The 49,024-nt window shown below is 39.0% G+C and carries 39 protein-coding genes and 1 tRNA gene; 18 read left to right on the top strand and 22 right to left on the bottom strand.

The genetic code is table 11. The features are described 5' to 3' along the window. Nucleotides 1-210: 210 nt before the first annotated feature. The gene (locus Q0039_RS07790) at nt 211-651 is read right to left on the bottom strand and encodes a nucleoside deaminase (protein ID WP_297511393.1); all 441 of its coding nucleotides are present in this window, start codon (nt 649-651) and stop codon (nt 211-213) included. Between the two features lie 38 nt (nt 652-689). Between Q0039_RS07790 and Q0039_RS07795 the strand changes: the two genes are divergently transcribed. Beyond that, entirely contained in the window at nt 690-2,486 is a 1,797-nt protein-coding gene (locus Q0039_RS07795; protein WP_297511395.1) for a 1-deoxy-D-xylulose-5-phosphate synthase, read from the top strand. A 72-nt stretch (nt 2,487-2,558) separates the two neighbouring features. Here Q0039_RS07795 and Q0039_RS07800 read toward each other — a convergent pair whose 3' ends face one another. The 8 genes from Q0039_RS07800 to Q0039_RS07835 form a co-directional block, all read right to left on the bottom strand. After that, nucleotides 2,559-5,162, bottom strand: a complete 2,604-nt coding sequence (locus tag Q0039_RS07800; protein WP_297511397.1) for a T9SS-dependent M36 family metallopeptidase — start codon at nt 5,160-5,162, stop codon at nt 2,559-2,561. Between the two features lie 75 nt (nt 5,163-5,237). Continuing rightward, nucleotides 5,238-6,572 carry a deoxyguanosinetriphosphate triphosphohydrolase gene (locus Q0039_RS07805; protein WP_297511470.1) on the bottom strand — a complete coding sequence of 445 codons (1,335 nt, stop codon included), beginning with the start codon at nt 6,570-6,572 and terminating at the stop codon, nt 5,238-5,240. 144 nt (nt 6,573-6,716) lie between these two features. Next, the gene (locus tag Q0039_RS07810; RefSeq protein WP_297511400.1) at nt 6,717-9,146 is read right to left on the bottom strand and encodes a ribonucleoside-diphosphate reductase subunit alpha; all 2,430 of its coding nucleotides are present in this window, start codon (nt 9,144-9,146) and stop codon (nt 6,717-6,719) included. Nucleotides 9,147-9,286: 140 nt separating this feature from the next. Continuing rightward, a complete protein-coding gene (locus Q0039_RS07815; protein WP_297511402.1) occupies nt 9,287-10,264 on the bottom strand; it encodes a ribonucleotide-diphosphate reductase subunit beta in 978 nt (325 codons plus the stop codon). A 383-nt stretch (nt 10,265-10,647) separates the two neighbouring features. Further along, nucleotides 10,648-14,049, bottom strand: a complete 3,402-nt coding sequence (locus Q0039_RS07820; protein ID WP_297511404.1) for a hypothetical protein — start codon at nt 14,047-14,049, stop codon at nt 10,648-10,650. Nucleotides 14,050-14,117: 68 nt separating this feature from the next. Then, the gene (locus Q0039_RS07825; protein WP_297511406.1) at nt 14,118-15,371 is read right to left on the bottom strand and encodes an aspartate kinase; all 1,254 of its coding nucleotides are present in this window, start codon (nt 15,369-15,371) and stop codon (nt 14,118-14,120) included. A gap of 85 nt (nt 15,372-15,456) precedes the next feature. After that, nucleotides 15,457-15,933, bottom strand: coding sequence for a GNAT family N-acetyltransferase (locus Q0039_RS07830; protein WP_297511408.1), 477 nt, complete (start codon nt 15,931-15,933; stop codon nt 15,457-15,459). Continuing rightward, a complete protein-coding gene (locus Q0039_RS07835; protein ID WP_297511410.1) occupies nt 15,933-16,784 on the bottom strand; it encodes a M48 family metalloprotease in 852 nt (283 codons plus the stop codon). Before Q0039_RS07835 ends, Q0039_RS07830 begins: the two co-directional genes overlap by 1 nt. A gap of 132 nt (nt 16,785-16,916) precedes the next feature. Here Q0039_RS07835 and fbp point away from each other — a divergent pair, with 132 nt between their 5' ends. The 4 genes from fbp to Q0039_RS07855 all read left to right on the top strand — a co-directional run bounded on the left by fbp (nt 16,917) and on the right by Q0039_RS07855 (nt 20,778). Further along, on the top strand, nt 16,917-17,924 hold the full coding sequence (gene fbp / locus Q0039_RS07840; protein ID WP_297511413.1) for a class 1 fructose-bisphosphatase: 1,008 nt from the start codon (nt 16,917-16,919) through the stop codon (nt 17,922-17,924). A 167-nt stretch (nt 17,925-18,091) separates the two neighbouring features. Continuing rightward, nucleotides 18,092-18,685 carry a HupE/UreJ family protein gene (locus Q0039_RS07845; protein WP_297511415.1) on the top strand — a complete coding sequence of 198 codons (594 nt, stop codon included), beginning with the start codon at nt 18,092-18,094 and terminating at the stop codon, nt 18,683-18,685. Between the two features lie 44 nt (nt 18,686-18,729). Then, the gene (locus tag Q0039_RS07850) at nt 18,730-19,158 is read left to right on the top strand and encodes a dCMP deaminase family protein (protein ID WP_297511417.1); all 429 of its coding nucleotides are present in this window, start codon (nt 18,730-18,732) and stop codon (nt 19,156-19,158) included. Between the two features lie 51 nt (nt 19,159-19,209). Next, on the top strand, nt 19,210-20,778 hold the full coding sequence (locus Q0039_RS07855; protein ID WP_297511418.1) for a S41 family peptidase: 1,569 nt from the start codon (nt 19,210-19,212) through the stop codon (nt 20,776-20,778). Here Q0039_RS07855 and Q0039_RS07860 read toward each other — a convergent pair. Then, the gene (locus tag Q0039_RS07860) at nt 20,768-21,397 is read right to left on the bottom strand and encodes an FAD-dependent oxidoreductase (RefSeq protein ID WP_297511420.1); all 630 of its coding nucleotides are present in this window, start codon (nt 21,395-21,397) and stop codon (nt 20,768-20,770) included. The genes Q0039_RS07855 and Q0039_RS07860 overlap by 11 nt on opposite strands. A gap of 1 nt (nt 21,398) precedes the next feature. Beyond that, nucleotides 21,399-21,599: a hypothetical protein gene (locus Q0039_RS07865; RefSeq protein WP_297511422.1), complete on the bottom strand. Its 201-nt coding sequence runs from the start codon at nt 21,597-21,599 to the stop codon at nt 21,399-21,401. A gap of 172 nt (nt 21,600-21,771) precedes the next feature. Between Q0039_RS07865 and Q0039_RS07870 the strand changes: the two genes are divergently transcribed. After that, nucleotides 21,772-22,350 (top strand): DUF3109 family protein, encoded by a 579-nt coding sequence (locus Q0039_RS07870; RefSeq protein ID WP_297511424.1) that lies wholly within the window; start codon nt 21,772-21,774, stop codon nt 22,348-22,350. Between the two features lie 41 nt (nt 22,351-22,391). Here the strand turns inward: Q0039_RS07870 and Q0039_RS07875 are convergent. Further along, nucleotides 22,392-22,465: transfer RNA gene (locus Q0039_RS07875), tRNA-Ala, on the bottom strand. Between the two features lie 162 nt (nt 22,466-22,627). On the opposite strand from Q0039_RS07875, the gene Q0039_RS07880 reads away from it, so the two are divergent. Beyond that, nucleotides 22,628-24,346 carry an Omp28-related outer membrane protein gene (locus tag Q0039_RS07880; RefSeq protein WP_297511426.1) on the top strand — a complete coding sequence of 573 codons (1,719 nt, stop codon included), beginning with the start codon at nt 22,628-22,630 and terminating at the stop codon, nt 24,344-24,346. Between the two features lie 12 nt (nt 24,347-24,358). Further along, nucleotides 24,359-25,096, top strand: a complete 738-nt coding sequence (locus Q0039_RS07885; RefSeq protein ID WP_297511428.1) for a T9SS type A sorting domain-containing protein — start codon at nt 24,359-24,361, stop codon at nt 25,094-25,096. 43 nt (nt 25,097-25,139) lie between these two features. Here the strand turns inward: Q0039_RS07885 and Q0039_RS07890 are convergent, their stop codons facing one another. From Q0039_RS07890 to Q0039_RS07900, 3 genes are read right to left on the bottom strand one after another with little or no spacing between them, the layout of a single operon-like run. Then, nucleotides 25,140-26,225, bottom strand: coding sequence for a hypothetical protein (locus tag Q0039_RS07890; protein ID WP_297511430.1), 1,086 nt, complete (start codon nt 26,223-26,225; stop codon nt 25,140-25,142). 1 nt (nt 26,226) lies between these two features. After that, nucleotides 26,227-27,927 carry a DUF6029 family protein gene (locus tag Q0039_RS07895; protein ID WP_297511432.1) on the bottom strand — a complete coding sequence of 567 codons (1,701 nt, stop codon included), beginning with the start codon at nt 27,925-27,927 and terminating at the stop codon, nt 26,227-26,229. Nucleotides 27,928-27,929: 2 nt separating this feature from the next. Then, nucleotides 27,930-28,406, bottom strand: coding sequence for a TlpA disulfide reductase family protein (locus Q0039_RS07900; protein WP_297511434.1), 477 nt, complete (start codon nt 28,404-28,406; stop codon nt 27,930-27,932). A 99-nt stretch (nt 28,407-28,505) separates the two neighbouring features. On the opposite strand from Q0039_RS07900, the gene Q0039_RS07905 reads away from it, so the two are divergent. The 3 genes from Q0039_RS07905 (at nt 28,506) to Q0039_RS07915 (ending at nt 30,736) form a co-directional block, all read left to right on the top strand. After that, complete coding sequence (locus Q0039_RS07905) at nt 28,506-29,378, top strand: Omp28-related outer membrane protein (protein ID WP_297511436.1); 873 nt, start codon at nt 28,506-28,508, stop codon at nt 29,376-29,378. 156 nt (nt 29,379-29,534) lie between these two features. Beyond that, nucleotides 29,535-29,987 (top strand): 6-carboxytetrahydropterin synthase, encoded by a 453-nt coding sequence (locus Q0039_RS07910; RefSeq protein WP_297511438.1) that lies wholly within the window; start codon nt 29,535-29,537, stop codon nt 29,985-29,987. 2 nt (nt 29,988-29,989) lie between these two features. Further along, the gene (locus Q0039_RS07915) at nt 29,990-30,736 is read left to right on the top strand and encodes a UDP-2,3-diacylglucosamine diphosphatase (RefSeq protein WP_297511440.1); all 747 of its coding nucleotides are present in this window, start codon (nt 29,990-29,992) and stop codon (nt 30,734-30,736) included. Here Q0039_RS07915 and Q0039_RS07920 read toward each other — a convergent pair. From Q0039_RS07920 to Q0039_RS07940, 5 genes are read right to left on the bottom strand one after another with little or no spacing between them, the layout of a single operon-like run. Then, entirely contained in the window at nt 30,731-31,666 is a 936-nt protein-coding gene (locus Q0039_RS07920) for a hypothetical protein (protein ID WP_297511441.1), read from the bottom strand. The genes Q0039_RS07915 and Q0039_RS07920 overlap by 6 nt on opposite strands. A 47-nt stretch (nt 31,667-31,713) precedes the next feature. Further along, nucleotides 31,714-32,970 (bottom strand): MFS transporter, encoded by a 1,257-nt coding sequence (locus tag Q0039_RS07925; RefSeq protein ID WP_297511443.1) that lies wholly within the window; start codon nt 32,968-32,970, stop codon nt 31,714-31,716. A 4-nt stretch (nt 32,971-32,974) separates the two neighbouring features. Then, nucleotides 32,975-34,663 carry a single-stranded-DNA-specific exonuclease RecJ gene (recJ, locus tag Q0039_RS07930; RefSeq protein ID WP_297511445.1) on the bottom strand — a complete coding sequence of 563 codons (1,689 nt, stop codon included), beginning with the start codon at nt 34,661-34,663 and terminating at the stop codon, nt 32,975-32,977. Nucleotides 34,664-34,712: 49 nt separating this feature from the next. Continuing rightward, nucleotides 34,713-35,390 carry a 16S rRNA (cytidine(1402)-2'-O)-methyltransferase gene (gene rsmI / locus Q0039_RS07935; protein WP_297511447.1) on the bottom strand — a complete coding sequence of 226 codons (678 nt, stop codon included), beginning with the start codon at nt 35,388-35,390 and terminating at the stop codon, nt 34,713-34,715. Then, complete coding sequence (locus Q0039_RS07940) at nt 35,391-36,476, bottom strand: hypothetical protein (protein WP_297511449.1); 1,086 nt, start codon at nt 36,474-36,476, stop codon at nt 35,391-35,393. 204 nt (nt 36,477-36,680) lie between these two features. Here Q0039_RS07940 and Q0039_RS07945 point away from each other — a divergent pair, with 204 nt between their 5' ends. From Q0039_RS07945 to Q0039_RS07970, 6 genes are all read left to right on the top strand, one after another. Further along, nucleotides 36,681-37,307 carry a thymidine kinase gene (locus Q0039_RS07945; RefSeq protein ID WP_297511451.1) on the top strand — a complete coding sequence of 209 codons (627 nt, stop codon included), beginning with the start codon at nt 36,681-36,683 and terminating at the stop codon, nt 37,305-37,307. Nucleotides 37,308-37,313: 6 nt separating this feature from the next. Beyond that, nucleotides 37,314-39,758, top strand: a complete 2,445-nt coding sequence (locus Q0039_RS07950) for a bifunctional UDP-N-acetylmuramoyl-tripeptide:D-alanyl-D-alanine ligase/alanine racemase (RefSeq protein ID WP_297511453.1) — start codon at nt 37,314-37,316, stop codon at nt 39,756-39,758. An 81-nt stretch (nt 39,759-39,839) separates the two neighbouring features. After that, nucleotides 39,840-40,217: a large conductance mechanosensitive channel protein MscL gene (gene mscL, locus Q0039_RS07955; protein WP_297511456.1), complete on the top strand. Its 378-nt coding sequence runs from the start codon at nt 39,840-39,842 to the stop codon at nt 40,215-40,217. Between the two features lie 169 nt (nt 40,218-40,386). Then, nucleotides 40,387-41,376 (top strand): aspartate-semialdehyde dehydrogenase, encoded by a 990-nt coding sequence (locus tag Q0039_RS07960; RefSeq protein WP_297511458.1) that lies wholly within the window; start codon nt 40,387-40,389, stop codon nt 41,374-41,376. A gap of 88 nt (nt 41,377-41,464) precedes the next feature. Then, on the top strand, nt 41,465-41,818 hold the full coding sequence (locus tag Q0039_RS07965) for a hypothetical protein (protein WP_297511460.1): 354 nt from the start codon (nt 41,465-41,467) through the stop codon (nt 41,816-41,818). Between the two features lie 148 nt (nt 41,819-41,966). Then, nucleotides 41,967-44,171 (top strand): TonB-dependent receptor, encoded by a 2,205-nt coding sequence (locus Q0039_RS07970; protein ID WP_297511462.1) that lies wholly within the window; start codon nt 41,967-41,969, stop codon nt 44,169-44,171. Between the two features lie 52 nt (nt 44,172-44,223). Here Q0039_RS07970 and mtgA read toward each other — a convergent pair whose 3' ends face one another. Together mtgA and Q0039_RS07980 are read right to left on the bottom strand one after the other, a co-directional pair. Beyond that, nucleotides 44,224-44,907 (bottom strand): monofunctional biosynthetic peptidoglycan transglycosylase, encoded by a 684-nt coding sequence (gene mtgA, locus Q0039_RS07975; RefSeq protein ID WP_297511464.1) that lies wholly within the window; start codon nt 44,905-44,907, stop codon nt 44,224-44,226. After that, the gene (locus Q0039_RS07980) at nt 44,908-46,023 is read right to left on the bottom strand and encodes an FAD-dependent oxidoreductase (protein WP_297511466.1); all 1,116 of its coding nucleotides are present in this window, start codon (nt 46,021-46,023) and stop codon (nt 44,908-44,910) included. A gap of 198 nt (nt 46,024-46,221) precedes the next feature. Between Q0039_RS07980 and Q0039_RS07985 the strand changes: the two genes are divergently transcribed. Continuing rightward, a partial coding sequence (locus tag Q0039_RS07985; protein WP_297511469.1) for a reprolysin-like metallopeptidase occupies nt 46,222-49,024 on the top strand: 2,803 nt, incomplete at its 3' end.

Consider the following 49,024-nt stretch of genomic DNA (forward strand, 5'->3'; position numbering starts at 1 on the left):
CCATCTTTACGTTTGAAGTGGTTCTTCGAACATAAAAAATGGGTGAAAATCATACCTCGTGATGCTTACACGTACCTCGAATACCGTTTCTTTAACGAAGAAGGAAACGAGATTAAAGACTAAATTGACCGCCTTTCATTATGAAGGGCGGTTTTTTTTTGAATTTTAGTTAGGAATAATTACTGAAAAATCTGCCTTTTACGCTTATTTTTAGCGTCTTTTTTTGAAAAATAGCTTCAGTAATTCGGCACATTCTTCTGCCATAATACCCGACACGACCTCTGTTTTAGGGTGTAATTGTGTGCCCATTGTTTGAAATCCGCGCTGTTCATCACGTGCGCCAAAAACTATCTTGGAAATCTGACTCCAATACAACGCACCAGCACACATTTGACAAGGCTCTAATGTCACATACAACGTGCAACCTTTCAGGTATTTTCCACCGATATAATTAGCAGCCGCTGTAATGGCTTGCATTTCTGCATGTGCGGTAACATCATGAAGCATTTCGGTTAGATTATGACTTCGGGCAATGACCCGATTCTCTACTACAATAATCGCGCCTACCGGAATTTCACCTTTTTCAAAAGCATTTTCAGCCTCCACTAAGGCTTTTTTCATAAAGTATTCGTCGGTGAAAATAGGTTCCATAAAAACAAAAATAGGAATTCAATTTGTACCTTTGACTCATGGGTCAACATTTACTCGAACAAATTCAGTCTCCGGCCGACTTTCGGCACTACAACATCGCGCAACTGCAGCAACTTGCTAAAGAATTGCGCGAAAAAATAATTAGCGTAGTCGCGGTTAAAGAAGGACATTTGGGCGCAAGTTTGGGTGTAGTCGAACTGACGATTGCCTTGCATTATGTGTATAACACCCCCGATGATTTGTTGGTTTGGGACGTGGGACATCAAGCGTATGGGCATAAAATTTTGACGGGCCGCCGTGATCAATTTGAAACCAATCGTCAAATGGGTGGTATTTCTGGTTTCCCCAAACGTTCCGAAAGTATTTACGATGCCTTTGGTGTAGGCCATTCGTCTACCTCTATTTCTGCGGTGTTAGGGATGGCGCTTGCTTCACAATTAAAAAACGAATCACGATCGCATATTGCGGTAATTGGCGATGCATCAATTGCCAGCGGGATGGCTTTTGAAGGCTTGAATCATGCAGGAGTTACCGATGCCGATCTTTTGGTTATTTTAAATGATAATGCCATCGGAATTGATCCTAGTGTAGGGGCCTTGAAAACCTATTTAACGGCTGTCAAGGAAGGGAAAAATCCGAAGCAAAACAACATGATCCAGTCGTTGAACTTTCAGTATTCGGGTCCGATTGACGGTCATGATTTACCGGCTTTGATTTCGGAATTAAAGCGTTTGCAAAAGGTGAAAGGTCCCAAGTTTTTGCATGTGATTACCACCAAAGGAAAAGGCTTATTGCAAGCGGAACAAGATCAAGTAAAGTACCACGCCCCCGGAAAATTTGATGCCGCTACGGGCGAACTCATTACCCAAGAAGAATCCCATTTACCACCGAAATTTCAAGATGTTTTCGGACATACCTTGGTTGCCTTAGCGAAAAACAACCCCAAAATTATCGGAATCACACCCGCTATGCCGTCGGGGAGTTCAATGAAATATATGATGGAAGCTTTTCCCGATCGTGCCTTTGACGTGGGGATTGCTGAGCAACACGCGGTGACGTTGGCTGCAGGCATGGCTACTCAAGGGATGGTGGTGTTTTGCAATATCTATTCTACGTTTTTACAACGCGCATACGACCAAGTGATTCACGATGTGGCGTTGCAGAATTTACCTGTGATTTTTTGTTTAGATCGTGCAGGTTTGGTTGGCGAAGACGGCGCGACACATCATGGGGTGTTTGATTTGGCCTATTTGCGTTGCGTGCCCAATATGCTAATTTATGCGCCCAAAGACGAAATTGACTTACAGAATATTTTATATACCGCTTCTTTAGGATTGGATCATCCGATTGCCATTCGCTATCCCAGAGGTCGCGGAAAAAATGCCCAATGGAACAGTCACATTCCGTTTGAAAAAATAGCCCTGGGCAAAGCAATACAGCTTAAAGAAGGTGAAAGGTATGCCATACTCTCAACGGGCACATTGGCTACTAATGTTGCGGCTGCATTACATGAAATGGAGCAGCAGGATCAATTTGCCAATTATCATTTTGGGTTTGTTAAACCGTTGGATGAAGTATTAGTACATACCATTTGTAAGCAGTACAAGGGTATAATTACTGTAGAAGATGCTAGTATAAATGGCGGTTTTGGAAGTGCTATTGCCGAATTTGTAACCTCCAATCAATATTCCCTTCCTGTTTATCGATTGGGAGTTCCGGATGTATTTGTTGAACAAGGAACAATTGTACAGTTACAGGATTATTGCGGAGTTTCACCAGTCGCTATTCAGCGCTTCCTAGAAAAGGTAACTATTTTAAACGGCCATACTACCTAGCTTGATAACTTCCCCTTTTTTTAGGTTTGATTTATAAAATAAAAACGGACGCTTTTGACGCCCGTTTGTGTTTTAGTTTTTGATAATCTTTTCGGTGATTTGAATGCGCTCTCCAGTTGCTTGCAGGATGTACATTCCCGATTGTAGATTCCCCATTGGAATTCGATTTAAAGTCCCATTGCTCCATTGGTCTTGATATACAACTCGACCGTGGATATCGATTAAACGAACCTCGAGCGCACTACTGTTGTTGGGGAGTTCCACAAACACCTCGTTGGTCGCAGGGTTAGGGTAAATACGGTAGCTGACGCTACTACCAAAAATAGGGGTTTCCAACGCCGTACAATTGGGTCCAGGAAGTGGCTGCGTAAAGTCCTCTATTTGATCCACAGAGCTATCTGTATCACCCGATGAGGCATTTACACCGAGTCCGCGTCGCGCAAATACTTCCCAAATCAAGCAATAATTTGCCCCTCCTGTTGTTGCTTGATCGGCAGCCAATAACGCATCGCGACCATCTATAAAACCAGGGGAACACGGTTGTAACTTTAAAGCATCAACTACCAATTGCATTACTTTATTGTTTCCACCCGTTCCGGTATAGGTATTCGGATCAAATCCATATTTGTCAATATAGGCCCAGGTTAAATCCCATAACATGGTAGCCCAAACCGAACCCACACCATGCGGACGAGCCAGGATATTGGTGTTGGCAAAAGTAAATGGGTTGACGGTCATGTCTGTTGAATAGGGATAGGTGCGTATCCCGTCTCCGTTAACAGGGTCATTGATTACAAATGTCCCAATTCCACGCCGTTCTGCACCTGTATCATTTGGTTTGATTTGAAGCATTAATCCGAACCAATCCGACCAGCCTTCACCCATTTGTTCATCATTAAATAAACAAGTAGAAACGGAAGGCCCTCCCGTTAGACGATTTGAAATGCCATGTCCATATTCGTGGGCGATAACCAAATTATCAAAATCACCATCAACATTTACAAAGTCACTAGGTGTTTCGCTTAGCGTTACAGCTAAAGTTGTGTTTTGAAGCGTATTAAATAATAAATCACCTACATCTTTTTTTACAGAAATAACCGGAATACCTATTTCAGGATCGCCCAAACCTCCGACAACAAAGTTGCCTGGGGTAGAATTGAAAACAATAACGGCAATAGCTCCCGCATTTTGACAATTCAGAATTTTATCAGTTACAGGACAAATTCCGCGTTTTACCAATGCGATTTTACCGTTTATTTCGGCTGCATTTAATAATATGTTACAGCCGGTTACGGGATCAGCACTACCGTCATTAACGGCTACTAAATCGGCAGTCATTGAATCGGGTGCTTGCGGAAGCGGCACACGGCCCTCAACTAATAAATTGTCAAAGGCAAGATAACTTCCTGCAATGGGAGAAGGAGCATTTACTGTGAGTAATTGTGAACCTCCTTTCCGGTTCCATAAATACATTTGCATCCGTCCATTAAATCCGTCTGGAGGTGTTCCAAAATTGGCATTATTTAACCCCCCACCATCTTGCGATTGTGCCAAAACGTGATCGTTGCCTTCTCCTAAATTGCTATAATTTAACTCTTGAAAATTTCCATTTTCTTCATCAAATCCATAGTGGTAGAACACATCGTGGAGTATATTGTTCATGTAGAACAAATTGGTCGTAGCCGCTTCTTGATATTCAATTGCAGGAGTATTGATTCCGAGATAAGGGAAGTCAAAAATTAAAGCAGAACCGCCATCGGGACTCATTCCAGTAAAAGGATCATCATCATCATCCATATCTTCAAACGCATGGACATTATTCCCCCGAGTGATTGTGTATTCTGCTCCGGGTATTCCGTCAACATCATGCCAGCCATAGGGCGATGCCTCTGGATGAGCCGGTTGGGTGATTAGTTGAAATGGTCCGTGGTTTGGACTCTCCGTTGTAAAGGGTACAACGCGATAGGTGCCAGAAAGTGTTGGTGTTTGAAGGGTTTTAGAATGAAAGACTTGACTCGTAAAATCAATAGTTGAGCTGCTATTTGAGTGGTGAGCAGGTTCAAAATTACAAGCAACCATAAAGTCTTTTTGATCTAAAATTTCTCCAGTTAGTGCATCGATACGAATACTCCACATGTGGTCGTCTTTTGGGACATCTATGTAGTAATCCCAAGCTAATTTTAGAGTATTTGATGGCGTCAAAAAATACACTAATTGTGCTTTTATTGGATCGGCTTTAGGCGTATTTGAAAATAGATAGGTTTGGTTACCCAAGTTTTTTAAAAGCATAGATACCTCTTTGTTGTCGGGGTTAAGTTTTGATTGGGCTAATTGTAAACCATTACCTGCCGTAATTTTGGGAGTTGCACTATTGGCTATTGAACTACAACGTGCTACAAATCGACTTTTTATTGAAATTACAGCATTATTTTTTATCCAAACGCTAGAAATTGCATTGAAAACCGGCAAATTTTGATGGTATTGTTGGATATATACAGTAGTAATACCGGTTGTTTTTGAAGTTGTTTTTCCGGTAATTTCCCATTGTGAAATATCGGCTGCATCAAGTTTTAAAACTTTGATTTGCTCTTTCAAATACGTTTGAATTTGCTCTTTGTTTACTTGAGCAAATAACCAACTAGGAATTAGCAATACAATATATAGCCACTTTTTCATACCAATTGTTTTAACTGCAAACGTAACCCTTTTAAAGGATACTTCACCAAATATTAAATAAAATTAACAGCTGTTTTAGACCCCTAACATTTCATTGTATAGTAATGCATTTCCATCGGTAAGTAGGGAAACAAAATGACAAATATGCATTAACCGGTCATACAAATGCTCTTTTCCTAAGCGGTGTTTTTCGGGCAGAACATTCAATAATAATTTATCGTAGTTGGATGTTTTTCCTTCGTGCTGGTTGTTGTATGCGGTAATAAATTGGTCCAACAAGTTATTAATGATTTGATAACCTTTCAACTCTTTTTCTATAACCTCGCGACTCTGATAGATTTTATTAACGCTCAATTTAATAATATCATCCATTTGCGCTTTGTACTTACTTTTCTCTGTTAGTGCCTGGTGAAACTCACCTTTTAGGATGGATTCTTCATGGGTTAAAAATACCGATACGGCGTCGTTGATAAGATTTCCGATGGCTAAAGCACGTAAATAACTTATACGATCTTCTTTAGTCGTAAGGGTTTGGTATTTACTAGTGTCAATGGTGTCTTTGACTAATTTTATAAGGTATTCTAAAGCAAAATCTTCAGCAACTAGACCTAAGTTAATACCGTCTTCAAAGTCGATAATGGTATAGCAAATGTCGTCTGCCGCTTCGACAAGAAATGCCAACGGATGCCGTAAATAGCGTAAATCATCCCCATGACCTATTTTCAAAAGTCCCAATTCTTCAGCCACTTCATGAAAAAAAGCTTCATCAGTTTGAAAATAACCGTATTTTTTATCAGAAATTCTTGGCGTTGGTTTTTTAGGCAAACTCGCTTTTGGATACTTCATAAAAGCGCCCAAAGTAGCATACGATAAACGTAAACTTCCTTCTACGCCTGGTCGCGAATTTGTAAGTACCGAAAATCCATTGGCATTCCCCTCAAAATCAACCAAATCTTGCCATTGTTTCGGAGTTAGTTGATTTTTAAATTGTTGTCCTTTACCATTGGAAAAATATTCACCAATCGCTTTTTCCCCTGAATGGCCAAATGGGGGATTTCCAATATCGTGGGCCAATGCTGCTGCTGCCACAATAGCGCCAAAATCATTGGGTTGGAAGCCGTGAACTTCTTTAAGATAGGGATATTTTTCGATTATTTTCTTACCAACCAATCGACCAATGGAACGTCCTACCACAGAAACTTCCAAACTGTGCGTCAGCCGTGTATGCACAAAATCGGTTTTCGATAATGGGATGACTTGAGTTTTATCTTGCAAACTGCGAAACGGTGCCGAAAAAATAATGCGATCATAATCAACTTCAAAGCCCAAACGCGTGTCGTCTTGTTCAATCCGTAAGCGTTTACTCGTATCGCCTTGGCGTTTTAAAGACAAAAGTTTCTCCCAGGTCATCATAGGGTGGTGAATTTAGCAATTTGTACAAATGTAATTATTTTACCGTCTTTTGAAAGGCATGTAACATGGACTATTTAAAATAGAACAGCCGCCATTGCTGACAGCTGTTTTATTATTCTAAATTTTGAATTCTAAATTGAATTACGATCCGCACATTTCACAGTCGTCTGGACCGGAATTGCGCGCGCGCTCTACCATTAATCGGAATTCTTCAGGACTCATTTCTCCCGATTCTGGAGCAACAACTTCTACTGACTGTGGCTCAGGTTGTTGAATTGCCGATGTTGTTGGTTCTTCTTTTTTATCATTGCTTACCGTAAACTTGATCGCATCTACTGCCGATTTAGTTCTCAGGTAATACATACCAGTTTTTAAGCCACTTTTCCATGCATAGAAGTGCATCGAGGTTAATTTTGCAAAACTAGCATCTTGCATAAATAAATTCAACGATTGCGATTGATCAATGAAATACCCGCGATGACGAGACATATCAATGATGTCCTTCATCGACATTTCCCAAACCGTTTTATACAATTCTTTTAAATCCTGTGGAATAATATCGATGTTTTGGATTGAACCGTTTTGACGCATGATTTCTTGCTTCAAGGTTTCATTCCATAAGCCGTGTTTCACTAAGTCTTCCAACAAGTGTTTATTGACCACAATAAATTCTCCCGACAACACACGACGGGTGTAAATGTTTGACGTATAGGGCTCAAACGCTTCGTTGTTTCCTAAAATTTGAGAAGTTGAAGCGGTCGGCATTGGCGCTAGCAATAAGGAGTTGCGCACCCCATGCTCCATGACTTCTTTACGTAAGGAAGTCCAATCCCAACGACCGGATAAATCGCTATCTTGAAGACCCCATAGGTTGTATTGGAATTCCCCTTGTGAAATTGGCGACCCTTTAAACGTTGAATACGGGCCTTCTTCTTTTGCCATTTCCATCGATGCAGTTACCGCTGCGAAATAAATGGTTTCAAAGATCTCTTGGTTCAATTGTTTCGCTTCATCGCTTGTAAAAGGTAAACGCAACATGATGAATGCATCGGCCAACCCTTGTACGCCCAATCCAACAGGACGGTGACGCATATTCGAATTTTCCGCCTCTGGAACGGGATAATAATTGCGGTCGATAACTTTGTTCAAGTTGCGGGTAACGCGTTTCGTGACGTTGTATAACAATTCGTGGTTGAATTTACCGTCTTCTACAAACATCGGTAACGAAATCGAGGCCAAGTTACATACTGCGATTTCATCTTCAGAAGTATATTCTAAGATTTCGGTACATAAGTTGGATGAGCGAATCGTACCCAAGTTTTTCTGATTCGATTTACGGTTCGCCGCATCTTTATAAAGCATATAAGGCGTTCCTGTTTCGATTTGTGATTCTAAAATTTTCTCCCATAATTCACGGGCACGAATCGTTTTACGACCTTTTCCTGCACGCTCATAGGAAGTATATAGCTGGTCAAATTCCTCGCCATAGGTATCATAGAGCCCCGGACATTCATTGGGACACATTAATGTCCATTCGCCATCATCTTCAACACGTTTCATGAATAAGTCGGAAATCCACATCGCAAAGAACAAATCGCGCGCGCGCATTTCTTCTTTACCTGTATTCTTTTTCAAATCCAAGAAATCAAAAATATCTGCATGCCAAGGTTCAATGTAAATTGCAAAACTTCCCTTGCGTTTTCCACCGCCTTGATCTACATATCTTGCGGTGTCGTTGAATACGCGTAACATGGGAACAATTCCGTTTGAGGTTCCGTTTGTGCCACGGATGTACGAGCCGGTTGCACGTACATTATGAATTGACAAACCGATGCCTCCTGCCGATTGCGAGATTTTTGCCGTTTGTTTTAAGGTGTCATAAATACCGTCAATACTGTCGTCTTTCATCGTTAACAAGAAACAAGAAGACATTTGCGGTTTAGGTGTACCGGCATTAAATAGGGTTGGGGTAGCGTGGGTAAAGAATTTTTTAGACATTAAATCGTAGGTTTCAATCACCGACTGAAGGTCATTTAAGTGAATTCCTACCGCCACACGCATCAACATATGTTGAGGGCGCTCTACAATTTTGCCATTTATCTTTAATAAGTAAGATCGTTCTAATGTTTTAAAACCAAAATAGTCGTAGTTAAAATCACGGTTGTAAATTACGTGTGAGTCTAAGAACTCCGCATTTTCCATGATTACTTGTTGCACTTCATCTGAAAGTAAGGGCGCTTCTTGGTTGGTTCTCGGATTTACATAGTGATACATTTCGTTCATCGTTTCTGAGAACGATTTTTTTGTATTCTTGTGTAAATTCGAAATCGCGATTCGCGCAGCCAATAAAGCATAATCCGGATGGGTAACCGTCATGGCAGCTGCTGTTTCTGCGGCAAGATTGTCCAATTCAGACGTGGTCACGCCGTCATATAAGCCTTCAATTACACGCATAGCCACTTTTACAGCGTCTACCATTTCGTTTAATCCGTAACACAATTTTTTGATACGGTCGGTAATCTTGTCAAACATTACGGGTTCTCGGTGTCCGTCTCTTTTTACTACATACATATTGTTTTGGTTTTAGGTTATGAGATAGACAATCCCTTCTCTATCTCGAATTGATTTTTGATTGAAACAGGCAATGAAATCCTATCCCGAATCGGTTGAAACACTCCTCCCGGAGCTGTATTTTGTGTGATTTTTGGCTTTTAAAAATCGGCGTCGAAGCTAATTTTTTGTGCGCTTGTGTCGTTATTCATGACACCGGCCTTTTGGTATTCGGAAACGCGTTTTTCAAAGAAATTGGTTTTTCCTTGCAACGAAATCATATCCATGAAATCAAAAGGATTGGTTACATTGAAGACCTTGCTACATCCTAACTCTACCAACAAGCGGTCGGTCACAAATTCAAGATATTGGGTCATCAATTTTGAATTCATACCGATCAAACTTACAGGAAGAGACTCGGTGATGAATTTGCGTTCAATGTCTAGAGCATTGGTTAAAATTTCGGTAATTCGCTCTTTCGAAACTTTGTTTACTAAATGGTGGTTGTGAAGGTGCACGGCAAAATCACAGTGCATTCCTTCGTCACGAGAAATTAACTCATTCGAAAACGTAAGACCAGGCATCAAGCCGCGTTTTTTCAACCAGTAAATCGAGCAGAATGAGCCCGAGAAAAAGATTCCTTCTACGGCAGCAAAGGCAATTAAACGTTCGCTAAAGTTGGGTGATTGTACCCATTTCAACGCCCATTCGGCTTTTTCTTTAATCGCTGGAAATACTTCAATCGCATGAAACAATTGGTTTTTCTCGGCTTCATCTTTGACATACGTATCAATCAACAGCGAATACGTTTCACTGTGAATATTTTCCATCATCAATTGGAACCCATAGAAAAACTTCGCTTCAGGATATTGCACTTCGCTCACAAAGTTTTCGGCTAAGTTTTCATTTACAATTCCGTCAGAAGCAGCAAAAAATGCCAAGATATGCTTAATGAAGTAACGCTCATCATTATTTAATTTGTCATTCCAATCGGCTAAATCTTGGTGCAAATCGATTTCTTCAGCCGTCCAAATACAAGCTTCTTGTTTTTTATACCATTCCCAAATATCATGGTGTTTGATAGGGAAAATTACAAATCGGTCTTTATTATCCTGAAGAATGGGTTCTACAAATGACATAATTGTTTTTTTTATGATTTAATTAGCGTTGTTCTGACTGTTACAAATTTGGTTAATTGCACCTAAAAAAGAAAGCCAAACTTATCCACAATCGGCTTTAGTTTTTAACAACGTGTACGAAAAATCTTGATTTTAACAATTTTGTAACCTTCTGAAAAACAAGGGTATGTAACAGCGTTTTTTTGCAAAAGGCCGAAAAACAAAGGGCTTTAGCAAATAAGGTAAATAATTTTCGTGGTATTTTCGAAGGCGCTAAACCTTATGTTTTTTGAACATAAAAAAACGAATAACAACAGCTGCTTTTTCTTTCATTGATTATTCGTTCTATTACTACGTATAGTGTTTGGATTTTGCATCAAAAAATGCGGTATATAATAGCAGTATTAAAAAAATGCCCTTAATTGTACGCTCCCCGTATGAATTGTTTTTACAGTTTCAGATTGCCTTCCTTGGTAGTTGATATTCAAATCAAGGTATTTCGTGAGGTTTTTTTGTAACAAGACGCGCCAAGTCGAATTTTTACCAGGTTGCAAGCCTTCCAGCATTTGAAACGCTACCGGCGATTGGGCGTTCCCAGTAAAATCATTGCGGTAATACGAGAACTCACCGGTCAAAGTAAATTGTTTTTCACCAATATAATTTACGGCTATTCCCATCCGACTTTGGTTTAGGGACTCTTTGTCGTTAATCGTATTGGATTTGTGCTTGATTTCATAGAAAATACTTAGACTCTTATTTGCCGAAAATAAATAGGAGAGTTTGGGTTGGAGTTGATAGGTGTCTAAATCATAATTGCGAGAAGCATAATTGTCAGATAGTCCACTATTTTTTCCCACAGCCGATTCCGTATTTATGAGCCACGTTTTTTTCCATAAATGGGCATACTGCACTTGATGCGATTGGAGCTGGTTTTCTTGAGCACCTACGGATAATAACGAACGAATTTTAGTAATTAAATAGGTGTAAGTTACCGAATGATATTGTCGCCCGCGATTGAAAAATAAGCTATTACGAAACGATTCATTGATTCCCAATAATTCGGCATTTCCCGGATTGAAAGGATTTAGATGAAACGATTCGCCTTCTCGTTTTGTTTTTTGATCAACCGTAAAAGCGGTTTGGCTGTAAAAATGAGAGAGGATTTTTTTCAGTCCTTTATCGTTTAACCATTGGCCCGGATTCAACGTGAGGGAAAGCGCTAGTTTGTTTTGATGGGTTTTGACAAAAATTTGATTGGGTAAGTAGACCCGAACATATTTGGCTAAATCAGGAAAAGGGGCAACTTCAAATTCCTGTAATTCTTGTATACCATTTCCATTATAATCGTTCCACATATAGACACCTTGACCCGGATTGACTTCCAAATAGGTAAATTCTTGTTGGGCAATGGTTCCCGAAGCTGTTTCTACCGCACCCGAAACTTGCACCAATTGCCCCCAGAAACGATCGTTGTAAACAATACGTGAATTTAATGAGGGTTCGTTGGCTCGACTAGCATCGGCAAAGGTGAGTCGTCGGTAATTGATAAAAGCGGTTAAATTGGATTTTTCAGTTTGGAGTAAGCGCGAATTGATATACCAGCGATTGGAGGTGTTTACATGCTGAACAAATCCATTTTGCAAGCTGTCGTTTTTACGGTGCAACCATCCGATTTGCATAAATACTTTGGTAGAATCACCCCGGCCTAAATGCGCCCCTATTTCGCGAAAGCGTTGACTCAAAGCGCTCAAGGCCATAGTGGTCTGGGATTGCTCTTTATTGTCTTCCAAATTATAGGAACTGCCGACCCAATTTTTTCCAATATGGTATTTTATTCGGGTTTGATTGCGGGTAAAACGACTTATTGTTTGTGTGCCCGAACTTTGGAGTGTACTGGCATTTTGTTGTACCCATAATTTTCCGTCGTTGTAATATCCTTGTAAAAGATGTCGGTTTCCGGTAAATTGCTCCCCAAAATCCAATCGTTCTATTTGGTATAAAGCCCTGCCTTTTTGTTTTAAATCCCACTCCAATCCCGCTGTCACCAAACTTTGATTTCCAGTTGGGGCTGTGATTAAATTCCAATCCCGATTAAATTCTATAGTAAATAAGCGCTCAACGGTTCGAAAATTTTCCTGAATTAACTGAATATTTCCAAAAGTGTTCAAATTTGTTTTGCCCGAAAAAACCCGTTGTTTTCCATTAAATTTTGCTACAATACCTTTATTGTTTTGGTCGTCTATTTTTGAAAACAAATTCAAATCATTGTTACTTATTCCCACTTCAAAATCGATTGCAGTTTTTTCACTCGGATGGTACCTACCTAATACAGTTGCGATTTGAAGTTTTACGGGCGCAATTAATCGACTTAAAGGTTCGTAATTTCCTTGAGGAACACCCAAAATAGGCGGAACGTATTGATAAATTTTCCCAATGGCGTTGGTATTGGATAATATGTAATTTCCTTGATTGTTTCCTACTAAGGAAAACGTCACATTGTATAAGGTATCATTCGGGTTGTTGGAATATTCGAAAACTTCGGCAGACCCGATGAGTACTTTTTTATATAAAATTTTATTTTCAGAATAGCTATCTTGGTAGGCAGAGGGTGCACTCATTAAATTGGAGTTGTCTCCTGCATTTTGTAAAACTGCCACTTGGTCTTGGGTCAAACTTTGTTGTAAGGGTTGATTTTTTACATCATTTTCGGAGTAAAAATACCCTGCTATTTGCCACTTTTCATTTTGATGATTGACCCCGCCGTAGCTAATAAATCGGGTATAACTCCGTTCAGAATATTGGTATTCGACTACTATTCGCATTTCTGAGGTGATGGGGTACAAAGCCGTAAACCGAATTTCGCCGGCATTATAGTCAATACTATAATCGTTGTTTTCACCGCGCGTTAACAGTAACCCATTGACATACACGCGTTCTGATCCCGAGATTACCAAAACATACAGTTCCCCATTGTTCCCTCGCAATTTATAGGGTCCTTGGTTGCCTTCTTGTCCCGTAAATGCGCTTCGGGCATATTGTCCACGTACCACAGCTGCTGCTGTAAATACGTCGGTTTTATTTTTGGGTGTTCCAAAGGTAAATCGCGAATTAATCCCTTGAACTTTTTTATTAAAGTTTAAAAATTTTGATTGGCGGTTTTCTAAAAATAAATCCCCAGCACGAACACTCCAACGGTCGGAAAAGAGTTCGACAAAAATTTGATCAAATTCGTCGAGTTTTTGCGAATACCCGCCGTCTTGCAACGGAATATTGCTGTCTTGAATAGAAGCCCGGAGGCTTATTTTATTTGATAGTTTTCCTGTGATTTGTAAATCCAGATTGGAGTTTACGGTTGTATTTTGATTATTTCCAATGGTCACTCCTCGGCTGATACTGCCCGATGTTGTAAGTCCGTCAAAGGGTTTGAATCCTTTGCGCAGCTCTTTTTGCACACTAACCAAAACGCCTGCTTCATTGGGAACTATTCGCTTGGGATCGTACATTGAATAGGTTTTGGTAAGCAATTCGGGGAACTGCAAATAGCGAACCGTAAGAGAATCAACACCGGGATTGTGGTTTTTGAATATCAATTTGGCTTTAACAAAGTCGATCCGGTATTGGGATGTGTCGATTACTTGTCCACGACTATCAGTAATAGTGAAAAATTCCTTTTGAATACTCGTTTCGTGAAGCGTAATCGTGTCTTTCGAATAGGCAATTTTTTTGCTTTTATATGGCGTATCGGTTTGCGCCGAAAGCGAATAAAAACAAAGCAAGAAAAACCCAAAAAACCCTAAGTTTCGCATACTTTAAAAAAACGCGTAAAAATCAAAAGTAGTATTTCCCCGGGGATTTTGGAGTGCTAAGAATCGAATTATTCTTTAGTTACTAATTGTAGGGTTTCCCGCGAAGTTTGACGCACTAATACCGTTTTACCTTTTTCGACCATTGCTGCTGCCTCTGGGGTGAAATGGCGAATGGTGTAGAGTGAAACATTTTCATTGTAGGCGACTTTGAATTTTTTTGAAAGTAATGCTTTCAATTTGTCAAAATTGCCAAATTTATCTTCTACGCAAACGGTGAAACTGATGGCCGTATTTTGAATTAAACTAACTTTGATTTTCTGCTGGTGCAACAATGCAAAAATAGCACTGATATTTTCTTCCATAATAAACGAAAAATCAATGGCCGACAATGAAATTAATAATTGGTTTTTCTTGACAATAAAGCACGATGTTTTGGGCTCGAGATCGGCTCCTTTTGAAACGCTTGTTCCGGGCAACAACGGATTTATAAACGATTTCACATAAAGCGGTATTTCTTTACGTTGCAAGGGTTGTAGCGTTTTTGGGTGGATAACCGAAGCGCCATAAAAGGCCAATTCGATAGCCTCACGGTAAGATATTTGGTTCAACAAAACTGCATTTTCAAAATAACGGGGATCGGCATTTAAAACGCCGGGAACGTCTTTCCAAATAGTTACGCTTTCAGCGCCTAAACAATAGGCAAAAATAGCGGCAGTATAATCAGAACCTTCTCGTCCCAAAGTAGTCGTGAAGTTATTTTCATCCGAGCCAATAAATCCTTGTGTGATATTCAGGGCTTTCTTTTTTACATTTTTTGAAATCAATTTTTGGGTTTGCTCCCAATCCACCAAAGCATCGCGGTAAGCCGCATCGGTTTTAATCAAATTACGGACATCGATCCAGTTATTTGCCAATCCATTTTCATTGAAATAATGACTTACAATAGTGGTGGAAACCAGTTCCCCATAGCTTACTACTTGATCGTATACAAAATTATAATTGGGCGATTTATTGCTTCGAATAAAATATTCTAAATCGGCAAAATGACTGTTTACTGCAAAAAACACATCGTGATTTTCATCTTCAAAGAGGTCTAATAAAATTTGGTTGTGGTATTTGCGCACCTCTTGTAAAGAAGCATGAAAAGCGTTGGATTTTTCGAAATAGTTTTGAATTACAACTTCCAAGGCATTGGTTGTTTTGCCCATAGCAGAGATAATCATTAACACTTCTTCATGTCCGACGGTTTGCAGTACGTTTAATACATTTTTTATTCCATCGGCATCTTTCACGGAAGCCCCACCAAATTTGAATACTTTCATGGTTAATTCTTGAGTAGTTTAGCAATTTTTTGTGCTTTCAAAACTAATAAATTATAAACGGTTGCTTACTTGTTTTGATAAAAAATTAATCGTGTTGCGCCAAGAAACGAGTAATCCCATCCGCATCCATTTGTGCGACACGCCAATCGGTAAAAATGCGCGCTCCCGTTTTTTCATAAAACGCGATTGCGGTTGTATTCCAGTCCAATACCGCCCATTCAATTCGACGAACACCATCGATTTGTCCCTGTCGAATAATTGTTTTATACAATGCAAATCCGATGCCTTTTCCGCGCTGGTCTTCTTTAACAATCAAGTCTTCCAAGTGGATGGTTTTGCCTTTCCAAGTGGAGTAACGGTAGTAATAGAGTGCGATACCCAGTAATTCTTCGTTTTCTTCGGCAACAAAACAATGAAATAATGGGTGCTCAGAAAACCCATCCCGGATGAGATCTTCTTCGGTAAGTACTACAGCATTTGGTTCTTTTTCAAAAGCAGCAAGTTCCAGAATACGCTCGAGAACTTGCTTCATATCTTGTGGTGTTGCCTTTCGAATTTGCATTAGCGTTTCTTTTTAGTCGGTTTCTTTTTAGTCGGTTTTGCTGCAACAGTATTCCGTATTGGCTGTTGCACATAGGCTTTGTATTTTCCTTCTGCCACGGCTCTTTCACGAGCTTTTTGGGCCCGGTCTTTTGGGTCGGGGTGGGTGTTTAGCATACGGGTGATGAAGTTTGATTGACTCCCTTCGCTTAATTGAGCCAAAATTAAAAAAGCCGATTCAACAGCATTGACATCATAGTTATGTTGATTCATAAAGGCATAGGCAAAAGTATCGGCGTCTGTTTCTTGAATACGGCTGTATTTGCAGTCGATAACAGCGCTTGCAATTTGTCCGGCCTGCCCCTCTGTTATTTTCCCAATTTTATCCGATTGAGAGGCAACAGCATCAAATAAAGCGCTTTTTTTTAGCGCAATACGCATGGCATCTTTTGAATCTTCATTTACTACATGTCCAATTTCGTGACCGATTACCGCTAACAATTGGTTGTCATCCATTCGGTCCATTAAACCCGAATAAACCCGTACACTTCCATCTGCACAAGCAAATGCATTGACTTCTGAAGAAAGGTATACTTTGTAATTTAGCTTTAAATTATTTTCAGCCGCGTGTTTCCCGAAAATGCGCTGCAATCGTAGGGTATACCCATTATTTGTGCCCGCAACGACATTGGCGGAGTCCAATTTACGAACCCCTTCTTTAGCAAGTGCTGCGGCTTGTTCATTAGAAAAAGTAAAGCCAGCTACTCCTTTTTGTAGGGCGCCCAAGGCTTTTTCCCCGAGGTTAATTTGGGCGAATGCAACAGTCGATAGCATCCCTAAAAACAAGACAAAGGATTTGTTTTTTACGTTCATTGAATTTGCGATTTAGTTGTTACAAAGATAGAGGATGTAGTGAAAACGTTGCATGGAATTATTTTCGTATGTAAAGGCAAAATAATCCCGAAAAAATTAGATATTTGCACAACTACTACATCGATTTCGTAAATGAAAGAACGCAATACAACCTTAGGGGAATTTATCATTGAAAAACAAGCCGATTTTCAATATTCATCGGGCGAACTGTCTCGAATTATCAACTCCATACGCTTAGCGGCAAAAGTCGTTAATTACAAAGTGAACAAGGCGGGATTAGTCGATATTGTTGGTGCTGCAGGAGAGCAAAATATACAGGGCGAGGACCAACAAAAATTGGATGTTTATGCCAATGAGGTATTTATCCAAACCTTAATCAATCGCGAAATTGTATGCGGCATCGCATCTGAAGAGAACGACGACTTTATTACAGTGGCAGGAAGCGACAACAGTCATAACAACAAATATGTAGTATTGATGGATCCATTGGACGGCTCTTCAAATATTGACGTCAATGTTTCTGTTGGAACTATTTTTTCAGTTTTTCATAGGGTAACCCCAATTGGATCACCGGTAACTATTGAAGATTTCTTGCAGCCGGGAATCAATCAAGTTGCAGCGGGCTATGTGATTTATGGCACCTCTACGATGTTGGTTTATACAACGGGGCATGGAGTAAATGGGTTTACTTTAAATCCGGCCATTGGGACATTTTATTTATCCCACCCCAATATGCAATATCCAAAAGACGGAACCATCTATTCAATCAACGAAGGAAACTACGTTCATTTTCCAAAAGGAGTAAAAGATTATATTAAATATTGTCAATTGGAGGAGGGTGATCGTCCCTATACCTCGCGGTATATCGGAAGCTTGGTTTCAGACATGCACCGGAATATGATCAAAGGGGGTATTTATATTTATCCTACAAGTTCGAAAGCACCTAGCGGGAAATTACGACTCCTTTACGAATGCAATCCCATGGCTTTTATTGCAGAGCAAGCCGGTGGAAAGGCGTCGGATGGCTATCAACGAATAATGGAAATTCAACCTACAGCGTTGCATCAGCGGGTTCCGTTTTTTTGCGGGAGCGAAAATATGGTTGAAAAAGCAGAATCGTTTATGCGCAATGCCTTGTAGGTTCTTTTATTTTCAAATTTAAACGCCTATTAGTGCTGTTAAGTTGTGTTATATAGGTGTTTGTAAAAAAAAGAAGCGCTGTTTTTTCCAAATAATAGTACTATTTCAAATCCAATTTTTATTTAAAAAAGTGTAAGTTTACGCTGCATAACCTCAAAAGTAAGCGTATGACAGATTTTTGGATTTATTGTAAAATTGGTCTTGAGCATGTTTTGAATCTTCAGGGCTATGATCACTTGTTGTTTTTGATAGTCTTGACGGTGCCCTACAATTCAAAAGATTGGAAATCGTTACTCTTATTTGTATCCTTATTTACATTAGGGCATACGATATCCTTATTTCTGTCCGTTTTGGAAATCGTTAAGGTCAACCCTACTTGGATTGAATTTCTAATTCCCATTACTATTTTAATTACAGCATTGTTTAATTTGTTTAAGCTTGGAAAATTAGGAAAACGAGATCCTATTCCGTTTGTGGGTGCAGTAACGTTTTTCTTTGGGATTATTCATGGGTTAGGATTCTCCAATTATTTTAACAATCTATTGCCCGGAGATGCCTCCGATAAGATGGCTCCCTTGATTGCGTTTGCTTTGGGAATTGAAGGGGCGCAACTGCTTCTAGTTGCCCTTGTTCTCATTCTCGGATTTATTTTTAAAACCTTGTTTCGCTTTAATCAACGGGATTTTGTATTAATGCTCTCTGCCTTTGTTTTGGGTGTTGTGGTGCCCTTAATCCTGCAAAATCCAATTTGGGCTAAATAAATTAGAATCTCCAAAAATTTCCTACATTTGAGCAGTATAATACTATGAAAACTGAAAAACGCAACAAATACGATAAGGCCTATTTACGCATAGCTTCAGAGTGGAGCAAATTGTCGTATTGCCAACGTAAGCAAGTAGGAGCGATTATTGTGCGCGATCGGATGATTATATCCGATGGGTATAATGGAACTCCTTCGGGATTTGAAAATTGTTGCGAAGACGATGAAGGATTAACCAAATGGTATGTTTTACATGCCGAGGCCAATGCCATCTCAAAAGTGGCGCGGTCTACCCAATCTTGTGAAAACGCAACCTTATACATTACGCTTTCACCTTGTAGAGAGTGCAGCAAATTAATACACCAATCTGGAATTACGCGCGTAGTCTATCAAAAGGGCTATCGGGATACTTCTGGGATTGATTTTTTAGAAAAAGCGGGTATTGCAGTAGAGCAAATCTCAGATTTGGAGTAAAATAGTAAACCAATTGCTCCGTTTGTATTAAACACCAAACCTACTTGAGGTATGAAAATCAACAAGATCTACATTCCGGTTTTATTCTTTTCCTGTGTAGCCTTGGGAATTGTAATTGGTGGTTGGATCAATTATCCGGTGGCGCCCAAATACCCTAAAAATGATTACCGTGCTAAGTTAAACCGGTTACTCCACTTTATCGAAAATGAGTACATTGACGATGTAAAGACCGACTCTATTGTAGATGTAACGGTGACCAGTATTTTGGCCAATTTAGATCCCCATTCGATTTATGTAACGCCAAAAGAGCAGCTCCTTTTAGCCGATAATATGAAAGGCGATTTTGTTGGGATTGGAATTAATTTCTATACCTACAACGATACCATAGCCGTTATTAAACCCATAGAAAATGGCCCTGCAGCCAAGGCAGGTATAAAAGAAGGTGACCGCATCCTCTATGCCAACAACCGACCATTATTCGGAAAAAAATTAAAGACGGAGGTAGTATACAATCAATTGCGTGGGGCCCCCAACACGCGTGTTTCCCTTACTGTTTACCGTAAATCAACAAAAAAAAGGTTCACCACCCAAGTACTCCGCGATGTAATTCCGATTAAGAGTGTGGTAGTGTCTACCCTATTGAATCCAAAGACGGGTTATATAAAAATTGAACGCTTTGCCGAAACGACGGGGCGTGAATTTCATGATGCCCTGCAAGAATTAAAACAAAAAGGGATTTCGTCGCTTGTAATCGATGTGCGCGAAAACGGCGGCGGTGTCATGGAATCGGCCATAGAAATTGCTGATGAGTTGCTTAAAAACAATGAATTAATCGTATTTACAAAAAATAAAAAGGGCACAATCGAAAAAACTTTTGCTACTAGCAATGGGTTGTTTGAGCAGGGGAAAGTTACACTGCTGATTGATGAAAATTCGGCTTCGGCGAGTGAAATTTTTGCCGGCGCAATTCAAGATAACGACCGTGGATTAGTAGTAGGTCGCCGCTCTTTTGGGAAAGGATTGGTGCAACGTGAAATGCAGTTTGAAGACGGTTCAGCGGTACGTATTACGATTGCACGCTACTTTACACCAAGCGGGCGTTCGATTCAAAAACCCTATCAAAAGGGCGATGCGGAAAGCTATTACAAAGAATATGAAAACCGTTTTGAGTCGGGCGAATTGCATGAAAAAGATAAAATAAAAACAACCGAAGCTCAAAAATTTAAAACCAAAAAAGGGCGAATAGTTTATGGCGGTGGCGGAATAGTGCCTGATATTTTTGTGCCTCTTGAAAGCGCACATGGGGAAGAGAGTTTAGCGTATATTCTTAAATCGGGAATTATGGGGCATTTTGTTTTTGAGCAACTTGACCGAGATCGAAAACGATATACAGGAATGCCTTTTGCGCTGTTTTTATCAAAAATTGAAACAGAAGATTATGTGACTCCGTTTGAAAAGTACTTAGAGATTTCGGGGGTATCGCTGCGGTTATCTCAAAGTAAATCGCTAGTTAACCATTATGTTCAAGCCGAATTCGCTCGTCAATTGTATGGAGATTCCTACTATTATCAATTGTTATTAAAAAGAGATCCGATGATTCAAAAAATACTCACGAAGTAGTTGGGTTTTTTGGGCGTATACTATCGTGAATCTGAACAGGCGAACCATTATTCCAATCGGTGAGTATATCTGTAGCTACCGAAGCGCCACTTCCTGCAGCAATAGCCAACTGACTGCGCCATCCGGCAAGTGTACCACATACATATAGGCCAGGTTTTACCAAATGATCAGTATTGCGTAACTGCAATCGATTTTTGGCTGGATTGGCTTTTTGATGAGGCATTTCAAAACGTTCTAACCCTGATATTGGTAATGGATTGCCCGCCCCAATAGCGATGACAACCGTTTTAGAGTGCAAGGTTGTTCCTTCGTTTGTGGTGATTATAAATTCAGGAAATTCTCCTTCGATTGCGGTAATTTTAACTCCGGGAATTTGTTGAACATGCGGATATAAAGTTGCCAATTGTGCAACGCTTTGAACCAATAAATCAGCACCTAAAGTGCCGGCAGGAATGCCATAAGCATTATTAAATACAGCCTCTTGAAGTGATGATGATTTTTGGTGCGTTAGGATTCCAATTTTTTTATCGGCAGCAAAGGGTTTATGATGTGCCGATCCAAGAATTAAAGCACAGGAAACACCCGAAACACCGCCACCAATGATGAGTACGTCAAACATCTTATTGATTTTTCATTTTATCCTGAATTTTCTTCGACATTTTAAAAATCAAAAGAATAAAAACGGCACAAAATGAGGCAACGATTCCAATTAAAGCAACTAAACTATTGCCTTCAAACGGACGATCAAAATCCAATTGCATGATGTTGATTACGATTAGGGCAAATGCTACAAACAGTAATAAGGTAGTAAATACTTTCATTTATTTTAATTGAGGGTGTAAAGTTAAAAATTTTTGATGAGTCAAAGCGTGCTTTAACATTCGATACCCATATTTTAACAGCAATTGCTAAACCGATTATTTAAGAGTTTCTGTTTGCATTGATCCGATACGGTCGATCAAAAACAGTATCTTTGTAAAAACTATTATTTCTATGTTTCAGCTCGGAAAAACCATCATCTCAGAAGACATTCTTGAAAAAGAGTTTGTGTGCAACCTGAGCGCTTGCAAAGGCGCGTGTTGTGTCGATGGCGATGCAGGGGCGCCCTTAAGTTTGGAAGAAACAAAAATATTAGAATCGATTTATCCCCAAATAAAACCCTATTTACGTCCTGAGGGAATTGAAGCCATTGAACGATTAGGTACATGGGTGGAAGGAACCGAACAAGATTTGGAAACCCCCTTAATCAACAATAAAGATTGCGCCTATGTGATTTTTGATGGCGATACCGCTTTATGTGGTATTGAGCAAGCCTACAATGAAGGAATTGTCGATTGGAAGAAACCTGTTTCGTGCCATTTATATCCCATACGCATCAAAGATTTTTCAGAATTTGCAGCGGTAAATTATGACCGTTGGGATATTTGTGATCCGGCTTGTGCCCTTGGAAAAGAACTGCAAGTTCCTGTATATCAATTTGTAAAAGAAGCATTGATTCGTCGCTTTGGCGAAAATTGGTACACCGAATTGGAAAAGGTTGCCAAAGAATTAGCGGAGGAGCGCAAACGATAAGTAAAAAATAAAAACCCGAAACAATGTTTCAGGTTTTTTCGTGGAGAAGATGGGGCTCGAACCCACGACCTCTACGCTGCCAGCGTAGCGCTCTAGCCAACTGAGCTACATCCCCATTATTTTTTTCAAATTTATGAATGTTTTTGAATTTATCTACTTTAAATGATAAAATTATATATGTTGTTAATTTTTAGAACATTGATTTGAAAATTGCATTAAAAATCAAAAATAAATTTATATTTGTAAGCTATTAACATCTTAGAAACACACCTATAACATGAGAAAAATTACATTATCTTTATTTTTTACAACTTTTTACAGTTTGTTATCGTTTTCACAAACGATAGTAAGTACAACACCTCAAAACAGAAAAGTTATCCTGGAAGAGTTTACAGGTATCAATTGTGTGTATTGTCCTCAAGGACATACTATTGCCAACAACATTAAAAATGCAAATCCTAACAATGTTTTTCTTGTTAATGTTCACGTTGGTGGTTTTTCTACACCGGGTGCAGGTCAGCCCGATTTTAGAACTCCATTTGGTTCAGGTTTTACGGGTCAAGCAGGTGTTACCGGTTATCCAGCAGGTACTGTAAACCGCACACAATTTTCAGGATTAGCTCAAAATGGTGGTACAGGTACGGCAATGAATAGAAACAACTGGACCAATGCTACCAACCAAATTTTAGCTCAAAGTTCCTATGTAAATGTTGCGACTACCGCTTCAATTAATGTGAGCACAAGAGTATTAACGGTTCTAGTTGAAGCATATTATACAGGTTCTAGCCCTGTTGCTACAAATAGATTAAACGTAGCGTTACTTCAAAACAATACTTTAGGCCCACAAACGGGTGGTAATTTGGGTGATCAATATAATCACCAACACCGTTTAGTGCATATGATCACTGGTCAATGGGGAGAAACTATAAATACTACTACTTCGGGAACTTTTGTTACAAGAACTTACAACTATACAATTCCTGCAAGTTATAATTTAGTTCCTGCTGAAATGGGTGAGTTTGAAGTGGTTGCTTTTATGGCAGAATCACAACAAAAAATTGTTTCTGGAAATGGAGCTGCAGCTACTTACACAGGCTTGATCAGTAATGATGCAAGTATTAAAGAGGTTAAAGGAATTTCAGATCAGTGTGTTGCTTCTGTTTCTCCAAAAATTGAAATACAGAATTATGGACAAAATAATTTAACAACATTGCCGATTACTTATAGCATTAATGGTGGAACACCTCAAATTTTTAATTGGTCAGGAAATTTAGCACCTTTAGCGCGTCAAGTTGTTAATTTATCTTCAATTTCGTACAACTTACAAGCATCAAACACATTGAATGTGAGTATTCCAACTGATGGGAACAATGCAAATAATAGTGGTGTGACTTCATTTGCTAAAGCGAGTGAAACAGCTACTAGTGATATAGTAATTAAAATTACGTTAGACCAATATGGTTCAGAAACTTCATGGGAACTTAGAAACTCTGCAGGTACTGTTGTTGCCTCTAGTCCAACTTATGCTGACGCTGCTGCTGCTGGGGAATACCCACAACCCGATGTTAATTTAACAGTACCTAATGATTGTTATACATTTATTGTTAACGATTCGTATGGTGATGGTATGTACGGAGCATATGGTTTTGGTGGGTATCAAGTTTTTAGTAATGGCAATGTAATTCCTGGTATCGAAGGAGGTAATTTTGGAGGTTCTGAGTCTAAAACATTTGGGGTTAATAATCCACTTTCTAGTTCAGAATTTGAATCAAGCGCTATTGAGTTATATCCTAACCCAACCACAGGTGTTGTATACTTCAAATCCAACTACAATGCAGATGTTGAAATATTAGATCTTACAGGAAAAGTATTAATCACTGTAAAAAATATTTCAAACAATGAAACCATTAACTTAAACGGTTTACAGGCTGGAGTTTACTTAGCAAAATTTATGTCTGAAGGCCGCGAAGAGATTAAAAAGATTATTTTAAATTAAAATATATCAATAATGAAAAAAGTAATTTTTACCAACATACTTGTTTTTGCAAGTATGTTTGGTTTTTCTCAAATATCATTGTCAGTTGGTGGAGTTAATGTTCCTAGTGGTACTGTATTAGCTAGAACTCAGTTAGGCTATCCCGCAGCTGAAATATTGTTTAGAGTTAGAAATAATGGACCAGCAACTACTAATGTTTGGATCAAGTGTGAAGATTTAGTGAATAATAATGGAAGTAATTTTCAATTGTGTTTTGGTCAAGAATGTCTTCCAGAAGTTTCTGAAAATACTATTTACCCTACCACCGGTTCGGTTACATTAGCACCTAATGCTTCCAATGGAAATTTTGATCATTTTTTGAATGATAATGCGGGGAGTGGAACTTTTCCATTAGATTTTGTATTTCGATTTTTTCAAACGAATCAGGCGACTCAAGGAGGAGCAGAAGTAGGAAATGCAATTACAGTTACCTATAGATATGATCCTAATTTATCAGTTGATGAGATTGATCAATTGCAATCTTCGGGTGTGATTGTTAAATCTACTTTAGTTGAAAGCGAACTCGTATTAGACGTTTTAAAAGCTACTACAATGACTATAGTTGATTTGAATGGTAAAGTTCTTCATTCATCTAGTTTAAATTACGGAATTCAATCTATAGATGTTTCAAATTTCAACTCAGGTGTATATTTGATTAATTTTATAAACGCTGAAGGGATTCGTACTTCTAAAAAAATTATAAAAAGATAATTTATATTATATTCAAATAAAGAACCGCCTTATGGCGGTTTTTTTATAAAGAATTAATCCATTCTTCAACTAGATTAACACCTTCAACATGCTTTTTTGTTCTTCCAAGCGGCGGCATAATATACAATATGTCGTTTTCTGTATTTATCCTATAATGTAATATGGATTGACCATAATTTCCAGGTTGAATAATTAAATTGTTATATCCTTGTAAATAATGAGCAGCTATTCTATTAACCCCCATTTTTGATGGATTTATCGTTTCATTAAAAGAAAATCTTAAATTCATATGCCCAGCTTCACCGCCAGTAACATGACAATGTGCACAATTTGCATCAAAATAGGAACGCACTCTGAGATTTAACGGTTGAGATGCGTCTTTATAATCGGCTATTGAAACAATGGTATTTGGTAAGTTGTCTTCTAAATAACCCATTTCAATCCATTTGTCCAATTGATTTTTTATACCATCATTGTAATTATAATTAAAATTCAAATTTTGGGGTTTTATGCCTAAAGGGAACTTGTGATCTGTATTTATAGTACTATGACATCTGTTGCATTCATAATCGGCTTCAGGAGTTCTGTACTCAACAGTTTGTACAATGTTATTTTCGTCTTTCCATTGTATTGTTCTTGTTGTACTTTGATTTGTTAAAACAGCATCCGTTTGATTGTCGTTCCATATATATTGAGCAAATATCCACCCCGATTCTTTTTTGATCATCAATCGGGTTTCAATGATTTTTGTAGTATTACTTGGTTGAACATTAGTGTAATAAAAAACTTTAATTACTACACTGCCAGTAGGTAAATTCAAAATAGAATGGTCGCTCACATAGGTAGCTTTAGTGTTTTTGGGCATCCAAACAAAACGTTTTTTTAACGCATAATCACTAAATAATTCGCTGGCCGGTTTGTAGGGTAAAACCCCTAAGGCTGGTTGTAAATTTTTCAGCTCCCCATTAAAAAAATGATAGTCCGAAAGCTTTGGGTAGGGAACTTGTGATAAATCAAAAACCACTGGCGATTCGGCTATTGTTTCGTAGTTTTCGTTGGACGAACACGAATAGGTAATTCCGCTAATACATAGCAATAAACAAAACCCTATGTTGCGCCAAAAATGCATATTAGAATGAAGTATTAAATGTTAACGTAAGCCCCGAGCTTTCAGGGACAAAGCGACATACACCACCCACACACACCAAGCCGCCCCGTTGACGTCCGTAGTTTAGGGAAATACGGGATGCATTTTTACGGAATGACCCTCCTACGTTATAGTAGTGGTTCCGATAATAATCTAAGTCATTACCATAATTGTACAAATCGTACACATACATCGAGAATTTCGAATTGAAGTTGAACTCAAGCGTGGCTGAAGCCCAATTTTTTCGATCATAATCGGCCCACATATGTTCGCCCATAAAGCGAATGGACTGTCCTTTTTTCAATTTATAAATTATATCAGCGCCAACAATATGGGTTTTTATTTCACCGGCTGCATCTTCAATATATTTTTTATTGTAGTATTGATTAATATAACTTAAAATAGTTTGCCATTTTGTATTCCATTTTTTAGTGATTTCAAAATTCAAATCGGAAAACATACGTTGGCCGAATCCAAAGAAATCGGTTGCATAATTTTGGGGATTAAAAATGTAATATGTACCGCTAAGTGCATTATAATTGGAAAAGTTAAGTGCAATCTTAGTGCCGTATTTTCCGCCCAATAAGGTTCCTTTTTTAATATCGTAAAATAAATCTATTTGTCCTCCAATATCCCCTGCCTTTACATAACTAGATCCAGCTAAAAGTACATTGGGTTGGGCCTGATATACATAGATGTTGGCTAAATTATAATGGTGTTGTTTGGTTAAGCTGGGGATAAAATTCATAATGCGATCATTAAAAACATTGCCTTTAGCGGCACGTTCAGAGAAAAAACTCATGTTTTCCAATCGGCGGAAGGTTCCATCAATACCAAATCCTTTTTTTGAATACCCTAAATTAATCAATAAAGCACTTCCGGGTTTAATTAATTTATTGTCAACTTGTCCGGGTGCTTGAACTACAGCATCTTCTGTTTTATAATTGTATTCGGCAGAAAAGTAAACTGAATTATGTGTTAGATTGATTCGTCCGGAAATTCCACTCGTTAATGCATCAAAATTAGGATTTACTATATCGGTTTTTTCATAGCGCCCCACATAATTTCCTCCTAAAGTGAGTTCGGTAGTTTCCCATTTCAGTACATTCGAAAGCCTTAATTCCCAATCGCCCCCAAAAATCTCAGAACGCGCAACATCAAAACCAGTACGTTGTTTTCCATAAATTAACTTTGCTGTAAATGAAGTGTTGGGCTTAAAAATAATACGCCCTCCGCGCAAAGCATTGTTGATCCCCAAAGCCCGATCTTCCCAACTCCGAAACAATAAACCGCTTCCAAATTGTTCATAGAAATAACCCGCTGTTGCATCGAGTTTTTCTCCTTTGTATTGCACAAAATAAGTAGCCACATTGGTGCCATTGTATTTTGGGTTCATGTTTAAAAGCGCATTTTGTTCATACGCTTCTCCTTGAATTCCAGCAATCCATTTTTTATAGGTGTAATTTAAAAATAGATACGTATTAGATCTAAGGGGTTCAATCGGTTGTACGGTTGAATTGCCTACTTCATCCTTCAATCCTTTATCATTCAAATACCATTGCGTATTCGATTCTATTCCGCCGCTGAGGGTTCCTTTATCTTTGGGTTTTTCTTCCGTTTGTGCAAAGCTTACTGCAGTAACCAAAAGCGCAAGACAAGCGCTGTAAAAGTAATTTTTAATCATGATTACAACTGCTTCAATTTAGCAAACAATTCGGTCTCACTACCGGGCACATAACCGTTTTGGATATGTACAATTTGACCGTTTTTAACCACTAGAGTGTAAGGTATGTTGACAATGGTTAAGGCGCGCTTCAAATCTTGGTTGGTGTCCAACAAAATAGTATAGGGCCATCCTTTTCCATTAACTAAAGGCTTTACCCTTTTTTGCGTACGTGCGTCATCGGTAGAAATCGCTATAACCTCCAAATTGAGTTCTTTTTTCCAGTCCTCAATGATATCATTTAATTCATCCAGTTCATTGATGCAAGGGCCGCACCATGTAGCCCAAAAAGAAAAAATATAGAGCTTGTCTTTTTCAGAAAATTCGTTTTTTAATACTACGGATTTGCCTTCTAAATTGGTTAAGGTTACATCGGGCAAAGCGGTTTGTGCATTTCCGAATAGGCTTAATAAGAAAAGTAATACGGTTATTTTATTCATTGTTTAGGGGTATTATTATACAAATAAATAAATAATCTGATTAAAAGTAAAGGATTTTTCTTTTTATTTGTAGTTATAAATGTAATGCTTTGATTTGCTATGAAAATAAACGCTTTAACTGCGCTTTTTGCAGCGACAATTTTGTTGATTTCGTGCCAAGAAACAACCATAGTTGAAAACCGTCCCGATGGTTCATCAACAGCTCCACCTGTATCGGGTTATTTCAAAAAAAATGTATTGATTGAGGATTACACCGGCACTTGGTGTGGGAATTGTACCCGCGTGTCGTGGGCAATGAAACAAGCCAGTGAAGTTTCCGATAAAGTAGTACAGGTGGCTATTCATAATGGTAATGATCCCTATCATTTTCCTGGGATTGCTCCTTTAAAAAATTTGATTTTGCCCAATTCGCCCCTTGCTTTGCCGGTTTCACGATTAAATCGCATGGAAGTTTGGAGCTTCCCTGAAACTTCAAATGTTCAACAAGCAATCGATTTAACAGGGAACAATACTACCATAGGATTAGCCATGAGTTCAACCGTAGCTAATGGATCGATCAATTTGGATGTCAAAGTAAAATGTTTGGATGATTACAACAATTTAAAATTAGTTGTTTACCTTCTAGAGGATAAATTATATTATTTACAACGAAATTATTACAGTGATTTATACAATGGGGTTAATCCGATACCTAATTATGAACACAATCATGTACTACGCGCTTCATTAACAGATATTTTAGGAGAAGCAATCCCAAACAGTCAGTTAGTCAATGGTTCAACCTACACTCGAAATTTTTCAATTCCGATTCCTACTATGACACCTCCTTCCAATTTCCCTAATGTTTCCCCAAATATCAACCCCCAAAACATTAGTTTTGTTGCGTTTGTGACGCGAGGCGAGGACAATAAAGCAATTAATGCCCGCGAAGCGCATGCCAACGAATCCCAAGATTTTCAACTTAATCCATAAAAATAGTACAAAGGTCGTCGATTAGACGGCCTTTTTTATTTCATCTAAAATTATACAAAATCTAAAGTTGGAAGATGCTCCCAATGAATTGCATTCCTTTTCTAAAAAGCAAAACCATTTAGAATAAATCGTATTTTTGCGCTGTAAATTTACATTATGAGTACGATTCGTATTACCAAACAGTTCAATTTTGAAACCGGACATGCCTTGTATGGCTATGACGGCAAGTGTAAAAATGTGCACGGTCATAGCTATAAATTATCGGTTACGGTTATTGGTAAACCTATTACCGACTCGACCCATGTAAAATTCGGCATGGTCATCGATTTTTCTGATTTAAAGAAAATCGTCAAAGAGGAAATTGTCGATATTTTTGATCACGCTACGGTTTTTAATAAAAACACCCCCCATATCGAATTAGCCGCAGAACTGCAGTCCCGTGGTCATCATGTAATTTTAGTAGATTACCAACCGACCAGCGAAAACATGGTCATCGATTTTGCTCAAAAAATTTGTAGTCGCCTCCCTGAATCCATTCAATTGTATTCGTTGCGTTTGCAAGAAACCGAAACCTCTTATGCGGAATGGTTTGCTTCTGATAATCACTAATTATGGGTAAAAAAATCTATTTTGCTTCCGATCAACATTTGGGCGCTCCAACACCCGAAGCGAGTTTTCCACGCGAACAAAAGTTTGTGGCTTGGCTTGATATGGTAAAACAAGATGCTGAAGCGATTTTTTTATTGGGTGATTTGTTTGATTTTTGGTTTGAATACCAAACCGTTGTCCCCAAAGGTTTTGTTAGGGTATTAGGAAAGTTGGCAGAAATTCGAGATAGTGGGATTCCCATTTATTTTTTTGTTGGCAATCACGATTTGTGGATGAATGGTTATTTTGAAAAAGAACTTACTATTCCGGTATTCCACGATAATAAAACATTTACTTTTCATGGAAAGTCTTTTTTAATTGGGCATGGCGATGGTAAAGGCCCGGGTGACAAAGGCTACAAACGGATGAAAAAGGTGTTTACCAATTCCTTTTCTAAATGGCTCTACCGTTGGTTACATCCCGATTTTGGTGTTAAACTGGCCCAATACCTTTCGGTTAAAAACAAGTTGATATCGGGCGAAGCCGATGTAAAGTTTTTGGGAGAAGATAACGAATGGTTGGTGCGCTATTGTAAACGAAAATTAGAAACCCAACACTTTGATTATTTTGTTTTTGGACACCGCCATTTACCCATGACGATAGCATTGAATGAATCGTCAACCTATATCAATCTAGGGGATTGGATAGGTTATTTTACCTATGGTGTTTTTGACGGAACGCAATTTTCACTCGAAAAATTTGAATCATAGTTTTCGACCAATCAAATTAACGGCAGGAGTGCGAATTATACTTTTACTGGGTTTTTTGAAAAATTGAAAGGCAAAATCATAATTTATCCAAGCATTGGCATTGTATAGTTCTTCGCTCTCTTGTTGAGTGACGATATCTCTATATTTTGTATAGAAGTTAGTTTCATTAGAACATTGAAACTTAATCAGTGTTTGCTCTTCCTTTGGTGGGCTAAAAACGGTTTCAGTTGCATCACAATAGTCAATCAATTCAAATGCTACTAAAATTTCTTCTCCTTGATCAAGTGTATACGAAACAGGCGTTTCAACTTTGTTTTTTTGTTTTGGCGTTAGTTTCTGAATGGGTGAAATATAAACGGGAATCGCTTTGAATAGACTTATATAGGGGTGTTCTATACTTTCTTTATTGACCACTACTTTATAAAAAAGGATGCGGTAATGTGTTGTATGCGTTACTTTTTTGACATACCAACGCACATTTTCGATTGCCATATCAAACGGTTGATTATTGACTAAAAGAATACCAAAAGTTAGTTCTTTTGGAATATACATTCCTTTCGATTGCGGTAAAATTCGGTTGTGTTCACCTAAGGCAATTTTTTGATCTACCTCGCCGATTACTACTTCATCCAATTCATAGATTTTTTTCTTGAGATAAATCACTTCGTTCAATTGATCTAGCGCATAGCCCTTCGTTTCAAAATTGAATTTGGAAAAAACAATCGAATCAAAGGCAATTTGGGGTAAAATTGTTGCTTCTTTTTCGGGGGTAATACCTGCAAAGACTTTCTTTTTTTGGTGAAAAAGTTGGAAATTGACATCCGTTAAGAATTCGCTGGTTTCTTCATCAAGTGGGATAAATCGTATTTCTTGCCCGGCAATCGGGAAGGAAAAAATTAAACCAATGAAAAGACTGAAGATTCGAATCATAGCTTTAAAAAACGAAAGATAATAGTTTCTTTCTCAACAAATCTCATTTACAATTCTTCAATTTTTTTATGAATATCCAATTTCCGGAAAGAAGGCGAAAGTGCCCCCGTTAAGGTTACTGTTAAAAGCGTCATGCAGCCGCCAAAAACAACTGCGGAGACCGTTCCCATTAATTTGGCCGTAACACCACTTTCAAATGCCCCTAACTCATTTGACGAGCCTACAAAAATTGAATTAACCGAAGCGACCCGACCCCGCATATGATCGGGGGTTTCCAATTGTAAAATCGTTTGTCGAATCACTACAGAAACGCCGTCAAAAAGACCACTAAGGAATAAAGCGAGTACCGAGAGCCAAAAGTAGCTGGAGAGTCCGAATACTATCATACAAACGCCAAACATAAAAATAGCAACCAACAATTTCATTCCTGCGTTTTTATTCAAGGGAATATAGGCCGCTAGGAGCATTGTTAAAAACGAACCTACTGCTGGAGCTGCGCGAAGGATGCCGAACCCTGTCGACCCAACCTTTAGTATGTCTTGAGCAAATACAGGAAGTAGCGCTACGGCACCTCCAAATAATACCGCAACCATATCTAAGGTGATCGCATTAAAAATGGTTTTGTTATGAAACACAAACCGAACACCTTCTTTTAGACTTTGAAAAATAGGTTCGCCTATTTTGGAATTTAAAATGGGTTTTTTTTCTATACCCGAAAGGAATAGCAAAGCCAAAATTGTACAACCCAATACAAAACAAAGCGACCAATGTACGCCAAAAAAACCAATGGCTATACCGGAAAAGGCGGGCCCTGTTACTGCAGCAATTTGCCATACCGAACTGCTCCAGGTGGAAGCATTAGGATAGACTTTTTTAGGGATTAACTGACCTAACAAAGAAAATACAGCTGGGGTAATAAATGCCCGGACAATTCCTCCAAAAAACACTAAGGTATAAATCGTATAGAGAATTGTTTTTGAGGAATACTCTTTGGCAATACTTGGCAAAGTAATTAGAAACAATCCCAAACTGATTATGCTGAAAGCCAATAAACATTTTGTTAGCAGTCTTTTTTTCTCACTTTGATCAACAATATGTCCGGCAAATAAGGCCATGCACACAGCGGGGATAATTTCCATTAAACCAATAATTCCTAGAGAAAGCGGATTTTTAGTAATACAATATACTTCCCACTCGATAATTACAAATTGCATAGACCAAGCAAACACTAAGGCAAAACGCATCAATAAGAAAAAATTAAATTCGCGAAAACGCAGTGCTTCGTAGGGGTCATTCTTTGCCATAGATTTATCGTAGGTCTTTTAAACGAAGTTGTAATGAAACGGTACCTTTGAATTCATTTTCTTCTAAGCAGAAAACTGCATCAAATTTTTGGCGGTTTTGTGTCAATGATAATTTTTCTCGCAATCCAAATCCAATGACACCAAAGATTTCAGATTGGCCTTGTTTGACGCTTAACTTTAAATGCGCTTCGTCGTTTCCAATACATTTGCCATAACCGGTATCAATTAAATCTTTAGCCAAAAAAATAGGGGTCATGTTACCGGGGCCAAAGGGTTCAAATTGTTTCAAGAGGCGAATCAATTTGGGTGAAACATCTGTTAGATTAATTTCGGCATCAATCAAAATTTCTGGAACGAGCAAATTGGGATCAATACTACGTTTTACGAACGCTTCAAATGCGGCTTTAAACGCAGGATAGTTTTCTTCCAACAAGGTCATCCCTGCGGCATGTTTATGTCCCCCAAATTGAATTAAGTGTTCGCTGCAGGCTTCAATAGCTTCATACAAATCGAAATCGTTTATTGATCGTGCAGAGGCGGCCAATTGATCACCACTTTTGGTAAATACAACCGTTGGCCTGTAGTAGGTAGCGATTAATCGTGATGCTACGATTCCGATAACCCCTTTATGCCATTCTTCATAGTAAACGACAGTAGTATAACGTTCGGTTTCATTTAAATCCTGAATCTGGCGTAAGGCTTCTTCGGTTATGGCTTTATCCAACTCTCGCCGGTCTTTGTTGTGTTGTTCGATTGCATTAGCAAATTCAATCGCTTGTTCTAAATTCAACGATGTAAGCAATTCTACCGCAGCATTTCCATGTTTAATCCTTCCTGCAGCATTGATTCGAGGCGCAATAGTAAAAACAACTTCGGTTATTGTAAATACGCTTTTTTTAGCGTGTGATAACAAGGCTTTTAGGCCAGGCCTTGGACTTGAATTGATTACTTCTAAGCCAAATTTTGCTAGTATTCTGTTTTCACCTGTTATGGGTACAATGTCAGCGGCTATAGCCGTAGCTACTAAGTCCAAATAGGGAACCAAATCAAATACCGTTTGTCCCCGGCGTTCGGCAAGTGCTTGTATCAATTTGAAGCCAACCCCACAACCGCAGAGTTCGTCATAAGGATACGAACAATCTTCCCGTTTGGGATCCAAAACCGCAATAGCATCGGGTATTGAATCACCGGGGCGGTGGTGGTCACAAATAATAAAATCAATTCCTTTAGCTTTGGCATAATTTACATGATCGATTGATTTTATTCCACAATCTAAGGCAATAATAAGGGTCATGCCATTATCTTCGGCAAAATCAATCCCTTGAAATGAAACACCATAACCTTCGGTATAACGATCGGGAATGTAGGTTGCTACATTGGGGTAATAGCTTCGTAAATAGGAGGCCATTAGCGATACGGCAGTCGTACCATCGACATCATAGTCGCCAAACACGAGTATGTTTTCCCGGTTGTTTACGGCTTGTTCAATTCGAACTACGGCTTGTTCCATATCCTTCATGAGATACGGATTGTGTAAGTCGTTTAGGGTAGGTCGAAAAAATCCTTTGGCTTCTTCGTAGGTGGTGATGCCTCGTTGGACTAATAATTGGGCAATCAGTTCATCGACATGCAATACGTCCATTAAATGGCGTACTTCGGAGGGATTCGGCTTTGAGTTAATGTTCCAGCGCATAAGAGTTGGTGTTAAAATTTTGGCGTTTATAATCGTTTCAGTATACTATTTATTTTGTGGGTTTACCCCCAACAATTGCTACAATTTCTCCTTTTGGAGGTTTGCATTCATAGTGTTTTAGAACTTCTGTTGCTGTTCCACGAATGGTTTCTTCATGTAGCTTAGTAATCTCGCGCGAAATTGAAACCGGGCGATCTGCACCAAAATAGTGAACAAATTCGCTTAAGGTTTTTACTAACTTGTGCGGAGAAACATAAATGATTATCGTTCGAGTTTCATCGGCGAGTTGGAGGAAACGCGTTTGCCGTCCTTTTTTTTCAGGTAAAAAACCTTCGAATACAAAACGATCGTTGGGCAAACCGCTATTTACTAATGCAGGAACAAAGGCTGTAGCTCCGGGTAAGCAATCTACTTCAACCCCATTTTCTACACATGCCCGTGTAAGAAGAAAACCGGGATCAGAAATTGCAGGCGTACCGGCATCGCTGATTAAAGCTACTATTTCGCCGCCTTGAATTCGTTTTACCCAGTAATCTACTGTTTTGTGTTCGTTGTGCATATGGTGGCTTTGCATGGGTGTTGAAATCTCAAAATGCTTTAAGAGTTTTCCGCTGTTGCGGGTATCTTCTGCCAAAATCATATCGGCGTCCTGCAATACTTTGATGGCACGAATCGTCATGTCATCCAAATTGCCGATAGGCGTAGGCACCAAATACAATTTCCCCATTTACGAGAATTTTTTAGCCACAATTGCAATAAACCGTTCGGCATAATCATCGACACCTTCCCAATTATTGTAATCCGGCTTGATAATTTCGTCAATAAATGCTTTCGCTTCCGAAAGGGAAGAAAATGTATTCAATTGCGATAATACACGGTTGTAATCTTCGGTACTGTCTGCAAACAAATGCTTCACAAATGCAATTTTATCATTCAATCCAATATTGATGGTTTTCGAATGCATTTCGTTTAATGATTTTCCTTGCTCGTCAATAACATTTTTTAACGAAGGAGGCACCACCACATTATCGGGCTTAACAAATACCGGTTCAGTATAATTTTCGCCTAATAAATCGGCAAATGTAATTTGTTTCGGTTCGTCGTTTTTATCCGCTTCCGAATTTATAGCTGCAGTTTCGGCAATGGGAGTTTCTTCGATTTCTTCTGTTTCTTCATCAGCCATAGGAGCTGCCGCCAACTCAAACAAGGGTTCAAAATCACTATCCAATTTGGCCTCCGTTAGGGGCACTTCTTCTTCGATTTCTTCTTCTTCGATTGTAATTTCACCTACAATTACAGGCTCTTCTTCTTGAATTTCATCATCTTCAAGACTACTCTCTTCTTCTAACAAAGATATTGCTTCTTTCTCCTCTTCATGACTAGGTTCTTCTTCAGTAGCTGCGATAGTTTCTTCTTCCTCGTCTTCATGACTAGGGTTCTCTTCAGTAGCTCCGACAGTATCTTCTTCCTCGTATTCAGCAGTAACTTCTTCGTCTTCAAAAGTAGTTTCTTCTTTCTCCGCAATTGGTTCTTCAACTTCACGAACTTCTTCAGCAACAATTGGAATTTCTTCAATAACGGGGGCTGTAGTTTCTTCAGTTGAATCTAGAGCGGCTTCTAATTTAGATTCCAAATCCACAACAACCGCATCGTTTTTGATGACTTCATAATTATCGCCATAAAATTTCAAAACAGCCAAGGTTTCGTATAATTTTTTAGACTCAAGGTACAGTTGGTCTACTTCCGACTTGTTTTTGAGTTTTAAAATGCGGTGCGCAATACTGATCAATTCTGCTTCCAGTCTTTTTTTCATGGTGTGTTACAATTGGTCAAACACGTCTGAAACCCCATTGGGCCTTAAGTGTTGAATGGATTGGGATTCGTTTTTGGTTAAAAAATCGGTACTCTCTTTATAACTTTATGCCTCAGGGAAGCGAAAGTCATCGGAAATTTGATATTTTTGTTTCTGTACAAATGTAGCAGAAAAATACCTAATTCATACTAACGAAATTAGTAAATGTTTCTAGAAAATACGGTAAATCACGAAGAACAATTTGGTTGGATCGAAGTAATCTGCGGCTCCATGTTTTCGGGCAAAACAGAGGAATTAATTCGTCGTTTGCGTCGGGCGCAATTTGCTAAACAAAAGGTAGAAATCTTTAAACCGGCGATTGATGTTCGTTATGATGAATCGATGGTGGTTTCGCACAACAAAAATGAAATTCGTTCTACACCCGTACCCGCTGCAGCCAATATTGCAATTCTAGCCCAAGGTTGCGATGTTGTAGGTATAGACGAGGCGCAGTTTTTTGATGATGAAATTGTAAAAATTTGTAATGATCTTGCCAATTCGGGGGTTCGTGTAATCGTTGCCGGTTTGGATATGGATTTTAAAGGAAACCCGTTCGGACCCATGCCGGCTTTAATGGCAACAGCTGAATATGTAACGAAAGTCCACGCAGTATGTACTCGAACAGGAAATTTGGCCCATTACAGTCACCGAAAGTCCAGCAATGAACGCCTAGTTTTATTAGGAGAGACCGAAGAATATGAACCGTTAAGTCGAGCAGCTTATTTTAAAGCAATGCGCGAAAATATCGAAGTCAAAGACCCTGAAGAATTATCTTCAGACACCAACGCATAAACAATCGTGACGTTAACTATCCGAAATATTATTCCGATTCTCAACGCTCAATTTCATGGAGATCGGGAGGATGCAATTATCGATACTGTTTCGATAGATAGTCGATCACTTCAAAACAGCACACACACCTTATTTTTTGCATTAGTCGGACCCAATCACAACGGGCATGATTACTTGAAAGCACTACTTGTGCAAGGGGTATATAATTTTGTAGTGGAATATATACCCGATGGGATGTCGGGCAGCGCCAATTTTTTAGTGGTTGAGAATTCTTTGAATGCCCTTCACGATTTTGCCGCTATGTACCGCTCAAACTTTACCTTTCCGATTATTGGAATTACAGGTAGTAATGGGAAAACAATCGTAAAAGAATGGCTCAATTTTCTCTTGAGTCCCGATTATAACATTATTCGAAGTCCGAAAAGCTACAATTCACAAGTTGGAGTTCCATTATCGGTTTTAGGAATCAATGAAAAACACAATTTAGGGATTTTTGAAGCGGGTATTTCAACGGTAAACGAAATGCAGCATTTGGAAAAAATCATTCGTCCTACAATTGGAATACTCACCAACATCGGTTCGGCACATGATGAAGGATTTCATGATGTTGGGGAAAAAATTAAAGAAAAACTCTGTTTGTTTTCTGCTGTTGAAGTGCTCATCTTAAATAAAAACCGTTCGATCGAAGCTTTTCTTTCGCCCAGAGTGAAAACGTTTACATGGAGTTCAGATGCGGGTAAAGCCGATGTTTTTATCATGGCCAATGAAAAACCCGATTGTACAGAATTGCGGGTAACCTATCAAAAACATTGTTTCACGGTTACGATTCCATTTTCGGATCAAGCCTCGATTGAAAATGCAATTCATTGTTTGATGCTGCTCTTGTATTTGCGCTATGATGAAGCAATTATTCAAACGCGTATGGCACAGTTGTATCCTGTAGAAATGCGTTTAAAAGTCAAAAACGGCATTCACAATACTCGCTTGATCGATGACAGTTATAGTTCCGACTTCCAATCGCTTAAAATTGCCTTAGATTTTTTAGAGAGTCAGAAACAATACAAAAAGAAAACTCTTATTTTATCCGATATTTTTCAAAGTGGATTAGTCAATGATGATTTGTATGCACAAGTTTCATTTTTGACGGTTACCAATCAAATTAACCGTGTGATTGCTATCGGACCAACAATTTCAAATTACCAACGAAAGTTTCCAAATTGTTTAGCATTTCCCACTACTGCCGCTTTTTTAGAAGCGATGGATACCCTAACTTTTGAAGAAGAAACGATTTTAATTAAAGGCGCCCGGCATTTTCATTTTGAAGAAATTGTATTGGCCTTGGAAGAGAAAACCCACGAAACAGTCTTAGAAATTAATCTTAATGCGATTAGTCATAACCTGAATTTTTATAAGTCCAAACTCAATCCCAAGACTAAAATGATGGTCATGGTAAAAGCATTTAGCTACGGGAACGGAGGTTATGAAATTGCCAAATTACTAGCCCATCACAAAGTGGATTATTTGGGAGTTGCTTTTGCCGATGAAGGAATTGCACTAAAGCAAGCGGGGCTCGAATTGCCGATTATGGTTATGAATCCTGAAAGCACGAGTTATCAAGCCTTGATTCAGTTTGGACTCGAACCCGAAATTTATTCGCTAAAAGGCTTGAATGCCTTCGTTAAATTGGCTGAAGAGAAACAATTAAAAAATTTTCCAATTCATATCAAACTCGATACGGGGATGCATCGTTTGGGCTTTATGGAAGATGATTTGCCCGAACTCATTGCCCGTTTACAACAAACCCAAGCGTTAGCAGTAAAGAGTATTTTATCTCATTTGGCCGCTAGTGATAATATGGCGTTTGTCGATTTTACATTGGGTCAAATCAAGTTATTCAAATCCTTGTCGGAGCAATTGATGGAAGCATTGCAAATTCAACCCATTCGACATCTATTAAATACCTCGGGAATTTCAAATTTTGGTCAAGCTCAATTTGATATGGTGCGCCTTGGTATCGGTTTGTATGGCGTTTCCAATGACGAAGAAGAACAAAAGTTTTTAGAACAAGTAGCTACATTGAAGTCCTTAATTTCTCAAATTCGAGTGATCGAACCAGGCGAAAGTGTCGGTTACAGCCGTCGTTTTATGGCCGAGCGCTTAACGCGAGTAGCTACGGTGCCTATAGGATATGCCGACGGTATTTCGCGACATTGGGGGAATGGAAAGGGCTATGTGACAATTAAAGATAAAAAAGCACCGATAATAGGCAGTATCTGTATGGATATGCTGATGGTTGATGTGACCGATATTGATTGTCAAGAGGGACAAGAAGTACTATTATTTGGTAAAGACCCTTCGGTAACCTACATGGCTAAACAATTGGGCACGATTCCGTACGAAATTATGACTTCGATTTCACAACGTGTCAAGCGAATTTTTTATCGGGAGTAAGTTATTTTTTTCTAATTTACTACAAGGGCTATGCATTAAAATTTGTAGCTTTGATATTCTAACCGTTACAAATAAAAAACTATGGGAATGATTGCTGAATTTAAGCAGTTTGCAATGAAAGGCAATGTAATTGACCTCGCCATCGGGGTCATTATTGGAGCTGCCTTTAGTAAAATTTTAAGTTCATTTATTGACGATGTAATCACCCCTCTTTTATTAAAACCCGCATTGGAAGCGGCCAACCTTCAAAAAATTGAAGACCTAACGTTGCTTGGCGGGGTGAAATACGGCATGTTTTTATCATCGGTGATCAATTTTATAATTGTTGCCTTTGTTTTATTTTTATTTGTAAAAGGAATGAATGCAGCCAAAAAGAAAGAGGAAGCCGCGCCTGCTACTCCTGTAGGACCTTCGCAAGAGGAATTATTAACGGAGATTCGTGATTTATTGAAAAAGTAAACCGCTACCTATATATTCTAACTAAAGCCACTCCAAAGCGGGTGGTTTTTCTTTTTAAAATTGACCAACCGATACAATTTCTCATTATTTTTGTCTGGTTGTTAAAGGCGAGAAAGGTTTCCCCTTTTTTTAACGCGCTACGTAATCATTCAACTTAAAGAAAAAAACTATGAAAGTTGCCGTTGTAGGTGCTACCGGTATGGTAGGCGAGGTAATGCTACAAATGTTAGCCGATCGAAATTTTCCCATAACCGAATTAGTCCCAGTCGCTTCAGAAAAGTCTGTCGGAAAAAAAATCACTTGGAAGGGTCAATCGTATGAAGTAGTTGGCTTACAAACTGCTGTCGAGATGCGTCCAGACCTTGCATTGTTTTCTGCTGGAGGGCAAACCTCATTGGATTGGGCTCCTAAATTTGCTGAAGTGGGAACTACGGTAATTGACAATTCTTCCGCTTGGCGAATGGATCCAACAAAAAAACTGGTAGTTCCAGAAATCAATGCGCACGAATTAACAAAAGCCGATAAAATTATTGCCAATCCCAATTGTTCTACAATTCAAATGGTTATGGTATTGGCACCTTTACATAAAAAATATGGTGTAAAACGGGTTGTGGTTTCTACCTACCAATCCATTACGGGTACCGGTGTGAAAGCGGTACAACAATTAGAAAACGAGTATGCGGGGATTCAAGGTGAAATGGCCTACAAATACCAAATACACCGTAATGCTATTCCGCATTGCGATGTTTTTGAGGATAATGGCTATACCAAAGAAGAAATGAAGCTTACACGTGAAACCAAGAAAATCATCGGTGACGATAGTATAAACGTAACCGCAACTGCTATTCGAATTCCAGTAGTTGGCGGGCATAGTGAAGCTTTAAACATTGAGTTTCATCACAACTTTAATTTGAGCGAAATTCGTGAAATTTTGCACCATACTCCGGGTGTTGTGGTTCAAGATAATACCGATACATTTACCTATCCAATGCCGTTGTATGCACACGGAAAAGATGAGGTGTTTGTGGGTCGTATTCGACAGGATGAGAGTCAGCCCAACACCATAAATATGTGGGTTGTAGCTGACAATTTACGCAAAGGTGCTGCCACCAATGCCATTCAAATCGCCGAATATTTAGTAGCCCATCACTTGGTATAAAATACTTGTGTCGAACATAAAATCTTGTCGGGTCTTAAAAAAATGATAAATCGGCAGGATTTTTTTATTGATATTTTACCTTTGTATCATGTTGAAACTACGTAAACTTCTTTTTGGGGGAGGTATAGCTACCACATTACTGCTTGTTTTTGTGCTGCAGTTTGTGCATGCGGTCAATCACCTTGTTCACGAATTTGAAGTGAAGGACTGTAACCATCAGTATACGTTGGGTAAAACAGAGGTAGGTCATGCGCACTATACATTCGAAAAATGTTTTCAGTGTGCGTTTGCGTTTAGTTCGTATATCGAACCCATAGCGATTTCTTTCCACTCACAACATTCCAACACAACTTCTACCTACGAAATTCAAGCGCCACATCGGTTTGTAACGATTTTTGAGGGTAGTTTCTTTAGCCTTCGGGCACCACCGATTGTCGGTTAGATTTATTTTTTGGGCGCCACCTTGCCTAGGCTAAAGTCTGCATCAAGGTAGGGCTGTGCACGGTGCACGGCACCTAGTTCCCATCCCTGGCGCGTTTGTGCACGCTAGAACGTTTATTTTTCTAATCACAAATCAATTCATTTCACTCATGAATCAATTTTTATGGATGGCTGTGTTTGGCTTTTTTTCGCTAGCACAGGCACAAAATACAGTCTCAGGAACGGTTACCGCTTCCGGAAAACCCTTAGAATTCGCCGTGATACAATTGCCCGATTTACACCTCGAAACTCAATCCGACGCATTAGGGAATTTTACCTTTAAATCCATTCCCAAAGGAACCCACAAAATCGTTTTTTCTTTTGTTGGTTTTGAAACCCAAACCCAAGAACTAAAAATGATTGTTGCTCTCGTAACCGTTAATTGCGAACTCAAAGAAAGCATCCACCAAATGGATGAGGTGATTGTGTCAACGGCCTTCAACCGCCTCCAGTCGGAGAATGTTATGAAGGTCGAACACCAAACTGCCAAAGATTTGCGTCTAAAAGGAGCAGCCACTTTAATTGAAGGTTTGGCAACCATTCCAGGGGTGTCGCAAGTGGCAACAGGGACGTCAATCGGGAAGCCTGTAATTCGGGGTTTAAGCAGTAATCGTGTTTTAGTATACAATCAGGGAGTGCGTCTGGAAAACCAACAGTTTGGCGAGGAGCATGGTCTCGGACTCAATGATGCAGGAATCGAAAGTGTTGAAGTGATTAAAGGTCCTGCCTCGTTACTTTACGGCTCTGATGCTCTGGGCGGAGTTTTGTATTTTAATCCTGAAAAATTTGCTCCTACGAATCAAATGCAGCTCAATTTTGGACAACGCTATTTTACCAATACTTTAGGAAGCAGCACAACTTTTGGCTATAAACTATCGGGCGATCATCTAAAATTCACTTCCCGTATTTCTCAAAATCGGCACTCTGATTATCAAACGGGTCGGGGGGAACGTGTAATCAATACTCGTTTCAAGGAGTTGGACTTTAAAACAGGTTTTGCGTATACTAATTCGTCGATTAACAGTGTTGTTCGATACAATTATAACCGCTTAAATCTTGGAATTCCAGAGGGTGGAATTGCCGAACAAACTACGATCAAAAATCCAGCTTATCCAAGTCAAAAAGTGATAGGTCAAATTTTGAGTTGGAATACAATTAGCTATTTTGGAAATTCTAAATTGGAAACCGATTTGGGCTATATTAATAATGACCGTAGCGAATTGGAAGATAGCGAAGTTCCCGTTTTGCGCATGATATTGAAAACATTCAATTATAATGTTCGGTATCATTTGCCTTCCATTGGAAAATGGGAAACAATATTGGGAACCCAAGGTATGTTTCAAACCAATACTAATTTGGGCGAAGAATATTTAATTCCAGACGCAACCACACGAGACCTAGGTGTTTTTTTAACATCTAATTTTCAATGGAAGAAAAATACAGTTCAAGCAGGATTCCGTTGGGACCGTCGAGGGGTAACAACAATAGCATTTGGTAATCCCGGCGATGAAGGTTATTTTCAAGCATTCAATCGTTCTTTTAATAGTTTTAATGCGTCGGCAGGATACAAAACTAATGTAAAAGAAAATATGATTTTCCGTTTCAATTTAGCTTCGGGATTTCGCGCTCCAAATTTAGCTGAATTGTCTTCTAACGGTGTGCATGAAGGAAGCAATCGTTATGAAATTGGGAATAGTCAATTGAAAAATGAGCAAAATCTTCAAGGCGATTTGAATTTAGAATACCGTAATCCGCATTTTGAATTGTTCGCCAATGGATTTTATAATCAATTGATTAATTACATTTATATTTCTCCCAAAGGGACACAAATTAATGGGTATGAAGCTTTTGATTATTTGCAAAGCAATGCCCGATTATTTGGAGGGGAGGCGGGAATCCATTTACACCCCCATCCCTTAGATTGGTTGCATATTTTGGCTACATTTGAGAGTGTGACCGGAATGAAAAATAACGGTGAATACTTACCCTTAATTCCGGCCAATAAAATAACGGGAAATTTTAGGATTGAATTTAAAGATGGAAAACGATGGAAAGAAACATTTGCATCATTAAATACGGAATATGTTTTTGACCAAAACAACCCAGGAATTTTTGAGACCGCAACCCGCGATTATAATTTGGTGAACCTAGCTTTTGGAACCGTGTTGAAGCTCAATAAATCACAATTTGATTTTACATTTAATGCAAACAATGTATGGAATAAAACCTATTTTTCGCATTTGTCACGACTCAAAGGGGAAGGTATTCCAAATTTAGGTCGCACATTAATTTTAGGTATAAATTATTATTTATAAATGCACTCTAATTAAGGATATAAAGTAAATAGGGTTATTTTCCAAACGCCCTTTAATCCAAATAATCAGGGCGTCCAACATAACGCATGAGGCGCTTGATTTTTGCTTTCCGATTCTGAATATAATTCGAAGAATTGATGGGCTTGTATTTTCTTGGGTTCGGGAGTATGGCCGCGATACCAGCGGCTTCGTCTTTGGTTAAACTTTTTACATCATGACCATACCAGTAGTGAGAAGCTGCTTCTGCTCCGTATACACCATCACCCATTTCGATACTGTTGAGGTATACTTCCATAATTCGTTTCTTGCCCCAAATCACCTCGATTAGCACGGTAAAATAGGCCTCAAAAGCTTTACGTAAATAACTTCGGCCTTGCCACAAGAAAACATTTTTTGCCGTTTGTTGCGAGATTGTACTACCTCCTTTAATGCGCCGGCCTTTACTGTTGTTTTTGTAGGCTTTTTGCATGGCTGTAAAATCAAACCCCCAGTGTTTGGTAAAGGTCCCATCCTCGCTAGCAATAACGGCTTTTTGCAAATTTACCGAGATGCTATCCAAAGGTTTCCAATCGTGGTTGCAAATCATTTCCTTGCCTTCGAATTTATTTTCAATGGCACGGGTTACCATCAATGGCGTGAATGGAACAGGGATCCATTTAAAAAGCAGGACCGATCCAATTGACAAACCGAAAAACCAGAGCATGATTTTTCGCAGTATTTTCCAGAATGTTTTCATTTATTCTATTAATTCAGCTAATTCTTTTCCAACTAAACTCCCAATAGCAACTCCCATTCCGCCCATTCGAACACCGCAGAACGTATGTTCAGATAGACGTTCAATTATTGGACGTTTACTAGTGCCAACACCCATAATCCCACTCCAACGATGCGCAATGCCAACTTCTCTTCCAGGCAGAATAACCTCACATAACAATTCTTCTAGACGCTTTTGAATTTGTGCTGTGACTTCCAATTCAGTTGTCGTTTCACCTTCAAAGTCTAAATTGCGACCTCCCCCTAATAAAATTCGGTTCTCAAAATTACGGAAATAGTAATAACCGCGATCGAGGTGAAATGTTCCGCAAATATCAAGGTTTGCAATTGGTTCAGTAATCAATACTTGAGCTCGAGCGGGACGCACTTCATTTTGGGTGAGTGTTCCTGCAAAACCATTGGTTGTAAACAGTATTTTATGGGTATTAAATGCAAAATTTTCGAGTTCGACCCGAACCTGATGACTGTTTTCAAAATGATGTTTTACCTCAATTTGATTTAAAATAAGGATTCCAGCTGCCACAGCTTTCTGCAGTAACGCTTGCATCATATTGCCGGTGTCAATTTGTGCTTCAAACGGATTAAATATTAAATATTCGTGAAGTCCTTTAAAGTCAAATCGATCTATTTCACGTGCAAAAACATCAGTTTTAAATAAGGGCTTTAAGAGCTCGTTGACAAAGGGAAGTTTCTGAAGGCAATCTTGATATAAACTTTCGTCTGCCTTTAAAAACAACTCATAGCCCCCATGAGGTTTGAAATCCAGGTGAGTATCACCAACAGTTTTTCGCAATAATTGAAGCCCTTCCCATCGTTTTTGAATGAGTTGAATTACTTCTTCTTCCGAATGTGTTTTGAGGTCATCAATGATTTCCGACAAACTTCCAAAACAAGCAAAACCTGCATTTTTGGTGCTTGCGCCTTGAGGCAATGTCCCTCGTTCAAGAATTAGTATCTTGGCATTAGGAAAGCGCTCACGTAACGCCAAAGCACAATGAATACCTACAATGCCGCTCCCCACTATCGTATAATCAACTGCTGTAAACCAATTTTTTATTTCCCAATAACTAAGTTGCATGCTTGTGTTTTCTTGTGTAAACAAAAGTATATAATTTTTTTTCGTTTGAGATTGAAATAAAAAAGTAAGGTTTTTGTAATTAGTTTATCGGAAATACTTGCACTTCTACGAGTTGTTAATATTTTTAAAGAATTGTCTGAACCAATTTATTAAAAACTTAATACTTTAGTCCACAATAATCTAAAAAAGCAAAAAATTATGAAATACAGATTACTTGCATTTGCCTTATTTTCCCTTTCTGGGTTGGTCTCGGCACAACAAAAAGAATCGGTATGGACATCTGCTACACGCGGCAATAGTACTTTGTTGGATAGCCGTATGCAGTTGCCAGAAGAAACTATTATGCATTTGAATGTTAACCAATTGAAATCCCGCTTACAGGCAGCTCCAGCGCGAAGTTTTAGCGGTAGATCAAGTAGTGTTATTGTTCAAATTCCAACAAGTAAAGGCGATATGCAACGCTTCAGTGTATTTGAAAATTCAACGATGGATCCTGCGCTTGCTGCACAATATCCTGAAATTAAATCCTATGTTGGTTATGGAATTGATAACCCGACTTTAACAGCCTATTTCAGTGTGTCACCATTGGGATTCAAGTCGATGGTTTTAGGAGCTGATCGTACGGCGGAATTTATTGAACCCTTAACCCAAGATTTAACAACCTATTCTATTTATAAAAAAGGTGATTATGCTGCTTCGGGAACCTTCCGTTGTTTGGTTGATGATGAGCCAATTATGATGAATGCAATGAATGGATTGGCGGCGCGACCAAATGCAGATGATGCGGTATTGCGTACCTATCGATTAGCCTTGTCTTGTACGGGTGAGTACACGGCTTATTTCGGCGGAACAAAAGCCTTAGCCTTGGCTGCAATGAATAATAGTATGACCCGAGTTAACGGTGTTTTTGAAAATGATTTTAATGCCCGAATGGTAATTATTGCTAATAATGATTTGGTAATCTATACCGATGCTGCTACAGATCCTTATACGACCAGCTATAATAGTCAGTTGCAATCTACATTGACTTCGGTTATAGGGGATGCCAATTACGATGTAGGACATCTTTTTGTCCGTGCGGCCAACAATGGAAATGCCGGATGTATTGGTTGTATTTGTAGCACTGGAAAAGGAAGTGCTTTTACATCAGGTACCATTCCGACAGGCGATATTTTTGACATCGATTATGTTGCACACGAAATAGGACACCAATTTGGTGCTAACCATACTTTTTCTATGAATAATGAAGGTACAGGTGCCAATATGGAGCCAGGTTCTGGTTCAACCATTATGGGGTATGCCGGGATAACTAGTCAAGATGTTCAACCCAACTCCGATGTCTATTTCCATGCCTTCAGTATCCAACAAGTAACTAATAATATTAAAGCAAAAACATGTTCGGTAAATACCGCGACAGGGAATGCAGTACCTACTGCCAATGCTGGTTTGGATTACACTATCCCACGCAGTACGCCTTTTATGTTAACGGGTGCTGCTTCAGATACCAATGGCGATGTGATTACCTACAACTGGGAGCAGTTTGACAATGCCGCTTCGACTGCTACTGGAGCAAGTTCAGCCGCAAGTGCTACTCGTACTAGCGGACCTACTTTCCGTTCCTATAATTCTTCTACTTCTCCCGTACGTTATTTTCCAAGAATGCAATCGATTTTAACGGGCGCTACGACTACTGCGGGAACTGAAATTACGGTAGAAGCATTGCCTTCAGTAGCCCGTACCATGAACTTCCGTTTAACCGTCCGCGATAACCGTATCGGTGGTGGAAATAACAATAGTGACGATATGATTGTCACCGTGAATGGTACCGCTGGACCGTTTGCCGTAACAGCACCCAACACTGCCGTTTCGTTTACTGGAGGATCGTCTCAAACGATTACTTGGAATGTGGCGGGAACTACGGCTAACGGGGTGAACTGTGCCAATGTAGATATCATGCTCTCAACAGATGGAGGTACCTCATGGTCTACGATTTTGGCTGCTACGCCTAATGACGGAACGCAATTGGTAACATTACCCAATATACCAAGTACGACTTGTCGAATCATGATAAAAGGGACCAACCATATTTTCTTTGATGTATCGAATGCAAACTTTACTATTACATTAGGTACACCTGATACTGCCGCACCAACAGCGCCTACTTTAGCAGCTTCGGGAACTACAACAAACTCAACAGTATTGTCATGGTCAGGAGCTACTGATAATGTAGCGGTAACCGGTTATGATGTTTATCAAGGGAGCACCTTAATTGGCTCAACGGCTTCAACAACATTTACAGTTACGGGTTTGACCGCTTCAACAACCTATTCATTTACGGTAATTGCTAAAGATGCTGCAGGTAATTTTTCTCCTGCTAGTAATACAGTTTCTGTAACAACGAGTGCTCCAGATACTACGGCACCTACAGCGCCTACCTTATCGGCTTCAGGAACTACTACAACGGCTACCAATTTATCATGGATAGGTGCTGCCGATAACGTAGCTGTGACAGGGTACGATGTGTTCCGTGGGACCACTTTAATCGGTTCAACAGCAGCGACCACTTTTGCTGTTACTGGATTGACAGCAGCGACAACCTACACCTTTAATGTGCGTGCAAAGGATGCTGCTGGAAATGTTTCTGTAAACAGTAATACGGTTACCGTAACTACTTTAACTGCAACTCTAACCTATTGTGCTTCGCAAGGAAATAGTACTGCCAATGAACGAATTGGTCGTGTTCAATTGGGAACCATTAATAACCCTTCTACAGGTACAGCGGGTTATGAAAATTTTACTGCATTATCGACAAATTTAGTGCGTGGAGTAGCCAATACCATCACGATTACTCCCACTTGGACTTCTACACGATATCGGGAAGGGTATGCTGTATTTATTGACTTAAACCGAGATGGTGATTTTTTGGATACTGGGGAAAGAGTATTTTCTCGTAATGCGACCACTACAACACCTATTTCAGGTTCATTTACCATTCCAACAA

This window comes from Flavobacterium sp. (assembly GCF_027484945.1).
In the GTDB taxonomy this organism is placed as follows: Bacteria; Bacteroidota; Bacteroidia; order Flavobacteriales; family Flavobacteriaceae; genus Flavobacterium.

Coding starts and splice junctions, on each gene's coding strand:
- Q0039_RS07790 (WP_297511393.1), bottom strand. CDS start 651: ATGGAACCTATTTTCACCGACGAATACTTTATGAAAAAAGCCTTAGTG.
- Q0039_RS07795 (WP_297511395.1), top strand. CDS start 690: ATGGGTCAACATTTACTCGAACAAATTCAGTCTCCGGCCGACTTTCGG.
- Q0039_RS07800 (WP_297511397.1), bottom strand. CDS start 5,162: ATGAAAAAGTGGCTATATATTGTATTGCTAATTCCTAGTTGGTTATTT.
- Q0039_RS07805 (WP_297511470.1), bottom strand. CDS start 6,572: ATGACCTGGGAGAAACTTTTGTCTTTAAAACGCCAAGGCGATACGAGT.
- Q0039_RS07810 (WP_297511400.1), bottom strand. CDS start 9,146: ATGTATGTAGTAAAAAGAGACGGACACCGAGAACCCGTAATGTTTGAC.
- Q0039_RS07815 (WP_297511402.1), bottom strand. CDS start 10,264: ATGTCATTTGTAGAACCCATTCTTCAGGATAATAAAGACCGATTTGTA.
- Q0039_RS07820 (WP_297511404.1), bottom strand. CDS start 14,049: ATGCGAAACTTAGGGTTTTTTGGGTTTTTCTTGCTTTGTTTTTATTCG.
- Q0039_RS07825 (WP_297511406.1), bottom strand. CDS start 15,371: ATGAAAGTATTCAAATTTGGTGGGGCTTCCGTGAAAGATGCCGATGGA.
- Q0039_RS07830 (WP_297511408.1), bottom strand. CDS start 15,933: ATGCAAATTCGAAAGGCAACACCACAAGATATGAAGCAAGTTCTCGAG.
- Q0039_RS07835 (WP_297511410.1), bottom strand. CDS start 16,784: ATGAACGTAAAAAACAAATCCTTTGTCTTGTTTTTAGGGATGCTATCG.
- fbp (WP_297511413.1), top strand. CDS start 16,917: ATGAAAGAACGCAATACAACCTTAGGGGAATTTATCATTGAAAAACAA.
- Q0039_RS07845 (WP_297511415.1), top strand. CDS start 18,092: ATGACAGATTTTTGGATTTATTGTAAAATTGGTCTTGAGCATGTTTTG.
- Q0039_RS07850 (WP_297511417.1), top strand. CDS start 18,730: ATGAAAACTGAAAAACGCAACAAATACGATAAGGCCTATTTACGCATA.
- Q0039_RS07855 (WP_297511418.1), top strand. CDS start 19,210: ATGAAAATCAACAAGATCTACATTCCGGTTTTATTCTTTTCCTGTGTA.
- Q0039_RS07860 (WP_297511420.1), bottom strand. CDS start 21,397: ATGTTTGACGTACTCATCATTGGTGGCGGTGTTTCGGGTGTTTCCTGT.
- Q0039_RS07865 (WP_297511422.1), bottom strand. CDS start 21,599: ATGAAAGTATTTACTACCTTATTACTGTTTGTAGCATTTGCCCTAATC.
- Q0039_RS07870 (WP_297511424.1), top strand. CDS start 21,772: ATGTTTCAGCTCGGAAAAACCATCATCTCAGAAGACATTCTTGAAAAA.
- Q0039_RS07880 (WP_297511426.1), top strand. CDS start 22,628: ATGAGAAAAATTACATTATCTTTATTTTTTACAACTTTTTACAGTTTG.
- Q0039_RS07885 (WP_297511428.1), top strand. CDS start 24,359: ATGAAAAAAGTAATTTTTACCAACATACTTGTTTTTGCAAGTATGTTT.
- Q0039_RS07890 (WP_297511430.1), bottom strand. CDS start 26,225: ATGCATTTTTGGCGCAACATAGGGTTTTGTTTATTGCTATGTATTAGC.
- Q0039_RS07895 (WP_297511432.1), bottom strand. CDS start 27,927: ATGATTAAAAATTACTTTTACAGCGCTTGTCTTGCGCTTTTGGTTACT.
- Q0039_RS07900 (WP_297511434.1), bottom strand. CDS start 28,406: ATGAATAAAATAACCGTATTACTTTTCTTATTAAGCCTATTCGGAAAT.
- Q0039_RS07905 (WP_297511436.1), top strand. CDS start 28,506: ATGAAAATAAACGCTTTAACTGCGCTTTTTGCAGCGACAATTTTGTTG.
- Q0039_RS07910 (WP_297511438.1), top strand. CDS start 29,535: ATGAGTACGATTCGTATTACCAAACAGTTCAATTTTGAAACCGGACAT.
- Q0039_RS07915 (WP_297511440.1), top strand. CDS start 29,990: ATGGGTAAAAAAATCTATTTTGCTTCCGATCAACATTTGGGCGCTCCA.
- Q0039_RS07920 (WP_297511441.1), bottom strand. CDS start 31,666: ATGATTCGAATCTTCAGTCTTTTCATTGGTTTAATTTTTTCCTTCCCG.
- Q0039_RS07925 (WP_297511443.1), bottom strand. CDS start 32,970: ATGGCAAAGAATGACCCCTACGAAGCACTGCGTTTTCGCGAATTTAAT.
- recJ (WP_297511445.1), bottom strand. CDS start 34,663: ATGCGCTGGAACATTAACTCAAAGCCGAATCCCTCCGAAGTACGCCAT.
- rsmI (WP_297511447.1), bottom strand. CDS start 35,390: ATGGGGAAATTGTATTTGGTGCCTACGCCTATCGGCAATTTGGATGAC.
- Q0039_RS07940 (WP_297511449.1), bottom strand. CDS start 36,476: ATGAAAAAAAGACTGGAAGCAGAATTGATCAGTATTGCGCACCGCATT.
- Q0039_RS07945 (WP_297511451.1), top strand. CDS start 36,681: ATGTTTCTAGAAAATACGGTAAATCACGAAGAACAATTTGGTTGGATC.
- mscL (WP_297511456.1), top strand. CDS start 39,840: ATGGGAATGATTGCTGAATTTAAGCAGTTTGCAATGAAAGGCAATGTA.
- Q0039_RS07960 (WP_297511458.1), top strand. CDS start 40,387: ATGAAAGTTGCCGTTGTAGGTGCTACCGGTATGGTAGGCGAGGTAATG.
- Q0039_RS07965 (WP_297511460.1), top strand. CDS start 41,465: ATGTTGAAACTACGTAAACTTCTTTTTGGGGGAGGTATAGCTACCACA.
- Q0039_RS07970 (WP_297511462.1), top strand. CDS start 41,967: ATGAATCAATTTTTATGGATGGCTGTGTTTGGCTTTTTTTCGCTAGCA.
- mtgA (WP_297511464.1), bottom strand. CDS start 44,907: ATGAAAACATTCTGGAAAATACTGCGAAAAATCATGCTCTGGTTTTTC.
- Q0039_RS07980 (WP_297511466.1), bottom strand. CDS start 46,023: ATGCAACTTAGTTATTGGGAAATAAAAAATTGGTTTACAGCAGTTGAT.